The organism is Streptomyces sp. NPDC127100, assembly GCF_042724095.1.
In the GTDB taxonomy this organism is placed as follows: Bacteria; Actinomycetota; Actinomycetes; order Streptomycetales; family Streptomycetaceae; genus Streptomyces.
The window spans coordinates 1-57671 of the sequence record NZ_JBHXFL010000002.1 but is presented as its reverse complement, the minus strand read 5'-3'; the positions used below and the strand labels follow the sequence as shown (position 1 = coordinate 57671).

Sequence of the window (57671 nt, the reverse complement as noted above, 5' to 3'; positions counted from 1 at the left end):
TCCCACTGGGTCTCCTCGCGCTGCGGCATCAGCTCCTCGAGGCCGGTGAGCTGGTCCAGGGGGTCCAGCTCGCGCCGCTTGCGGGGACGGGCCGGGGTGCCGAGGAGGGCCTGGAGCTCGTCGAGCAGCGCGATGTCGTGCACGGAGTGGCCGTCGCGGCGCAGCGACCGGGCCACCTTGCGGACCTCGCCGGGGTTGAGGATCCGCCGCGCCCAGCGGCCCAGCCGCTTCTCGTCCGCCATGGCCGCCAGCACGGCACCGGGCGTCAGCTCCGGCCACCAGGCGTCCAGGAAGGCGATGAAGGAGTCCTCGGCGCTGACGTCCTCGTCGAAGGACGAACGCAGCTCGGCGGCCAGCTCCGGGTCGCTGTGGCGGGAGGCCGCACCGGACTTGCCCCACAGGGCGTCCAGGAGCAGCCGGCGGGCCCGGGGACGCAGCAGGTTGACGGGTGCCGTCCCGCCGAGCACGGTGCGGCGGACGGCGGCCAGCTCCTCCGCCTCCAGTTCGAGCCGCCGGCCGAAGGCGACGACCCGCAGCAGGGACGGCGCGCCGTCCGACTCCAGCGCCCCGCGCGCGGCCTTGCGCAGCACCCTGAGCATCCGCGAGGAGCCCTTGGCGCGGGCGACGGCCGGGGAGTCGTACAGCGTGGCCCCGGCGCCGTCGACGAGGGAGCCGATGGCGCGGATGGCGACCTGCCCCTCCTCGCCGAGGGAGGGCAGCACGCCCTCGGTGTACGCCACGAGCAGCGGGGTCGGCGAGACGATCAGGATGCCGCCCGCGTAGCGGCGCCGGTCCTGGTAGAGCAGGTACGCCGCCCGGTGCAGGGCGACGGCGGTCTTGCCGGTGCCGGGACCGCCCTCGACGTACGTCACGGAGGCGGCGGGGGCGCGGATGACCAGGTCCTGCTCGGCCTGGATGGAGGCGACGATGTCCCGCATGCTGTGGGTGCGGGCCTGGCCGAGGGCGGCCATCAGGGCGCCGTCGCCGACGACGGGCAGCGCCTCGCCGTCCAGGTACGCCGTGATCTCTGGACGCATCAGGTCGTCCTCGACGCCGAGGACGCGCCGGCCCTTGGACCGGATGACCCGGCGGCGCACGACCCGGCCCGGGTCGACGGGCGTGGAGCGGTAGAACGGCGCGGCGGCGGGCGCCCGCCAGTCGATGACCAGCGGCGCGTAGTCCTCGTCCAGGACGCCGATGCGGCCGATGTGCAGGGTCTCGGCGACATCGGCGGTGTCGTCGGCCCGTACCGCGCCCTCGGCGGGCTCGACGGCCGTGTACGCGCCGTCCGCGCCCTTCTTGCCGTCCTTGCCGAGGAGCAGGTCGATCCGGCCGAAGAGGAAGTCCTCGAACTCGTTGTTGAGGCGGTTCAGGTGGATGCCCGCCCGGAAGACCTGCGCGTCGCGCTCGGCGAGCGCGCCGGGGGTGCCGACGTGGCCGCGCCGGGCCGCGTCGTGCATGAGGAACTCCGCCTCGTGGATCTTCTCCTCGAGACGGCGGTACACCCGGTCCAGGTGTACCTGTTCCACGCTGATCTCTCGGTCGCGTACGGAGTCGTGCACCGATTCGACCGCCGAGTCCTGTTGTGCCTGTGCGGCCACCGGGCCCCCTTCTGACGTGCTGGGCAGCCGTCAACCGTACGCGAAGGGGGGCCGGGAGGCCACGGGGCGGTCCGAAGGGGCTACCGGTCCACCTCCACGAGCCGCTCGCCGTCGAAGGTCATGACCTCGAAGTGGTCGATCTCGTTGGGTTCGAGGGCGGCGCCGCCGTGCACGTAGAGCGGCTCCTTCGCCTTGTCGGTGGCGGCGCCCGGGATGCCGTACCCCCAGTTCGGGACCGACCAGGAGGCGAGCGTCTCGCGCTCGCCGTTCTTGCCGACGGCGATCAGGGAGCACTTCTCGGGGCCCTTGACGTTCTTCAGCTCCAGGACGGCGTCGGTGCCCCAGGCCTTCTTCTCCAGGGCCACGGTCGCGCTGACCTTGGTGGTCGGGTCGGTCGCGGTGACCCGGTCGGGCAGGGCGGCGAAGGCGGACGCGGCGGGGCCGGCGCTCTCCCGCGCCTCGGTCCGCCGGCCGCCGTCGTCACCGCCGCTGGTCGTCGCCACCGCGGCGAACGGGCCGCCGACGATCAGTGCGGCCGCGGTGCCCACCAGGTAGAAGTTGCGGCGGCGCTTGCGTGCGCGGCGCTCGGCGACCTCGTCGACGAGCTTCTCGGCCAGCCGCGGGCCCGGCCTGGCGGTCAGCGACTCGGCGATCGCGGGGGTGCCCGTGCCCGGCAGGTCGGCGAGGGCGGCCATCATGGGCTCCAGGCCGGCCAGCTCGTCGAGCTGCTGGGCGCACCACTCGCAGCCGGCGAGGTGCGCCTCGAAAGCGGTTGCTTCGGCGTCGTCGAGAATGCCGAGGGCGTAGGCGCCGACGGTCTCGTGTTCGTTCGGCACCGATGGTCCCTGCATGGGGGCAGAACTACCCGCATCACCCGCGCCGAACCCCTGGAATCCCCCGTACCCGCTCATCACGCCGTCACCCCCCGCTCCTCCAGAGCCAGCTTCATCGAACGCAGGGCGTAGAACACCCGGGAGCGAACGGTGCCGCTGGGTATGCCCAGTGTCTGCGCCGCCTCATTGACGGTACGCCCCTTGAAGTACGTCTCGACGAGGACCTCCCGGTGGGCCGGGGTCAGGTCGTCGAGCGCGTCCGACAGCGTCATCAGCCACAGCGCCTTGTCGATCTCGTCCTCCGCGGGGATGACCTCCAGCGGCGACGGATCGACCTCCTGCGGCCGGGCCTGCCGGCTGCGGTGGCCGTCGATGACGATGCGCCGTGCGACCGTCACCAGCCAGGGGCGTACCGATCCGGTCGCACGGTTGAGCTGACCGGCGTTCTTCCAGGCACGGATGAGCGTCTCCTGGACGACGTCCTCGGCGCGCTGCCGGTCCCCCGCGACCAGCCGCAGCACGTACGCCAGCAAGGGGCCCGCGTGCTCCCGGTACAGGGCGCGCATCAGGTCCTCGTCGGGCTCCGAGGAGGACTGGGACATGCGATGCCGGGCCCTCGCACCACGTTCACTGGCCACGACGGAATCCTTGCGCACGCCCACCTCCGGTGTCCGGGGGTTCCCCCAGTCAGGTCGCTCGCCCATCCGGTACGGACGCCGGGTGCGGGGTGTTCAAAGCGGCGTGACAGTTTTCTCGGGGGCGGCGCGACGAAGGGGGCAGGGGCGGACACGGGGGTACATCCCGCCCCGCCTCAGCGGGCGAGGGCGGCGCGGCGGCGGTGCCGGGCGACGCGTTCGCGGTTCCCGCAGATCTCGCTGGAGCACCAGCGCCTGCGGCGGCCCCGGGAGGTGTCCACGTACACGATCGGGCAGTTGTCGCCCGCGCACTGCCGCAGGCACGCACGCGCGACGGGGTCGGTGAGCAGTTCGACGGCGTCCCGGGCGAGCGCTCCGAGCAGCGCGGCGCACTCCACGGGCGCCGTCAGTTCCCGCACCAGCAGGCCGTCCTCGCCGCGCACCGCGCGGGGGGCCGGGGGCGCGGCGCGGGCGAGGTCGTTGACGCGGGCGAGCGCGAGGTCGCGGGGCCCGCCGGGGGCGGGGGCGCGCGGGGCGCGGGCGCGCACCAACCGGGCGGTCTGGCAGCGCAGTTCGCGGAAGGCCGCCAGCCAGGAGCCGTCGGCATGGGCCAGGGGCGTGCCCGGCGGGACGATCCCGGAGCCGGTGATCCAGGCGCGCAGCGCCGCGACGGAGTCGAGCCGTTCGACGGGGTGGGTGGTGGCGAGGAGGTCCAGACAGACCCGCCCGGTGTCGAACCGCAGCTCGTAGGCGTCTGTCACCGTACCCAGTGCCATGTTCCTGTCACCGCCTAGGAGTTGCCCGGGTGGAACGGGCCGGGGAGGGGAGCAGGTGGACCGCTCCCTCTACAGTGCCCGTCCGTTCCCCCGCCCGGAACCCCTCGTACCGCCCGCGCCGTGCGGGGTGGCGCGGCCCCGGGGTCAGTCGTCGGCGTACTTCGCGTCGGTGGCCGGGTCCAGGGCCAGCCGGTAACCGCGCTTGACCACCGTCTGGATCAGCTTCGGCGTCCCGAGGGCCGTGCGCAGCCGGGCCATCGCCGTCTCCACGGCGTGTTCGTCGCGCCCGGCCCCCGGCAGCGCCCGCAGCAGTTCGGCGCGGGGCACGACCCAGCCCGGCCGCCGGGACAGCGTCCGCAGCAGGGACATCCCGGCGGGCGGCACCGACTTGAGCTCCCCGTCGACCAGCACGGCGTGGCCGCGGATCTCCACCCGGTGCCCGGCGACCGGCAGCGGGCGGGCCCGGGCCGGCAGTTCCTGGCACAGCAACTGCACGAGGGGCCCGAGCCGGAAGCGCTCGGGCTGGAGGGTGCCGACGCCGTGCGCCTGGAGCGGCACCGCGGTGACCGGCCCGACGCAGGCGGGCAGCACGTCGTGGCCGAGGGCGGCGAGCAGCCCGGGAAGCAGACCGCGCTCCTCGGCGCGGCCCAGGAAGGAGGCGGCGGCGGGCGCGCTGGTGAACGTCAGGGCGTCCACGCCCCGCGCGACGACGGCGTCCAGCAGCCGGTCCACGGGCCCGAGGTCCTCCGGCGGCAGCCACCGGTACACGGGCACTCCGACGACCTCGGCGCCGCCCTCCCGCAGCGCCTCCACGAACCCCGGCAGCGGCTCGCCGTGGAGCTGTACGGCGACCCGGCGGCCGTCGACGCCCTGGTCCAGGAGCCGGTCCAGCACCTCGGCCATGGACTCGGAGGACGGCGACCACCGCTCCGTCAGACCGGCGGCGCGCACCGCTCCCTTGACCTTGGGTCCGCGTGCGAGCAGCTCCACCGTGCGCAGCCGCGCCAGCAGGGCGTCGCCGAGCCCCCAGCCGTCGGCGGCCTCCACCCAGCCCCGGAAGCCGATGGCGGTGGTGGCCACCACGACGTCCGGCGCCTGGTCGATCAGCTCTTTGGTCGCGGCCAGCAGCTCGCTGTCGTCGGCGAGCGGCACGATCCGCAGCGCCGGGGCGTGCAGGACGGCGGCGCCGCGCCGCCGGAGCAGCGCGCCCAGCTCGTCGGCCCGGCGCGCGGCGGTCACGCCCACGGTGAATCCGGCGAGGGGGCCGTGGTCCGGCTGCCGCTGTTCGTCGTCCATCGCTCTCGTTCCGGTCGTCGTACCTGCCTGTACGGCGACCGAGCCTGTCAACGGCGCGTGACGGGCCCGGTTCCACCGCGTGTCCCCAGTGTTACGTCATACCCGGGCGTAGCCGAGCCGGTCCGCCGCCCGCTCCGGGTCGCCGGTCCCGTCCGGCGTCCGCACGGCGGGGCGGCGAAGGTATACCGCCCAGGTGACGGCGAAGCAGACGGCATAGAAGGCGAGGAACGCGACGAAGGCGCCGGTGCCGGAGCCGAGGGAGAGGAAGGACTGCCGGAAGGCGAGGTTGATGGCGACGCCGCCGAGCGCGCCCACGGCGCCGATCAGCCCCATGGCGGCGCCGGAGAGCCGCCGCCCGTACGCCACGGCCTCCTCCCCCGTCAGTCCCCGGGCGAGCGCCTTGTTCTGGAAGATCCCGGGGATCATCTTGAACGTCGACCCGTTGCCGAGCCCGCTGAGCACGAACAGCACCACGAACGCGGTCACGAACAGCGCGAGGGACTTGGCCGTGCTGGCCGCGACGAGCACGGCGGTGGCGGCGGCCATGGCCACGAAGTTGCCCAGCGTGATGCGCGCGCCGCCGTAGCGGTCCGCGAGCCTGCCGCCCAGCGGCCGGATCAGGGAGCCGAGCAGCGGGCCGATGAAGGTGAGGTACGCGGCCTGGAGCGGGGTGCGCCCGAACTGGGTCTGGAGCACCTGCCCGAAGGCGAAGCTGTAGCCGATGAACGAGCCGAACGTGCCGATGTACAGCACGGACATGATCCAGGTGTGCGGGTCACGGGCCGCGTCCCTGGCAGCCCCGGTGTCGTTCCTCACGGACGCGAGGTTGTCCATGAAGCGGGCGGCGAGGACGGCGGCCACCAGGATCAGCGGGATGTAGATGCCCAGCAGCACCCGGGGTCCGCCGCTCGCCCCGATGATCGCCAGCGCGGCGAGCTGGATGACCGGCACGCCGATGTTCCCGCCCCCGGCGTTGAGGCCGAGCGCCCAGCCCTTCCTCCGGAGCGGGAAGAAGGCGTTGATGTTGGTCATGGAGGAGGCGAAGTTGCCGCCGCCGATGCCGGCCAGCAGCCCGACCAGGAGGAAGGTCCCGAAGGACGTCCCCGGCTCCATGACCGCGAAGGCCGCGACGGTCGGGACGAGCAGCAGCCCGGCGGAGACGACCGTCCAGTTCCGCCCGCCGAAGACCGCCACGGCGAAGGTGTAGGGCACCCGCACGACGGCACCGACCAGCGTCACCACGGACGTCAGCAGGAACTTGTCGGCCGGCGTCAGCCCGTACTCGGGCCCCATGAAGAGAACCAGGACGGACCACAGCGTCCACACCGAGAACCCGATGTGCTCGGAGAGGACGGAGAAGAACAGGTTGCGCCGCGCGACCCGCTCCCCCGTCTCCTTCCAGAAGGTCTCGTCCTCGGGATCCCAGTGCTGGATCCAGCGGCCGCCAGGGACTGTCATGACGCCTCCACGCGCTCCGGGGCTCGGTCGCACACACGCTAGGAAGGCCGCGTTTCGTGCCGGTGGGGCTGCGGGTGACCGGCAGGGAACGTCGCTCTCACCCCGCGCGGCCCCGGGGTGAGAGGTCGCCGCCGCGCCCGCGGTACGACGGCGGCCCGGCCCCCTCGTCGTGAGGGGACCGGGCCGGGCCGTTCACCGCTGTGCGACGCGCCGTACCTCGTAGCCGTACGCCTTGTCGGCGTCGGTGTCGAAGTAGAGCACGGGACGGTCGCCCGCCTCCTTCACCTGGAGGAGCGTGGACTCCCCGGCGCCGGAGAAGGAGCCTCCGGCGTCGAAGCCGAGCTCGACGGTGCCGCTCGTGCCGCCGCCGTCGAGCTCCCACTCGCCCGCGCCGGAGAGCCGTCCGTCCCCCGGCGGGGGATCGCTGAAGCTGAAGACGACGGCGTCGCGCGGGATGCCCGTCATCTCGAACCGCCCGTCGGCCCCGAACTCCACGGTGCCTCCCCCGGCGCCCTGCCAGACGCCCGTGAGCTGCCCGCCGCCGAGTTCGGCCCCCTCGTCCCGCCCGCACCCCGCCAGGGCGGAGATGCCGAGCAGGACGAGACAGGGAAGGACCGCGATCGCCGTGCCTGTACGTCGTACCTTCACGTCAACCTACTGGTAGATGGTTTCCTGCCACTTGACGTCGACCCGGAAGCCGGCGAAGTAGCCACCCGTGTACTGCGGCGTCTTGTTGAACACCTGCTGCCACTTCTGGTGTCCCGGCGCGAACGACTCGTTGTCGATGTCGGTCCAGGCATGGTACTGAACGGTCAGGGTGTCCCCCTTGGTCTTGGTGATCTCGTAGCTGAGCGCGTAGGAGCCCAGCACGCCCTGGGCCTTGCGGTCCTCCTTGCCGATGAACAGGCCGCCGAGGTCGGAGGCGTAGACACCGGCCATCTGGAGGTAGTTGAGGTCGTCCTTGTTCCGGTTCTTCGTGGTGCTGTAGTCCGCCCGGCCCTTCTTCTTGCCGTTCCAGGCGTACTCGGCGGCGATGGTGGAGCGCGCGTCCGCCATGCTGGTGCTCTTGATCAGGGACTGCGTCAGCTCGTCGTCGCCGTCGTAGGAGACGTCGGACGTGCGGTTCTTCATCTCCGGGCTGCCCCACAGCCAGCGGAAGGCCAGGGTCCAGGGGCCGCCGCTGCGCACCTTTCCGTCGCCGCCGTGCTCGTTGCTGGCGAGCTGGCCGATCGGCGGGCGGTTGTGGATCTGCCGCTCCATCATCATCCTGAGCAGCTTGGTGATCATCGGGTCCATGTTGTACTCGACCGGCAGCGGGTCCGGGCCCATCAGCAGCGGCACGGACTGGAACGGCTGGAGCTGGCTCGGGTTGAGCCCGCCCGGGGGCACGATCGAGGTCGCTCCGGCGGTGCCGGAGCCGCCGCCGGACCCGCCCCCCGCGTCGAACGGCGGGGCGGCGAACATGTCGCTGAGGATCATGTCCATGCTGCAGTCCACGCCCATGGTGCACTTGATCTGGTTGCTCTGGCCGGAGGGGTCGGACAGGGTCACCGGGTTGTTCTCGGCGTACCCGTACCCGTTGAGGGACTGGTGCTTCGCCGTCTCCAGCAGCGGGTCCACGCTGATGAAGACGCCGAGCACGGGGTCGTACTCACGCGCCCCGACGTGGGTCAGGCCGGTGTCCTTGTCGTGCGTCTTGCCGAGGAACCCGCGGTCGTCGACCCAGGTGCCGCCACCGGCCCCCGCGCGCTCCTCGCCGAAGGCGTTGAGGTAGCGCCGGGTGATGGCCTGCGTCCCCGCCTCGAGGGCCAGGTTCGTCGTGCCGTGGTGGTCGGCGGCGAGGTAGTAGAGCTTGACGGCGCCGCCCTGGTTGGTGCGGAGGGCGACGGTCGTCTCCTCGGTGCCGTACCGGCGCTGGGCCCAGGTGGTGCCGTCCTTGCGGAGGTGGACCTCGGTGGCGCCGGCGTACAGCACCCGCTCGCCGTTCGAGGCGGCGCGGACCAGCAGGGTGCCGTCGGCGTCGTAGACGTAGTCGGTCGCCTGTGCGCCCTGGGTGAGCTTGCTGAGCCTGCCCTCGGCGGACCAGGTGAGCTCCTGCGTGCCGCCGGCACCGGGGCGGTGCCAGGTGTTGCCGGTGGCCGTGTAGTCGTAGGACTTCTCCGGGGCGGTGCAGTCGCCCTTCGTGGTCGTGCCGGTCACCGCGTGCTCGGCCGTGCCCGTGCGGCAGTAGGTCGTGGTCGTGTCACCGGCGGCGGTGTGCTCCGTCTCGGTCCTGCGCTGACCGCCGTCGTCGTAGGTGTAGCCGGTCCAGTACGGGGCCGGGCCCCCGAGGGCGGCGGCGGACCGCGGGTCCGAGCAGTTGCGGGAGGCCGGGGTCCACGCCTCCGTCAGGCGGCGGAAGCCGTCGTAGGCGAAGCACTGGGTCTCGGGCGTGGCACCGGGGGCCGTGCTCGAGTCGCCGACCGCCGTGACGTTCCCGGCCTCGTCGAAGGTGTAGTTCAGGTCCATGACCAGACCGTGCGTCTGGTCGGTGACGCGGCTGCGCAGCAGCCGGCCGGTGCCCTCCTCGTAGGTGTGGTTGACGTAGGCCTTCTTGTGCTCCTCGGTGTCGGCGGTGCCGAGGACGAGCTGCTGCGGCTGGCCGAGCTCCGAGTAGTCGGTGTCCAGCAGGTACCCGCTGGCGCCGTTGAGGGACTTCACCTGGCCGAGCTGGGTGTAGCCCCGCTTGACGGTTTCCGCGGGCAGCCCGCCGAGGGCGGGTTCGGTGCTGTTCTGGAGGGTGCCGTCCAGGTTGTAGTAGCTGGTGTTGGACAGGGTCTGCGGCAGTCCGGCCTTGACCAGGGGGTCGTCGGCGGGGAGCACGAGCTCCGTGGCCACCGCCCGGTCGAGGCTGTCGTACTCGGTGACCCGGCGCGTGTAGGCCTTGCCGGCCGCACCGCCGACGTAGCGGACCGACTCCGCCGGCTTGCCCTTGGCGACCTCGTCGTACGTGTGCTTCGTCAGCTGGTTGGCCTCGGTCTTGCTGCCGGCCCAGGTGGCGGTGATGCGCCCGATCTCGTCGTACTCGGTCAGCACCGACTTCTGGCCCGCGTCCGTGACCTTCGTGGCCTGGTCGAGGGCGTTGTACTCCGTGTGGGCCTGGCCCTTGTCGGGGTCGGTGATGTCCGTCCGCCGGCCGAAGAGGTCGTACCCGTAGCTCCACTCGGCCCCGTCGGGGCCGGTGACCAGACGCTCCTTGCCGTCGGGCGTCCAGGCGGTGCGCACGGAGGTGTGGGCGGCCCCGCCGGTGCCGCCGAAGTCGGCGTCCGCGGGGCTCTGCCCGGCGTACTCCCGGGTCTCGACGGTCCGGCCGCGCGCGTCCACGACGGTGCGCCGGGCGGTGCCGCCCTTGAGGGCCGAGGTCGCGGAGGAGTCGCCGGTGTAGCTGCTCGTGCTCGTCCACCGCTTCTGGCCGAAGAAGTAGACGGTACGGCTGGTCTCCCGCTCGGCACCGTCGTACTCGGTGATGGTCTGCGTGGGCGACTCACCGTACTCGGAGCGCGTGTAGGTGCCGGTGGGCGCGCTCGTGCTGTCGAAGATGTCGTCGGACGTCTCGTACGCCAGTCCGCGGCTGTCGTAGCGGGTGTCGGTGAGGAGGCGTCCGTTGCTCGACGGGGTCGGCGACTGGGTCTGGAGCTTGCGCAGCAGCGCGTCGTAGAGGTCGTAGGTGGTGTTGTAGGTCTTGCCGTCGGCCCTGAGCTTGGCGGTGGACACCCAGGACGGCTTGGCCGCGCTGAGCTGGTAGCCGAACGTGCTGTTCGCCGTGTCGCCCGCGCCCCGGTTGCGGTTGGGCAGCCACACGGCGGTCAGCCGGCCCATCGCGTCGTAGGTCAGCTCGGTCTTGCGGCGGTTCGCGTCGTAGGTGCGCTCGGCGAGACCGCGCCGCGGGTCGAGGTAGGTGATGGTCTCGTGGCCCTTGGCGTTCGTGACGACGGTCTTCGTCAACGGACCGGCGGCGGCCGGGGTGTACGCGGTCGTGGTGGTGTAGCCTCCGGCGTCCGTGACGTCCTCGGTGCGGCCCAGGGCGTCGTAGGTCGTCGTGCTGGTCGTCTGCCAGCCGGTCGGCATGCGCCGGCCCTGCGTGTCGGCCGTGGCGGCGTACCCGGTCGCCCGCCCGGTCCAGGTGACCTGGCCCGTGACGGGTTCCTGCACGGCCTTCCAGGTGGTGGCCCGCGGGTCGTCGTAGACCGAGGCGGTGTCGGACAGGACGTCGCCGCGCTTGTCGCTGCCGGCGGGCAGGGACAGGGAGGCGTCGATGACGGAGCACGCCTTGCCCACGGTCCGGGTGCGGGAGACCAGGCTGGTGAGACCGGCCTCGTCGTTGCGCGCGTACCAGGTGCGGGCGCACGTCTCGTCGCCGCTCGCGGCGGTGTCGCCGGTGTCGTCGACCGAGGTGATCATGCCGTGGTCGTCGTAGGAGTTGGTGACGGTGCGGGACCGCCAGGACTTCGACGCCGTCAGATAGGTGTAGGTCGTGGACTGTCCGGCCCGTACGTAGCGGGCGTCGTGGTCGGCGGCGCCGGGGACCGTCTGGTGGGCCGTGTCCTTGGACCACGGCTTGTGCGCGGTGGCCGTCACGGCCGTGGCGCCGGAGTACACGACCTGCTCGCGCAGCTGCCCGGCGTACTGCGGGCTGTCGGTCAGCGTGGCCAGGCCGAGGACGGGGCCGGCGAGCGGGGCGACGGAGACCGAGCGGGTCGTGCCGTCCGCCTTCTTGTCGCCGTCCATGCCCTGCAGGAACAGCGAGACGGTCCGGGACCGGGTGGTGCCGATCGCGCCCTTGTACACCGTCACCTGGCGGTAGCCGCGCCAGTCGGACCAGGTCCGCTCGTCGGCGGGGGTGAACGGGTCGTCGCTGTGGTGCCAGGCGGCCCCGGAGTAGTCGTAGGCGTTCTCCACCGCGTCGTTGTTGCCCGCGGGGTCGGAGGTGCTCACAGCGAGGACGCGGTACTTGTGGAACCAGTCGACGGCGGCCTTCTCGGCCCCGTTGATGTTCCAGTACTGCGGGTAGCAGGAGCGGGTGTTGGTGTCCTCGGGGGCCTTGATGACCTCGCTGCGGACGCACTCCTCGGAGGACAGCGTCACCGTCGTCAGGGCGCCGGTCTCCGAGGTGACCGTCGCGATGCGCGGACGGTGCAGCGGGAGGATGTCGTCGGTCGCGTCGACCCGGTTGGGCCGCATCTGGTAGGTGAAGGAGATGGGGTCGTTGAGGATCGCCGTCCCGGCCTTGGCCGTGCGCCGCAGGGACATCAGGGCCAGGGTCTGGTCGCTGCTGTCGCCGATGTCGCCGCCGTCCAGGTACTTCTGGGTGAAGTCCCAGGTGTCCACGGGCTTGTAGGCGGACTCGGCGGCCGACCAGGAGAAGGTGCTGACGCCCGTCACCCGCTTGCGGGTGAAGAAGGCGGGGCCGGCGGCGTCGCACTCCTTGTCGCCGTCGGAGCAGATGGCGTCGAACGGCACGTCGGGCCAGTTCTTCGCGGTGTCCTTCGTCAGCTTCGCGCAGTCGTCGGCGGTGCAGCGCTCGGCGTGCGCGAAGGTGACCTTCGCGTCGGCCTTGTCCGTGAACAGCGCGCCCTTGCGCAGGCCGTACTGGATCTCCTTGAGGTAGCCGCCCCGCGTGTACGCGGTGTCGGCGGTCTCGGACTTGTTCTTCTTGTAGTAGTTGGCCTCCTTGGCGTACCAGTAGGTGGCGGCGCCCCCGCGGGTGTTCTCGACGTAGTCGAGGTTCCACCGCCAGGCCTGGGTCGCCGCACGGTCGGCGAAGGAGTCGCCCTTGTCGTAACCGGGCTCGCCGGAGTCGTCGCCGAAGACCGGCACGGTCCACACCGAGTCGGTGCGCACGTCGGCGGCCGCCCCGTCGAGCTTGTTCAGGCCGAAGACGTACTTCGTGCCGTCGCCGGTGACGACGGTCCAGTACTCGCCGTTGTCGTCGTCGTTGTCGGCCCCGGTGGACCGGACGACCTTGGACGCGTCGTCGTCCTCCAGCCGCCACTGGCCGCTGTCGTCGTCCTTGATCAGGCGGGTGGACTTGCCGTTCAGGACGAGACGCGCGTTGTCGTACTTCCAGCAGTGGTCGAAGACGTCCGTGTGGCCGTCGTCGTCGCAGCTTCCGTACGCCCGCTCCACGTAGGAGTCGGTGAGGGTGAAGCCCTCGCCGACCGCGGTGCCCTGGTTGTTGGTGGTCGCGGTGCGTCCGTCCACGCTGCCGGAGTCGTACGACAGCGACAGCGTCGGCGTCGGGTCGGTCGCGGCCGGCGGCAGCGGGAAGTCGTGCGACCAGGTGAAGGAGCCGGAGCTGCCGCCCGCCTCCCAGGACGAGGCCGCGGACAGCTCGGTCGCCGAGTAGTCACCGGTGCCGGAGGGGGACTCCCCGGAGCCCGCCGCGAGAGCGGTGACGGCCAGCACCGTCGGCGCCGCCGCGGCGCCGCCCGACGGTGCCGTCCTCCCGGCACCGGACGCCGCCACGGGCGCCTGCGCCGAGACGGTCTGCGTCCTGGTGTCGTTCCGCGAGGCCAGCGGGGTGGTCCGGCGGCACTCGGCCCGGTCCGGCGTGGTCAGCGCGCACGCCGGCAGCCGGACCAGCCTCAGCCGGCCTGCCCAGCCGCCGCCGACCATACTGGCGAACGAGCTGTAGTCGACACTGACCCGGGCCCCGGGGGTGCCGGCGTCCACGGTGAACAGCACACCGGTGAGGCCGGCCCGGCGCGCCGCCTTCTGGTCCAGGACGGTGATGCGGGCCTCGGGGTCCGCCCCGGCCGGCGCCTGGGCTCCGGGCCGCACCTTCACGGGCACGCCGGACGGCGCGGCGGCCACCTCGCGCTTTCCGTCCAGCGCGACGACGGCCTCGCCCGGTCCGGGCCACCCGCCCCTGCGTTCGTCCGCCGCCCGCTTCGCCTGTCCGTCGTTGGCCTTCCGGTACGCGGCCGCCTTCTCCCGGGCCTTCTTCGCCCCGGCGGTGCGCACCTCGTACACCTTGCTGACGCGCTGGTCGGGCACGTCGGGCCGCCCCGGGGAGCCGGGTGCCGCCTGGGCCATCGTGGTGAGGCCGAGCGGTGTCAGCAAACAGAGTGACACCGCGACGGCCAGGGGTCGCGCGCCCCGCCACTGACGTGACGCGCTCCTGCCAAGTCTCATGTTGTCCGCCCCACGTTTGTCGTCGAACTCGTCGTTCGGAATGCGGTGACCATCGGGCCGCGCGTCGTCGCGGCGGCCGCACCGGACCGGCGGCCGAGGATCGCCTCGGCCGCCGTGGGCACCGTGTGCCGGGCCGGTTCCCGTCAGTCCCCGACCATCTCGTCGATCTGGTCACTGCCCGCCATGGCGCCCGCCCAGAGCCGCACGTCCATGACGCGGGCCGGCAGGCGGTGCTGCCAGGCGCCGGAGGTGAATCCCTTGCCGACGGCGAACTCCCCCGTACCGACCTTGATCGCGTAGGCGAGGTCGGCGCCGTTCTGGTTGTGTCCGAGGTAGAGGCCGATGGTTCCGGTGAGGGAGTTGTACACGCCGGTCAGCCGCACCTCGCTGTCCATGGCGGCGATCTCGTCCGAGACGACCGACGTCCACGTGCCGTCGTTGTTGCGGCGGCCGAAGTGCCACTTGCCGGCGGGCCGGGTGACCTCCTCACCGGTGTCCTCGTCCAGCACGGTGTCCTTGCCGGTCAGTTCGAACCAGAAGCCCCAGGACGATCCGTCCTCGGTGCGCTGGCCCAGGACCTGGCCGGTGTAGCCGACGTCCTTGGTCAGCAGCGCGGCCCGGTCCAGCTGCACCAGGGTGGACGCGGTGAACGAGGCGTGCTCCGACACCAGCGGTCCGGCGGTGGTCGCGGCGTCGTCGACGCCGTCCAGGGTGATCGCGTCGCCGTCGACCGAGGCGCCGCCCTCGAGGGCCAGCGTCCTGCCGTAGCCGGAGGTGGTGTCGGGGACCGTGGTGCCGCTGCCCCGCTCGGCCGACCAGTCGGCCACCAGCTCGGCTCCCGCGTAGCCCTGGGACGTCAGGAGCTGCGCCTCGTCACCGATCTCGCGCGCCGTCAGCACGCGCTGCCACACGGCCACCTCGTCGATGGAACCGGGGAAGTAGTAGGCGGGCCCCTTGCTGAGCTGGTGCCTGCCGATGTCCAGCGGACCCGGGGACGGCCACGACCCCTCCGTCTGGACGGCGCTCTTCTGGAGCCGGCCGTCCACGTAGAAGCGCAGTTCGCCCTTGGCGGGGTCGTAGGTGCCCGCCAGATGGGTCCAGACACCGACCTGGGCCGGGTAGACCGCGGCGGTGCCCCAGTAGTAGTCGGTGCTGTCCTTGGTCCGCACCCCGAAGAACCACGTCTTGCTGGTGGGCGTGTAGGTGAGCAGGAACGGGCTGCTGACGCCGTCCCTCGTGGAGAGCACCGCGCCGTAGCTGTCCGTCGCCTTGTCCAGACGCACCCAGGCCGAGAGCGTGTAGGCCGAGCGGGTCTCCAGCACCGGTCCGCCGGTCTGCGCGTAGCCGGTGGTGCCGTTCAGCAGCAGGCCCTTGTCCGTGATCGCGTTCTCCAGCGGCTGCCCCTGGGCGTCGTGCGTGACCAGGCCGCGCCGTCCGCGGTCGTCGCGCACCGCGCCGCCGGCCAGGGCCGCGTCGTCGGGGCCGTCGGCCGTGGCGGCGTCCTTCGCGGCGCCGCCGGCCTCGTCGAAGTGCCAGCGTCCGACCGGGCCCTCACCGGCCGCCACCAGGAAGTCGACGGTGTTCTGCGCGCCCCAGCGGCCGACGTCGTCCTTCGCCCGGACGTACACGCTGTAGGTGCCGGAGCGCTCCGGGGTGATCTCCTTGGTGACGGACACGCCCTTGAGCTCGGGCGACCAGGCGTCGTCCGAGGACAGCTTGTACTGGTAGGCGACGTTGTTGCCGTCCCCGGTCGCGGCGGCGAAGGAGAGCTTCGCGGCCTGACCGGGCCCGCCGGCCATGACGCACGCGGTCTCGGTGCACGCGCTGTAGGGCGCCCCGATCGTGATCTTGGGTGCCTTGGGTGCCGTGGAGTCCACCTTGAAGTAGCACCAGCCCGAGGTGGCGCTCGACAGGTAGCTCTTGCCGGAGTTGTAGAACGAGTGCGTGAAGGCCTGGTAGCGGTACAGCTTGCCGTCGGTGAGCGTGGACCAGGTCAGCGTGGTGGACTTGCCGTCCCCGATGTACCCGGTGGAGGGGCGCACCGACCCGTTGCCCGGGTTGGTGTCCGACCACGTCCCGTCGGTGTTCTTGTGGTCCAGGTCGAAGTAGACCCGGAGCTGGGCCTCCTTCTCGCCGCCCGCCTTGGTCTGCGCGTACGCCCGCAGCGTCGGGGTGGGGTCGGAGACGACGGCCGGGTCGCTCTCCGAGCGCTCGCACACGGTGCCCGTGCCCGTCACCAGGCCGGTCCCGGTGGGCTTGTCCGGGAGTCCGACGAAGTCCACGGAGAGCACCGCGTCGTTCTTGAACCGCTTCCACGCCGAGGTGTCCGACTCGTCGTGGGCGCGGACCTCCAGCGTGAGCCGGGAGAACTTGCCCGCCGCGAAGCTCTGCACGGTCGGGGTGAGGTTCTCGTTCGTCTCCTCGGGGTTGTCGTTGAACTCGATCGGCGCGTCCGGCGAGTCCGGGTCGCACAGCGAGCCGCGTCCGGCCGAGACGTGCCGGTCGACCATCCAGTCCAGTTCCTTGGGGCGGGAGGACCAGGTGGTGGAGGAGGAGATGTTGTTGGTGCGCACCAGGTCGACCCAGCGCGGGTCGCACTGGAACGCCCACGGCTCGGTCACCCGGAACGTGGCGTCCAGGACCTTCTTGCCCTTGAGGCTGGCCGGGGAGAACTCGAAGTACAGCTTCTGCACGTAGCCGGGGCCGCAGTAGTAGTTGTTCCACGTGCCGCACTTGCCGACGCCCTTGCCGAGGTCGTCGTCGCCGTTGCCCCAGCCGTACGACTCGTAGCCGTCACTGCGCAGCAGCGTCCGCTCGGACTCGCCCCAGGTGATGGTGGGGTCGATGAACAGCGGGAAGGCCGCCTCGTCGGTGTGGGCCAGCATGTCCGCGTCCGGGACGACCGTCAGCGCGTCCTCGGTCACCCGGACGTCCATGGGGGCGACCGTGTCGCCCTGCCCCGGTTCCAGGCCCTTGCCCGAGGCCGCGCCCTCCGCCGGGTCCGCGGGCTCGGGCTGCTCCGCCGCCGCCCGCACGAGCTGCGTCTCCGGCTGCGGGGCGGCCCTGCCCGCCGAGTTCCACATCTGCGCCGGCGGCGCCTTGAACACGGTCCGCCCGGACGCGTCCAGCGCGGCCAGGTTGCCGGCGGCGCCCTTCACGACGTCCAGGCCGTCGGCCTCCAGGCCGAACCTGAGCTCGTCGAGCCCGTCGTTCGCGGCCGCCTCGGGCGTCTTCACCACCAGCACCTGCTGGAAGCTCTCGACCGTCGCGGTCACCTTGAGGTCGACGCCCGGCAGGACCTCGGGGTACAGGGCGCTCGCGCCGTTCAGCTCCGGCTCGGGGAGCGGGCCCGGCCAGTCGAGCTGGAGCCACCGGCCGCGCTCCTCGATCCTCGCCAGCGGCGCCTCCCCGCCGCCGGAGAACGTCATCTCCGCGGAGGCCGCCTTCGGCCCGACCGATCCGTCGGGCCGCTCGACGAGCGTAGGGTCCGGCGTCTGCCAGCCGCCGCCGGGCTTCGCGACGCGCACGGGCACCGACGACTCCTCGAGCGTGAAGGTCGAGCCGTCCGGATTGGCGAAGACCGTGGTGCGCTCACCGCGCTCGCCGGTCACCTCCACGCGGGTTCCGGACTCCTGCGCCTGCGCCAGCGCCCGCTGTCCCTCGGTCTGCGGCGGCGTGTCCTCCGCCGCCGCGGGGGCCGCCGTCAGCGGCACCACGAGTGTGGAGACCAGCGCCAGCAGCCCCGCGGTCACCCCGATCGCTCCGCGGCGGGGCCGGGCCCCGACCCCACCGCGTATCCGTCTCCCCGTCACAGAAACCCGCCCCCAGCTTCACAAGATCCCCAAAGAAAACGATCAGAATTGAACGCTCCTTGTGACCAGAGGGTCAATAAGTCGACTCGTTTCAGCCATAAGTGCGTTCACACGTTTGACGCGCGGCAGGAGGTTCGCCCGGGAGCGGCGTCACAGGTCAGAAAGAGGAACGCCGCGCACGGGAGTCGTTCCCGGCGCGGCGTGATCCGGCCACCCCTGTGGCCCTCGAACGGTCAGCCCTGAGGCGGCTGGGGCTGCCAGTGGGGGTTCTGCTGGGGGTACGGCTGCTGCGGGTGGGGCGGCTGCTGCCCGTAAGGCTGCTGCGGCGGCGGCCCGTACGAAGCCTGGGGCTGCGGCTGTCCGTAGCCGCCCTGGGCCGGGTACGGCTGCTGCGGGGAGTAGGAGCCGGGGGCGGGGTGGCCGTACCCGGCCGGCGCGGGCCCGCCGTGGGCGCCGGGCGCGGCGGGGTGGCCGGGCGCGGGGTACCCGTACGGCGAGCCGGTGACGGGGGCGCCTCCGCCGAAGGGGTTGCCGTGCCCGGGCAGGTGGCCGCCCGGCGGCAGATAGCGGACCCGCCCGGTCTCGTCCGCCACCGGCGTGAAGCCGGCGGCCTGCAGGCGGGCCGCGAACTTGGCGTTGCGCCTGCGGGTGACGAGCAGGCCGACGCCCAGGATCGCCAGGACGAACAGCCAGATGATCGCGGCGGCCACGAAGTCCTCGGACCGGCCGCCGGCCCGGAAGGCGAGGGCGGCGCAGCCGATGGTGACGCCGAGGGCGCCGTACCCCATCCGCTTCTCGGCGCTCTTGCCGGTGAGGTCGAAGTTGATGCGGGCCTTGAGGAGTTCGAAGGCGTCCGGCACGAGCGGCGGCACCGAGACGCCGTCACCGGCCTGCGGGTACTGCGCCCAGTTCTGCGCGGCCCGCGCCCGAGCCTGCGGGCTGGGGTCGGGCACGATCAGCATCTTCAGCTGGCTGTTGTTCCCGCCGCCCTGCCGCACGTCGGCGTACTCGTAGCCGAACTGCTGGGCGACGAAGGCGAGTCGGGCCAGTTTCTTCACGGATGCCATCGCGCTGGTGAGCTCGACCGGCTCCCCGCTCGCCATCAGCCGCAGCATGTTCCGTATCTGCCGCTTGCTCATCCCACCTGCTCCCCCGGGCCGACTCGCGTCACCCTGTTCACGTCCGCAACCGGGGCAGTCTCGCACGGGGGAGCGGAGGGCGTCAGCCCCGGTGTGCCGCCCGGCTCCTGGGCCGCCTGGGCTCGGGGCGCTTCGAGCCGTCCGGCCACAGCTGCGGCTTGCGCTTGGCCGCCACGTCCTCCATCCAGCCGAACCAGACGACGCAGCTGCCGATGAGGATCCAGGCCAGGACGAGGACCGGCCACGGGCTCTCCAGGAGCCACGGAACGTTCTCGTACATCACCTCGAAGCCCCACAGCTGGTCCCACATCGTGGCGGCGATGAGGATGCAGATGTTGTGCCAGAGGTAGATCGTCACCGCCCGCGAGTTGAGCAGGGTGACCAGCCGGTCGAAGCGGCGCAGCGGGCGCGGCCACTCGGACCACGACGGGCTCACGTGCAGGAGCAGCAGCACGGTCGCGAAGGACCAGACGGCCTGGGCGAAGGGGATGGAGTCCAGGTCGTAGCCGGTCTTGAAGCCCTGCTTCATCGCGTACCAGAGGCCCAGCGCGGCGATCACGGGGGCCACCGAGGGCACGACGTACCGCGGGAGCCGCTTGAGGACGCCTTCCTGGTGGGCCATGCCCAGGACCCAGCAGGCTCCGAAGGTGCTGAAGTCCGTGAGCGCCGAGGGGATGCGCTCGCCGGGCAGGCTGAGGTAGCCGAACTCGAAGGCGGCCGAGAGTGCCAGCGGGGCGAGGATCGTCACCCACGGCAGAGCGCGCAGGGCACGCAGCAGGAGCGGGGAGAGCAGGACGTACCAGAGGTAGGCCCGGATGTACCACAGCGGACCGGCGAGGTCCGAGGCCCAGTTGTCGCCCAGCAGTCCGTGGACGCCGGACAGCCCCTCCGCGAAGGGCGGGTCGCTCAGCGGCAGGATCCAGAAGCCGAGGTGGATCCACCACCATCCCGGATGCCCGTCGGCGCCGGGCCCCCAGCCCTGGAGCAGCATGCCCGTCACGCCCACCGCGCCCAGCAGCCACAGGGGCGGCAGGAGACGGCGCATCCGGCTCCGCACGACCTGCACCGCGGGGCGCTTGAGGGAACGGGCCATGAGGTTGCCCGCGAGGGCGAACATCACGCCCATGGACGGGAAGACCACCGGCAGCCAGGCCCAGCCCATCAGGTGGTAGAGGACCACCCGGAAGAGGGCCACGGCCCGGAGCAGGTCGAAGTAGCGGTCACGGACGGGACCCCGGCGGGCCTGCTTCTGCTGCGGGACCGCCGGCTGGACCGGCTCCGCCCCCACGGACGGAAAGGAAGGGGCGGTCATGTGCGGGAATTCCTGGGTCGGGACCGGGCCGGAGCCCGGGGCGGCGGCCGGGCCGGGGACCGGACGTGTCGGGTCGAAGGGCGAGGTGGTCATCCGACCGGCCTCCCGTCCATGGCGTGCGGCCGTTGCGTGGGAACGCCCGGGTCTCCCGGTGGTGCGGACACCCCGCCCGTGCGCCGCAGCTTCTGCCAGCGCAGCCGGCCGCCGGTGAGCGCGGTGATCCAGGACTGGAGCAGCACGACGTACATGACCTGGCGGTACAGGATCTGCTGGAGCGGGAGCGAGATGAGCGGTGTCAGCCGTTCCCGGTCGAGGATGAACGCGTACGTCGCGCACACCGCCTGGATGGCGAGGACGCCCAGCCACGCGACGATCGTCTTCTCGGTCGGGCCGAACACGATGCCGTAGAGCAGGAAGATGTCGATCAGCGGGGCCAGGAGCGGTGCCACGACCATGAACAGGGAGACGAAGGGCAGGCCGACGCGGCCGAAACGGCCCGAGGGGCCCCCTTCGATCACGGCGCGGCGGTGCTTCCAGATGGCCTGCATGGTGCCGTAGGACCAGCGGTAGCGCTGGGACCAGAGCTGCTGGACGGACTCCGGGGCCTCGGTCCAGGCGCGGGCGTTCTCGGCGTAGACGACCCGCCAGCCGGCGCGGTGCAGCGCCATGGTGACGTCGGTGTCCTCGGCGAGGGTGTCGTCGCTCATGCCGCCGAAGGGCTCGAGCGCGGAGCGCCGGAAGGCACCCACGGCGCCCGGGATGGTCGGCATGCAGCGCAGGACGTCGTACATGCGGCGGTCCAGGTTGAAGCCCATCACGTACTCGATGTGCTGCCAGGCGCCGATGAGGCTGTCCTTGTTGCCGACCTTCGCGTTGCCCGCGACGGCGCCGACCTTCGGGTCGCCGAAGGGCTGGACGAGCTCGCGGACGGTGGACGGCTCGAAGACGGTGTCGCCGTCCATCATGACGACGATGTCGTGACTGGCGTTCGCCAGGCCGCGGTTGAGCGCGGCGGGCTTGCCCGCGTTGAGCTGGCGGATCACCCGGACGTTGGGCAGGCCCATCGCCTCCACGATCCGGGCCGTGCCGTCGCTGGAGCCGTCGTCGATGACGATGACCTCGACCGGGTGGTCGCTCTCCATCAGCGAACGGACGGTGTTCTCGATGCACTTGGCCTCGTTGTACGCCGGCACCAGCACCGTCACCGGCTCGGTGACGGGCGGGCCCCAGCGGAAGCCCTTGCGGCGCACCCGGCGGGCGTGGACGCCGGACAGCAGCAGCATCAGCAGGAAGCGGCCGATGACCAGGGAGCCGATGATCGCCAGGCCCACCACCAGGACGTCGGTGAGCTTCTCCGAGGCCTGGACCAGCCAGACCCACGCCTTGCCCTTCCACAGTTCGACGCCGGTCACCGGGCTCATCGCGCTGGGCGCGTCGATGGCCTCGGTGAGGTTGTCGAACTCGTAGCCCTTCTTCTTCAGGTCGGGCAGGAAGGTGTCCAGGGCCTGCACGGTCTGGTGGCGGTCGCCGCCGGAGTCGTGCATCAGGACGATGGCGCCCTTGCCGCCGTGCGGCGTGGCGCGGCGGATGATCTCCTGGACGCCGGGCTTCTTCCAGTCCTCGCTGTCGGTGTTGTTGACGACGGTGATGTAGCCGCGGGAGCCGATGTACTCGGTGACCGGCCAGGACTTGTCGTCCATGGCGTCGGCGAAGGAGGAGTACGGCGGGCGGAAGAGCGAGGTGCGGACGCCGGCCGCGCCGGTGATCGCCAGCTGGTTCTGCGACAGCTCCCAGTCGATGCGCTTCTTGGACTGGAAGGAGAGGTCGGGGTGGTTGAAGGTGTGCAGGCCGACCTCGTGGCCCTCGTCGACCATGCGCTTGACGAGGTCCGGGTAGCGGGAGGCCATGGTGCCGGTGACGAAGAAGACCGCGTGCGCGTCGTGCTTCTTCAGCACGTCCAGCACCCTCGGCGTCCAGACCGGGTCCGGGCCGTCGTCGAAGGTGAGGACGAGGCGGTGGTCGGGCACGCTCAGGCTGCCGGCCCGGCCGCCGCGGGTGTCGATGACCGGGCCCCCCTCGAGGATCTTCCCGGGTACGTGGGCGGTGCCGGCGGGCGGCTGGACGCGGTGGTCGGCGAGGATCTCGCTGTGCACGTAGCCGCGCAGCATGAGCATCGCCACCAGGGCGACGAGGACGAGCAGCGGCAGCAGCAGGCGCAAGGGCAGGCGGCGGCGCCGGGCGCCGTCACGTGCGCCGCGCGCGGCGCCGTGACGGCGGGTGCGGGATGCCATCAGAGGGTGTACTCCGGGGAGAGGGACGTGGAGGTGCCGGTGGGGGACGCGACTCCGGCGGCCACGGGGGAGACGTCGCTGCCACCGTTCACGGTGGTGCCGGCGCCGGGGTCGGTGGTGGTGCCGCCGTCCGTCGGCGTGGTCGGCTGGACCGTGGTCTCGCCACCGCCCGCCGGCGTCGTCGGGTCGGTGGTGGCGGGGGGCGGCTGCTGCGTCGTCACCGTCGGGTCGGGCTGGGCCGCGCCGCCGCCCGGCTTCGGTGCGGTTCCGGTCGCGGAGGGCCGGGGATCGGCGCTGCCGCCCGGCTGTCCCGCGGTGGCGGAGCTGCCGGGCGCGGAGGCGTCGGGGGACGCCGTCGCGTCGGCACCGGCCGAGGCGCCGTCCAGCGGGGTGGCGCTGCCGCTCGCGGAGGGCTGCGCGGACTGCGAGGGCAGCGGCGTGGTCTCGACCTGCCCGGCGGGCTGGCCCTGTTCCTGACCGGGCACGGGCAGCCAGGGCGCGTTGGAGTTGCCCGACAGGAGCGTGGAGACGATGACGACGGCGTAGATCGCGCAGGCGCCGCCCAGGGCGATGCCGATGCGGCGGAAGCGGCGGCTGCGGCGGCCCGACTCGTCGACGAACACCGGTCCGTCGGAGGCGTCGGGGGCGGCGTGCCTGCCGGGGCCGTTGGCGGCCCGGCGGATGATGCCGTCGCCGAGCTGGACGGCGTCGAGCTGGACCGTGACCTCGTGGGGGTCGTGCGTGTGGTCGGAGCCGGCGGCCGGGTGCGCGTCGGGTGCGTCCAGGGCGCCGGGCGTCTCCTGCCAGGGGTCGCGGAGTGCGGCGGTGGCGGGCGCGGGGAAGGCGCGGGTCGGGGCCGCCTGGGCGGCCGACGGGAGGACGTCCGTGGCGTCGGCGTCCGGGTGCGGCGCTTCGCCGAACCGGGGGCCACCGTGCCGGGGGACCCCGCCCTGCCCTATTCGGTCCCGGCCTGTGCGGTCCTGCCCTATTCGGTTTCGGCCTGTGCGGTCCTGGACTGTTCGGTCCCGGCGCGCCGGGCCGCCGAACAGGTCGGTGCCGACCTGCGGAAGGACCTCGGTACGGGACGCGTCCGCGGACGCCGGGGAGACGTGGCGCGGCAGCTCCGTCCCGGCGCCCGCGTCGGGACGCGGCGCGTCCGTGCTCCGGCCGGCCGGGAACCCCCCGGCCTCTCCGAACCATCCGGACCCCGCGGGCGCGCCGGTCACCGGGGACGCCGCTCCGGGCATCGGGGACGGCGCGGTGCCCGGGAAGGCACCGGTGGCGGGAAGCACCTGGGTGGCGTCCTGCTGGGGTCCCGGTGCCGCGGCATCACGGGTACCGGACGCGGCGCCGGGCCACTCCGGTTGGGCGTCTTCTTGCCAATTCCTCACGCGCACGCACTTCCCCCCGAGGGAACAGTTCCGGGTGCGCATACGACTCCGAGCACCCGTCGGCCGAACCGGCCCCCACCAGGTTCGCACGCCCCCTGTACCACACAGCGCTCAGGCCAAGAATGTAGCGCACGCGAGGGAGGTGTGGTTGCCGCGTGCCGGTTAATGGACGGACATCACAGCGGCGTCACTGGCCGGAATCCACCCTTCTGCGGGCCGGTGGAGCCACCCGTTCTCGGCCGCGACCTGGGCGGCAGCCCGGCGCAGCGCGTCCAACGCGGGGTGCACCAGCCCCTTTCGCCAGACCAGTGAGACGGGCGACAGCGGGACGGGATCGACGAGCGGGCGCACCACGGTGGAGGCCATGGCCGGAAAGCTCACCACCGCGAGGATCGGATTGCGCGTCTTGTCCATGATCCGCCGGAACTCCTCGTCCCCGACGGCCAGCGGAAGGGGTGGTGCCACCTCGATGCCGCGTCCCTCGAACAGGCGGTGTCCCAGGTCGGTCCACTCCGGCGTCCGCGGGTTGCCGGCCCCGGCGTACACGGTCTCCCCGGCCAGTGCGGCGAGCGGCACCCGAGGCAGCGGGGCCAGGGGGTGGTCCTCGGGCAGGACGACCGCCATGGGCTCGTAGCGCACCGGCTGGTGACCGAGTCCGGCCCGCAACGCCGGGGGCAGGCCCGCGAAGCGGCCGAACGAGGCGTCGAGCCGCCCCGCGAGCAGCTCGGCGGCGGCGCCGGTCAGACCGCTCTCGTAGCGGGCCATGAGCTCCAGTTCGGGTGCGAGGCGCCGGGCCCGTTCCAGGACCAGGCGCCCGGTGACCAGGCCGGGCGAGTTGAGGTCGACCAGCAGCGGGCGCGCCTGCCCGAAGGCGGCGAGGAGGTCGTCCTGCGCCTGGAGCACGCGGCGGGCGTACGGCAGCAGCCGCTCGCCGTCGGCCGTCAGCGTCACCTGCCGGGTGGACCGGACGAACAGCTCGGCGCCCAGCTCGCGTTCCAGGCGCCGCACGTCCCGGCTGAGTGCCTGCTGGGCGACGTAGAGGCGGGCCGCGGCGCGGGTGAAGTGCAGGTCCTCGGCGACGGTGACGAAGGCGCGCAGGAGGCGCGGATCGAGGTGAACCGGTGCGGGCATCCGGCGAATTTACAACGGGAGTGCGTGAATGCGTACCGAGAAGGTGTTGGACCCCGTGATCTCCCGCGGGCGACGGTTGGCGCATGCCGCCAACGACTCCTCGACGCTCCCGTCCGCAGGCCCCCCTGTTCACCGTCACCGCCGACGCCCTCGTCGCCGCCGACTTCCGTCCGCGCGCCTCGCGCCGGCCGCCGGGCCCGTACCGGCGCCTGCTGTCCGTGCCCGGCGCCCGCGCGTTCACGGCCGGCAATCTCATCGCCCGGCTGCCGATGGGCATGTTCAGCGTCAGCGCGGTCGTGATGATCGCCGGTACGCGCGGCTCGTACGCGCTCGCCGGTGCCGTCACCGCGACCGGGCTGGCGGCGACCGCGCTGGTCGCGCCGTGGACCGCGCGGCTCGTGGACCGGTACGGGCAGGCCCGGGTGGCGGTCCCGGCGACGCTGTTCGCGGCGCTCGGCTCGCTGCTGCTGGTGCTGTGCGTGCGCTCCGGGGCCCCCGACTGGACCCTGTTCGCCGCGTACGCCGCCACGGCCACGACGCCCAACACCGGCGGCATGGCCCGCGCCCGCTGGTCGCACCTGCTGAAGGGCGACGCCGGCGCCCTGCACACGGCGAACTCCTTCGAGCAGGCCACGGACGAGCTGTGCTACATGCTCGGGCCGGTCCTCGCGGCGTTCCTGTGCACGTCGCTGTTCCCGGAGGCGGGCACGCTGGTCGGGGTGTTCCTGCTGGTGACCGGCATCCTGCTGTTCGCCGCCCAGCGCGCGACGGAGCCGCCGGCCCGGCCGCGCCCGGCCGCGAAGGCGCCCTTCCGCGCGCCCGGCATCCCCCCGCTGCTGGCGATGTGCCTGGCGACGGGTGCGGTGTTCGGCGCGATGGAGGTCGTCACGATCGCGTTCGCGGACGCGCAGGGGCACCGTTCGGCGGCCGGCGCGGTCCTGGCGCTCCAGGCGGCCGGTTCCTGCGCGGCGGGCCTGCTGTACGGCGCCCTGAAGCCGTCCGGGTCGGCCGCGGCCCGCCTGCCGTGGTGCGTGGCCGCGATGACGGCCCTGATGACGCTGCCCCTGCTCGCCGCGTCCCGCACCGGCTCGCTGCCGCTGCTGGCGCTCACGCTGCTGGCCGCGGGGATGGCGACGGCCCCGACGATGGTGACGACGATGACGCTGGTCCAGCACCGCACTCCCGAGGGCCGCCTGAACGAGGGCATGACCCTGGCGGTGACCGGCCTGCTCGGCGGCATCGCCTGCGGCAGCGCGGCCGGCGGCTGGACGGTGGAGCACGTGTCGCCCACGGCCGGCTTCGGCGTGCCGGTCACCGCGGCGGCCCTCGCCCTGACCCTGGCCCTGCTGTCCCTGCCCCGCCGGTCCCGTCCGGCCGGTGCCCGGGCATGACGAAGGCCCCGTCGCCCGGAAGCGACGGGGCCTTCGCCCACATGGGAACTGTGGAGATGGCGGGAATCGAACCCGCGTCCAACGGTGTGGAACCAGGGCTTCTCCGTGTGCAGTCCGCTTCGATTTTCTCAGCCCCGGAGATCACGCGGACAAGTCTCCGACGGGCTCAGTCACTGTTTGGTTTCCCTCTTCACCCCGTGACCGGGATCAAGGTTTAGTCCCCTAGCTGATGCCAGGATCCGGGTCGGGAACAGCCCCGGGCTGACACTCCCTTTGTAGGAGGCTCGCTTCGCTACCTGAGATCAGGCAGCGAGGGCGAAGGCCTGCTGGGAGGAATCGCGCTTGGTGTTGGCGATTATTTTTTTCGGCCTGTGGTTTACGAGATCATGGCCGCTTCCTCGACACGCTTCCCCTGCTTCGACAGCCGCTGTCGAAACCGATCATCCCCATGTTGATTTTTCAAACCGTGCACCGTCCAGGCGGTGCGGATCCATCGTACGTGACCAACGCACGGGGGTGCCAGCCTATTCCCCCGGCTCAGGCCCGCTGCTTGCGGCGGATCGCGGAGATCGTCCGCTCCGCCTCGCGCCGGTCCTGCTTCTCGCGCAGGGTCTGGCGCTTGTCGTACTCCTTCTTGCCGCGTGCCAGCGCGATCTCGACCTTGGCGCGGCCGTCCTTGAAGTACAGGGCGAGGGGCACGATCGTGTGCCCGGTCTCCTGGGACTTCGACTCCAGCTTGTCGATCTCCACGCGGTGCAGCAGCAGCTTCCGCTTGCGGCGGGCGCTGTGGTTGGTCCAGGTGCCCTGGCTGTACTCCGGCACGTGCACATTGTGCAGCCACGCCTCGTGCCCGTCGAGCTGCACGAAGCCGTCGACCAGCGACGCCCGCCCCTGGCGCAGTGACTTCACCTCGGTCCCGGTGAGGACCAGGCCGGCCTCGTAGGTGTCGAGGATCTGGTAGTCGTGCCGCGCCTTCTTGTTCTGCGCGATCAGCTTGCGCCCTTTTTCCTTAGCCATAGTGCAGCCCATTTTGGCACTACGGAGGGGGTCCGCGGGAAGCCGGTTTCGCGGGGCCGGGGCGCGGTGCGGCGGGGGCGGGGCCCTACCGTCCCAGTCCGCTGAGCACGGTCCGCGCCCGCTCCAGGGCGGCCGGGTCCGCCGGGTCGACCTCGAGGTCGGGCGTGATGCCCGTGCCGTCGACGCCGCGGCCGGCGGGGGTGCGGTAGTGCCCGACGGTCAGTTCGGCGACGGAGCCGCCGGGGAGCCGGCTCGGCATCTGCACGGAGCCCTTGCCGAAGGTGCGGGAGCCGACGACGACCGCCCGTCCGCGGTCCTGGAGGGCCCCGGTGAGGAGCTCGGCCGCGCTCATGGTGCCGCCGTCGACCAGTGCGACCAGGGGCCTGGCGGTGTCGCCGCCGGGTTCGGCGTGCAGGGCGCGCTGGTCGCCGTCGACGTCGTAGGTGGCGACCAGGCCGCCGTCGAGGAAGGCGGAGGCGGCCGTGACGGCCTCGGCGACCAGTCCGCCGGAGTTGCCCCGCAGGTCGAGGACGACGCCGGTGCCGGAGGGCACCCGCTCCACGGCGTCGCGCACCTGCCGGCCGACGCCCTTGGTGAAGGAGGCGACCTTGACGACGGTGACGCCGTCGGCGAGCGTGCGCACGCTCACCGGGTCCGTGGACAGCCTGGCCCGGCGGACGGTCTCCGTCCAGGCCCGCGTGCCGCGCTCGAGGCCGAGCCGGACGGCGGTGCCGGCCGGTTCCTCCTCGGCGTCGCCGCGCAGTATCGAGACGACCTCGGTGACCGGGCGCCCGTCGACCCGCTTCCCGTCGACGCTGCGCAGCCGGTCGCCCGCGCGGATCCCGGCCTCGGCGGCGGGCGACCCGGAGCGCACCCCGGTCACCTCGATGCGGCCGTCGCGCTCGCGGCGCGCGGAGAGGCCGACGCCGGTGTACCGGCCGTCGAGGGCCTCCTCCAACTCCTCGTACTCGCCACGGGAGTAGACGGCGCCCCAGCGGTCCCCGCTGCGGCTGACGGCGCGTTCGGCGGCCTCCACCGGGGACTTGCCGTCGGCCATCGCCTCGGCCGCCGCCCGGGCCACGTCCTCGTGGTGCCCGGCGGGCGCGGCCGAACGGGCCTCTTCCGACGGTGACTTCCGGCCGGTCTCCGGGAACGATCCGGTGGCCGCCCCGGCGACGAGCACGCTCGCGAACACCAAAGTCAGGGCGGCCCCGTGGCGTGCGCGACGGGGCTGACAGAACAGGTCACGACCTGACATGCCGGTGAGTCTAGGACAACGCGAGAGGGCCGAACGGTCGCTCGACCGTTCGGCCCTCTTGGCATGTGTCACACCTTCAGGTACTTGCGCAACGCGAAGAACGCGGCCAACGCGGGCATCAGCAGACTGGTGGCCAGGATCAGCGGGAGCTTCGTCAGCAGGGCGTCCCAGCCGATGAAGTCGATCAGGGCCAGCTTGTCGGACAGCGCGAGTCCGTGGTCGATGATGAAGTACCGCGCGGTCACCAGGAAGGCGCAGGCGACCGCGCCGCCGATGAGCCCCGCGACCGCCGCCTCCATGATGAACGGCGCCTGGATGTAGAAGCCCGAGGCGCCGACCAGCCGCATGATGCCGGTCTCGCGCCGCCGGCTGAAGGCCGAGACGCGGACCGTGTTGACGATCAGCATCAGCGCGACGACCAGCATGAGCGCCATCACCGCCCGCGCGGCCCAGTTCATGCCGTTGAGGAGCTCGAAGAGGTTGTCCAGGGTGCTGCGCTGGTCCGCCACGGACTGCACGCCGTCCCGGCCGTCGAAGGCGGTGGCGATGACCTGGTACTTCTCCGGGTCCTTCAGCTTGACGCGGTACGACTCCTGCATCTGGTCCGGCGTGAGCGAGCTGGCCAGCGGCGAGTCGCCGAACTGCTCCTTGTAGTGCTTGTACGCCTCGTCCTGCGACTCGTACGTCACCTTCTCGACGACGTTCATCTCGTCGAGGTCGGCCAGGATCTGCTTCTTCTGGTCCTCGGTGACCGCGCCCTTGGCGCAGGCGGGGTCGGACTTCGCGTCGCTCTTGTTGCAGAGGTAGACCGTGACGTTGACCTTGTCGTACCAGTAGCCCTTCATGGTGTTGACCTGGTCGCTCATCAGGAGCGAGCCGCCGAACAGGGCCAGCGACAGGGCGACGGAGACGATGACCGCGAAGGTCATGGTCAGGTTGCGGCGGAGACCGACGCCGATCTCCGAGAGCACGAACTGGGCGCGCATGGCGAGTGGTTGAGCCTTTCCGTGGAAGCCGGTGCGGTCTGCGGTCTCAGTGCTGGTAGCCGTAGACGCCGCGCGCCTGGTCGCGGACGAGGCGGCCCTTCTCCAGCTCGATGACGCGCTTGCGCATCTGGTCCACGATGTTCTGGTCGTGCGTGGCCATCACCACGGTGGTGCCCGTCCGGTTGATGCGGTCGAGCAGCTTCATGATGCCGACGGAGGTCTGCGGGTCGAGGTTGCCGGTCGGCTCGTCCGCGATCAGCAGCTTGGGCCGGTTGACGAAGGCGCGCGCGATGGCGACGCGCTGCTGCTCACCGCCGGACAGCTCGCCCGGCCTGCGGTCCTCCTTGCCGCCGAGCCCGACGAGGTCGAGCACCTGCGGCACGGACTTGCGGATCTCGCCGCGGGACTTGCCGATGACCTCCTGGGCGAAGGCGACGTTCTCGCCGACCGTCTTGTTCGGCAGCAGGCGGAAGTCCTGGAACACCGTCCCCAGCTGGCGCCGCATCTGCGGCACCTTCCAGTTGGACAGGCGCGCGAGGTCCTTGCCCAGAACGTGCACCTGGCCGTGGCTGCACCGCTCCTCGCGGAGGATGAGCCGCAGGAAGGTGGACTTCCCGGAGCCGGAGGATCCCACGAGGAAGACGAACTCGCCCTTCTCGACCTCCAGGGAGACGTCCCTGAGGGCTGGGTGGCTCTGTTTGGGGTAGACCTTGGAGACGTTGTCGAATCGGATCACGGATGCACCACGGGTCGCCGGGGGTAGATGAGCGTGACCATACGCGAACCGGGGAGCCGACCGCAGTCACCGGTAGGGGTTGCGCGGTAGTTGCACGTTTTGTCCCGGCCATCGCCTCGCCGGGACCGCGCGCAGGGGCTTCCGGAACCTGGCACAGTGGAAGGGGAACGTTCACGGCTCCGTGGGCGTTGTGCTGAGTGAACCGGTTGCAAGGAGGGCGAGGCGCATGACGTACGACCGGTTGGTGTGCGCGAACTGCGCGGCGCCCGTGAGCGAGGGCCGGTGCCCCGTGTGCCGGGCGAACCGCGAGCGCCTGCAGCAGGAGAGCTTTTTCCAGAACCTGAATCCGGTGGCGCTGATCGCGCTGCTGGCGATCCTGGTGGCGGCCGTGGTGCTGCTGGCCCACCAGACGGTGTAGAGCCCGGCGAAGACGCGACAGGGGCCCGGAGCGGTTGCGCTCCGGGCCCCTGTGTGTACGCGCTGTGCGCGGACGCTCGGCTGCCGTCAGGCAGCGGCGCCGCGGCCGCCCATCATGCGCGGCAGCACACGGAAGCCGATGCCGCCGGCGATCATCGTGGCGGCACCGATCAGCAGGAAGGTGGTCTCCGCCGCACCGGTCTCGGCGAGCTCCTTGCCGCTGCCCTGGGCAGCGGTGTCGGAGGCCTGGGCCTGCTCGCCGGTCTCGGTCAGGGCGGAGGAGCCCTGCTCCTGGGTGGAGGCGTTGGAGCCGCCGTCGGGGTTGGTGTTGTTGCCACCGCCGCCGTTGCCGCCGCCGTTGCCGTTGCCGCCGTTCCCGTTGCCGCCGCCGTTCCCGTTACCGGGGGCCTCGGTGGGGTCGGTCGGGGTCGTCGGCTGCGTGGGGTCCGTCGGCTCGGTCGGAGTCGTGGGCTCGGTGGGCTCCGTCGGCTCGGACGGGTCCCCGGTGGGCTCGGTCGGGACGGTCGGGTCCGTCGTGGGTTCCGTCGGGATGGTGGGCTCGGTGGGGATGGTGGGCTCGGTGGTACCCGGCTCCGTCTCCTCGCCGCCCGTGACGCTCAGGCTGAGCCCGGCGCCCTGGTCGTCGGTGCTCGCGCTGACACCGATCTCGAGCGCCGAAGCCGCACCGGCGGCCGTCAGCGAGGCACCGGCCGCGATCACGGCACCGGCCGCTATGCGTGCGACACGGATCCGCGTCTTCTTGGTCATATGGTTGCTACCCCCAGTAGCTGAATCGTCAGTGAGGCGGCGCCAGGGGCCGTGATCGACGGGGGGTTGGTTGCGCTGAAGCGATGTCCCCCGGTTCACATGCGCCCCAGAAATACGCATGCCGAGCCTCACCCTTACGAATGTTCAAAGCATCGTCAAGGTCATTGCGTACGCGATGTCCTGGTACGGAACGTATGCCGGACACAAAGGGTGTGAGTGTGATGTAAAACCCGGACATCGCCGACGAACAAAAGGCAACTGCCGCCCGTGAGGCGGCAGTTGCCTTGTCGACAAAGCGTCGCGGACGCTTCCCGCTACTTCTCCCGCTGCTTGCGCCAGCGAATGCCGGCCTCGAGGAAACCGTCGATCTCGCCGTTGAACACGGCCTCGGGGTTGCCCACTTCGTGCTCGGTGCGCAGGTCCTTGACCATCTGGTAGGGGTGCAGCACGTACGAACGCATCTGGTTGCCCCAGGAGTTGCCGCCGTCGCCCTTGAGGGCGTCCATCTTGGCCTGCTCCTCCTGGCGGCGCCGCTCCAGCAGCTTGGCCTGGAGGACGTTCATCGCCGTGGCCTTGTTCTGGATCTGGGAGCGCTCGTTCTGGCAGGAGACGACGATGCCCGTGGGGAGGTGGGTGAGGCGCACCGCCGAGTCGGTGGTGTTGACGCCCTGGCCGCCGGGGCCGGAGGACCGGTACACGTCCACCCGCAGCTCGGACTCGTCGATCTCGATGTGGTCGGTCTGCTCGACCACGGGGAGGATCTCGACGCCCGCGAAGGAGGTCTGGCGGCGACCCTGGTTGTCGAAGGGCGAGATGCGCACCAGGCGGTGGGTGCCCTGCTCGACGGAGAGGGTGCCGTAGGCGTACGGGGACTGCACGGCGAAGGTGGTCGACTTGATGCCGGCCTCCTCCGCGTACGACGTCTCGTACACCTCGGTCTTGTAGCCGTGCTGCTCGGCCCAGCGCAGGTACATCCGCTGGAGCTTCTCAGCGAAGTCGGCGGCGTCCACGCCACCGGCCTCGGCGCGGATGTTGACGAGCGCCTCACGGGCGTCGTACTCGCCCGAGAGCAGGGTGCGGACCTCCATCTCGTCCAGCGCCTTCTTCACGGCCGTGAGCTCGGACTCGGCCTCCGCGCGGGTGTCGGGGTCGTCCTCCTCCTCGGCCATCTCGAAGAGCACGGCGAGATCGTCGATCCGGCCGCGCAGGACCTCGGCCTTCCGCACCTCGGCCTGGAGGTGGGAGAGCTTGCTGGTGATCTTCTGCGCCTCGTCCGGGTTGTCCCACAGGGAGGGCGCGGCCGCCTGCTCCTCGAGCACGGCGATGTCTGCCCTCAGCCTGTCGAGGTCCAGGACGGCCTCGATCGACTCCATGGTCGAGGAGAGGGACTTCAGCTCTTCGGATACATCGACGACTGCCACGCATCCAGCGTAACGGCTCCGCCAGGCGGTCCACGCCGGACCGCGGCGGGCGGTCCCGGTCGCGGCGTGCCCTGGCTCACGGAGAGGCCGGTGCCGAGTTCCGCGTGTCCTGGGGGCCCGGGTCGCCCTCGTCACCGCTCGTGGCCAGCCAGGTACCGACGCCGACCGCCGCGACCAGGGCGAGCGCGCCCGCGCCCAGCGTGAGCCGGCGACGCCGGGCGGCGGCGCGGTTGCGGGCCGAGCCGGGACGGGGGGCGCCGGACGCGCGCGGGGCCCGGGCGGTGCCGCGGGCGCCGCCGGCCAGCTCGTCGGGGGCCGGTACCCGCATGGAGGTGTGCGTGTCGCGGTTGGAGTCGGCCGGCTTCGCGCCCGGCACCAGCGGCACCGCTCCCCGGCGCCGGGCCGGCTGTCCGGCGGACGCCGGCGACGCGGGGGCCTCCTCGGGCTCCTCGTCCTCCTGGTCGGCGTCGGGCTCGTCGACGTCCAGCGGCGCCATCCCGGCCAGCATCGGCAGCAGCTCGCGCAGCCGCGCGCCCAGCTCGGAGGCGCGCAGCCGGGAGGCCGGCGCCTTGGCCAGGCACTGCACGAGCAGCTGCCACAGCTCGTCCGGGATGCCGGGGAGGGGGACGACGGTCTCGGTGACGTGGCGGCGCAGGACCGCGCCGGGGTGGCCGCCGCCGAAGGGCGTGAAGCCGGCGAGCAGCTCGTACAGGACCGTGGCCAGGGCGTAGATGTCGACGGAGGCCCGCGGTGGCAGGCCCTCGACGATCTCCGGGGCCAGGTAGTCGGGGGTGCCGATGATCTTCGTGGCGCGGGTGCGCCGGGGGGTGTCGATGAGCTTGGCCACCCCGAAGTCGGTCAGCAGCGCGGGGTGCGAGCCGCCGGGGCCGAGCGGGCCCTGCATGTCCAGCAGCACGTTCTCCGGCTTGACGTCGCGGTGCACGACCCCGGCGGCGTGGGCGGCGGCCAGGCCGTCGGCGACGTCGGCGACGATGGCCACCGCGGCCTCGGGTGCCAGGCGCCGCTCCCGGTCCAGGCGGGTGCGCAGGTCCGTGCCGCGGACCAGGTCCATGACCAGGGCGAGGTCGTTGCCGTCGACCACCAGGTCGCGCACGGAGACGACGTGCGGGTGCTCCAGGCCGAGCAGGGCGGTGCGCTCCTGGACGAAGCGTGAGACGAGTTCCTGGTCGGACGCCAGGTCCTCGCGCAGCAGCTTGATCGCGACGGGTCCCTCGGGCCCCTCGCCCAGCCACACCGTGCCGGCGCTGCCCCGCCCGAGGATCTGGTGGGCGGTGTACCGGCTGCCGATCTTCCGTGCCAAGACTGCTCCTACCGACGCGTGTTGCGCACAAAGCTACGCGTCCGACGAGCCGGCCTTCACGGCGGAGGCGGAAATCACCCGTCAGTTGTCGACAAATCTCCAGAGTCGGGGGTGCAGGGCGCCCGGGCGGGCCCCGGGCGGGTCAGTTGCCGCCCGAGCCGCCCAGGTCCCCGATCCAGCCGGTGACGGTGCCGAACCAGTCGCTGAGCTGGTCCCAGTAGCCCTTGCCGGTGCCGATCCAGTCCTGGAGCGGGCTCAGCTCCCAGACCAGCCAGCCGGCCACGAAGAGGATGACGAGGGTGACCAGGCATCCCTTGAGGCAGCCGAGACCGGGGATGCGCATGGGATTGGCGCTGCGCTGCCGCGGCGGCCGGGGCTCGCGCCGGGGCGCCTGCGGCTCGGGCGCGGGCGGCGGGGCGTAGCGCTGCGGCTGGGGCTGCTGGGGCTGCGGTGTGGCGTACCGCTGCGGCTGGGGCTGGGGCTGCTGCGGGTAGCCGTAGCCCTGCGGCGGCTGCTGGGGGCGCGGCTGCTGCTGCGGGCGGGCGACCTGCCGCTGGGGGCGGCGGCGCAGCGGGTCCTCGTTCGGGTCGAGGTACTGGACCTGCGTCTGCTCGTTGCGGTCGCGGGCGGCGCGGAGCTGGTTCTGCCAGGGGTGCGGGTCCTCGGGCCCGCCGGGCTGCCCGCCCTGTCCCGGCCCGCCCGGCTGTCCCGGCGGCACCGGCGGCATGACGGCGGTCGGGTCGGCCGCGCCGCGGTGCGGCAGTACGGCGGTGGGGTCGGCGGCGCCCGCGGGGTTGCCGGTGTGCGGCAGGACGCTGGTCGCGCCGTTGGGGTCGTAGGCGCCGTTCGGGTTCTGCGGCAGGACCTGCGTCGGGTCGGCGGCGCCCGCGGCGCCCGGCACCGGCGCGGGGGCCGGGTCGGGGGCGAGGAGCGCGCCGACGTTCTCGGCGGCGCCGATCTGCGCGCTGTTCGCGTGCACGCCGATGCCCTCGGCGACGACGCGCAGGCCGCGGGCGAGGTTCTCGGCGCTGGGGCGCTCGTCGGGGTTCTTGCGCAGGCAGCGCTCGATGACCGTCCACAGCGGGTCGGGGACGGTGGAGGGACGGCGCGGCTCGGAGCTCAGGTGCTGGTGCAGCACCTCGAGGGCGGAGCCGCCGGAGAACGGCGGGCGGCCGGTGACCAGCTCGTACAGCAGGATGCCGGCGCCGTAGATGTCGACGGCGGAGGTCTGCGGGCGGCCCTCGGCGGACTCCGGGGCGACGTACGCGGGCGTGCCGACGAACTCGTGGGTGCGGGTGAGGCCGGGCGAGTCCGCCAGGCGGGCGATGCCGAAGTCGGTGAGCATCGGGTGCATCTCGCCGCCGGTCTGCTTCAGCAGCACGTTGGCCGGCTTCAGGTCGCGGTGGACCACGCCGTCGGCGTGGCTGGCGGCGAGCGCGTCGGCGATCTGGGCGGTGAGCAGGGCGGCGGCGACCGGGGTGAACGGTCCGTTCTCCCGCAGGTAGCGGTGCAGGTCGGGGCCGTCGACGAGGTCCATGACCAGCGCCAGCAGCTCGCCCTCGACGACCAGGTCGCGGACCCGGACGATGTTGGGGTGGGTCAGCCGCAGCAGGACGGAGCGCTCCCGCAGGAAGCGCATCACGATGTCGGCGTCGCTCGCGAGCTCCTCCTTGAGGACCTTGATCGCGACGGTCTCGCCGGGCTGTCCGGCCACGGCCGCCTCGGCGCCCGCGGTCTCCCGCTGGCGGGCACGCCAGACGGTGCCCGTGGCACCGCGACCGAGGGGCTGCTCGAGGAGGTACTTGCTGCCTACCGGCCGCACGTCATGCGCTCCCTGTTGCTTGCTGGCTGTTCCGACCCACTGTAGTGCCGCGGTGTGCGGCCCGGGCTGTCGTCGTCCTGTGGTTCCCATTGGTACGCCGGTGCGCCGTACGTTCCGCTTCGGCGCATGTCCGAAGGAAAGACGCGCCACCCGGTCCCTTGGTTGCCGGGCCCGGACGTGACCGATCTCAAGCGGTCACTCCGCGGTCAGCGGCAGGTCACCCGTCAGGCATTTTTGCGGGCAGAGCCGACCATTCAAGATCATTCGATGGCGGCGGGCGGGCGCGTTGTCGGTGGCAGGTGCGAGGATGCCTCCAGTACTGGCCGACGTGCTCGTGTGGCGGTGGGGGAAGTCCGCGGTGGGGGACCGCGGAGCGAAGGCTTCGTCCCCGGCGATCGCGGGCGCCCGCGCGAAGGGACCGCTGACGGCGATGCAGATCCGGCTGACCGTCGTAGATCCGCTGGGCCCGCACGTGTCCACGGGGGGCAGAGCGCACGCCGCGAGCCGCGACGTGCTGGTCACGGCGCCGGCCGGCACGGCACTGGCGGCGGTCGCCTCCGCGCTGGCCTCGGCGGTCCCCGGCGGTGACGTCCAGGGCTCCGGCCAGGTCGTCCTGTACGCCGGGGAGCAGCGGCTCGACGCCCAGCGCAGCACCCTGGGCGAGCCCCCGCTGATCGACGGTGCCGTGCTCTGCCTGGGCGCCCCGGGCGAACCCGACCCGCACGCCGAGCCCTCCGACGTCCCGGCCCAGCTGCACGTGGTCGCCGGCCCCGACGCGGGAGGCGTCCACCTGCTGCACGGGGGGCAGATCCGGCTCGGCCGGTCCGCCGACGCGGACGTCGCGCTCGACGACCCGGACGTCTCCCGGACGCACTGCGCCGTGACCGTCGCCCCCGACGGCCGCGTCTCGGTCGCCGACCTCGGCTCGACCAACGGCACCACGCTGGACGGCGTCCGCGTCGGCGAGCGCCCCGTCCGCTTCGCGCCGGGGGCGCTGCTGCGGATCGGCGAGTCGGCGCTGCGGCTCGTCCCGGCCGCCCGGGGCACCGCGATACGGGTGGCGACGGCACCGGACGGCGAGGGGTACGTGCGCCTGACCGGCGCGGTGGCCGACGACGGGGAGCGGGTGGCCCACGGACGCGCGGCCGACGGCCCGGACGGCCCGGCCGAGCGCACGCACCACGCCCACGGCCCGATGACGTACGGCACCGTCGCGGAACCGGCCGGCCCCCCGACGGCGCCCGGCCGGGGCACCGAGCCCCGCGTCGAGAGCCACGGCACCGGGTTCCCGGGGGACGCGCCGCCCCGGGTGGACGACACGCACGCCGCTCCCACGGCGCCGACCGGCACGGGCTGGGGCTACGCGGGGATGACCGGCGCCTCCGGACGTGACGGCGTTCACGGGAGCGGGCGGGGGGAGGAGTCCGGCCCCGCCGGTGCCGGCCCCGGGCCGTCGGGTGTGGAGGGCGCGCCCGCGGGCACGGACCCGGCGGGCGCCCGGGGGGACGGCACGGGCGCGGGCGGCGGCCGCAAGGGGACGCCCCTGCGCGGGACCGACGTACCGCAGGGCGTCGTACGCAGGCGTGGGGGCCTCGGCGCGTGGGCGCGGCGGCTGGCCGGCGGGCGCGCGGGCGCGCCGGACGCGGCCGGGCCCGACGCGTACGCCGACGAGGAGGCCACCGGTCCCGCACAGGCGGCACTCCTCCCCGGCGCCCGCCCCGCGCCGGAGACGTGGCCGGACTCCGCCTCGCTGCTGCTGACGGCGCTGGGACCGGGGCCGCGGCTGTGGGAGCGGGGGCCGGAGCACCCCGAGGTGCTCGCCGTGCGGCTCGGCACGGCCGACCGGATGGCGCCCGGCGGTGCCGCACCGCTGCCCGCGGTCCCGGTGACCGTCGGGCTGCGCGAGGCCGGGGCACTCGGGCTGGCGGGCCCCCGCGCGCGGCTCACCGGGCTGGCCCGCGCCGTGCTCGCCCAGCTCGCCGCGCTGCACTCCCCCGACCTGCTGGAGATCGTCCTGATCAGCGCGGACCGGGCCCGTCCGCTCGCGGAGCGCGTCGCGGAGTGGTCGTGGCTGGGCTGGCTGCCGCACGTGCGCCCGGGGCACGGCCAGGACTGCCGCCTGCTGTTCGCCCACGACCGCGACCAGGCCATGGCCCGCGCCCAGGAACTCCTGCGCCGCCTGGAGGACCACCGGACGGACGCGCCCGCCGGCGCCCGTCCGCCGGCCCCCGCCGGCACGATCCCGGCCCAGCCGGCGGCCCCCGCCCAGGAGGGACGGCACAGCGACCCGGACGGGTACGACGGCCCGCCCGACGGGTCCGCGGCGGTCGCGGGAGCCGGCAGGCGGCCCTCCTGGGCGCCGGCGGACGACGGGAGCGACCCGGACGGCGGCTTCCCGGGGCCCTACACCGTGGTCGTCGTGGACGGCGACCCCGGCGGCGCCGACGTGCGCGAGGTGGTGGCGCGGCTGGCCCTGGAGGGCCCCCGGGCCGGCATCCACGTGGTGTGTCTCGCCGAGACGGCCGCCGCCTCCCCGACCTCGCCGGTGGCACGGACGTACGAGGCGGCCTGCGCGGTGTCGCCGGTCTTCCGCGACTGCGGCGCCGTGGCACTGCTCAGCGGTGACGTGGCGACGGCCCTGCGGCTGCTGCGCGTCGCGCGCACCGGCTCGTCCCCGAGCGGCCCGGTCGGCCACGGCACCCTCGGCACGGTGGACGCCGTCTCCGCTGCCTGGTCGGAGCGGTTCGCGCGCGCCCTGGCGCCGCTGCGCACCGACGGCGCGGCGGGCGAGCGGCACGCGCGGGTGTCCGCGCCGCTGCCCCAGGCGGCCCGGCTCCTCGACGAGCTGGGCCTCGCCCGGGCGACCCCGGCGTCCCTGATGGCCCGCTGGGCGGACGCGGCCGACGACACGGAGGCACTCGGAGGGCGCGCGCACGCCGTGCTGGGCGCGGGACCGCGCGGCCCGGTCGCGGTGGACCTCGCCGCCGAGGGACCGCACCTGCTGATCGAGGGCCCGCCCGGCAGCGGCCGCACGGAGCTGCTGCGGGCGCTCGTCGCCTCGCTCGCCTCCGCGGAGCGCCCCGACCGGCTCGGCATCGTCCTGATGGACGGCCGGGACACCGTGGGCGCGGGCCACGGACACGGCGAGGGCCTGCGCGTCTGCACGGACGTACCGCACGTCACCACCCACCTGACCGCCGACGACCCGGTCCGTATGCGGGAGTTCGCCCAGTCGCTGAGCGCCGAGCTCAAGCGGCGCGGCGAGCTGCTCGGGCGGTCCGACTTCGCCGAGTGGCACACCGGGCGCGAGGTGTCGGGGCGGATGGTCGCCCAACGCACGGCCGTGGGCGGCGGAGTGCCGGAGACGGGGGACGTCGACTCGCCGCCCAGCTCGACGCTCCGGCTGCGGCCGGGCGCGGCCCGGCGGCGGGCGGGGGCGGTGCCGCCGCTGCCCCGGCTGGTGGTCGTCGTGGACGATCTGGACGCGCTCGTCACACCCCCGCTCGGGTCGCCGGGGCGGCCCGCGGCGGGATCGGTGATGCGGGCGCTGGAGGCCGTGGCGAGGGAGGGCGACCGGCTCGGGGTGCACCTGGTGGCGGCCGCCGGGCCGGGGGGCCGTACGGCCCAGACGGAGCCGGCCCGCCGGGCGGCGCTGCGGGTCGCGCTCGACGCGCCGGCGGCGGGTCCGGACGAACCGCTGCCGGGGCGTGGGCGGTTGGCCTGGGCGGACGGCCGGAGCACGGCGTTCCAGGCGGGCCGGGTCACGGGGCGCATCCCCCGCACGGCGACGCTGCGGCCCACCGTGGTGGCGCTGGAGTGGCACCGGATGGGGGACCCGCCCGCCCGGCGGCCCGTGCGTGAGCTGGGGAACGGGCCGACGGATCTGGCGTTGCTGGCCAGCGCGTTGGAGCGGGCGGCACGGGAAGTCGCCGCCGCGGAGGTGCCGTCGCTGCTGTGACGCGGCGCGTCACGGCCGGTCCGGCGCTGCCGCGCGGGGCCGGCCGCACGGCCCGGCATCGCGGGGTGCCGTCGCCGCTGTGACGCAGGACGTCGCCCCGGTCCGGCGCTGCCGCGCGGGGCCGGCCGCACGGCCCGGCGCCGCGGGGTGCCGTCGCCGCTCTCGAGGTCGGCTCGAGGGCGGGCGGACCCCACCGCCCGCCTCTGCCGTCCCTCGCGTCGCCTCCCGGACGGGCCCCGGCACCGGGGAGACATACCGCCGCAGGCGGCGGGCCCGGCCGCGGGACGCGGGGGGCGAGTCACGACGCGATTACGATCTTCGGTTTCCCCGCGGACGCGCTCTTGCCGCCCTCACCCCCCTGGCGTACACCAGAGCGCACGGACAGCGCCGGACGTTCGACGAGGAACGAAGAACGGGGCAGTGATGCGCACGAGCAGCACCATGAGGACACGCAGGACCGCGGGGACGGTCACGGGCCGGGCGGGGAGGAGGACGGCCAGGGCCGCCGCCGTGCTCGCCGCGGGCGCCCTCGCGCTCTCGCTCACCGCGTGCAGCGGTGACGACGACAAGGACAGCGGCGACAAGGCGAGCCAGGGCAGCGGCGGCGAGAAGCCCGCCACGCTGACCCTCCCCAAGCTCGACGGCGAGAGCCTGGAGGTCGCCGCCGTCTGGACCGGCGCCGAGCAGGACAACTTCAAGAAGGTCCTCGCCGAGTTCGAGAAGCGCACCGGCGCGAAGGTGACCTTCGTACCGGCGCAGGACCCGATCATCAACTTCCTCGGGTCGAAGATCGCCGGCGGCGCCCCGCCGGACGTGGCGATGCTCCCGCAGCCCGGCGCCATCAAGCAGGCGGTCGACAAGGGCTGGGCCAAGCCGCTGGGCGCGGAGGCCACCAAGGAGCTGACGAAGAACTACTCGCAGGGCTGGCAGGACATCGGCAAGGTCGGCGGCAAGCAGTACGGCGTCTACTACAAGGCCGCCAACAAGTCCCTGATCTGGTACAACGCGCAGGTCTTCGAGAACGCGGGCGCCTCCGAGCCCAAGAGCTGGGACGAGTTGCTGACCACCGCGCAGACGGTCTACGACTCGGGTGTCACGCCGTTCTCCGTGGGCGGCGCGGACGGCTGGACGCTCACCGACTGGTTCGAGAACGTGTACCTCTCGCAGGCCGGCCCGGAGAAGTACGACCAGCTCGCCAAGCACGAGATCAAGTGGACTGACCCGTCCGTCAAGCAGGCCCTGACCACGCTCGCCCAGATCTGGGGCAAGAAGGACTACGTCGCGGGCGGCGCGTCCGGCGCGCTGCAGACGGAGTTCCCGGCCTCGGTGACGCAGACCTTCACCGGCGGCGACCAGCCCAAGGCGGGCATGGTCTACGAGGGCGACTTCGTGCAGGTCAACATCGGCGAGACGGACGCGAAGGTCGGCACGGACGCGAAGGTGTTCCCGTTCCCGGCCGTCGGCGACACCGCGCCGGTGGTCTCGGGCGGCGACGCGGCGGTGATCCTGAAGGACTCGAAGGCGGCTCAGGCCCTGGCCACCTTCCTGGCCTCCCCGGACGCGGGGGCGATCCAGGCGAAGCTGGGCGGCTTCCTGTCGCCGAACAAGGCCATCGACACCAACGCGTACCCGAACGAGGTGCAGAAGAAGATGGCCGACGCGCTGATCGCGGCCGGCGACGACTTCCGCTTCGACATGTCGGACCAGGCCCCGCAGGCCTTCGGCGGCACGCCCGGCAAGGGCGAGTGGAAGGCGCTCCAGGACTTCCTGAAGAACCCGAAGGACGTCGCGGGAGCGCAGGCGAAGCTGGAGGCGGACGCGGCCGCCGCCTACGGGGGCTGACGGATGGCGTCGGCCACCGCGGCAGGGGCCTCGCCGGCCCCTGCCGCTCCCAAGTCGCGCAAGAGCGTGACCGGCACCCGCCGGACCGTGGCGGCCCTGTTCCTGCTGCCCGCCCTGCTGCTGCTCGGCGCGCTCGTGGTGTACCCGATCGGGTACTCGCTGGTCCGCAGCTTCTACGACCAGTCCGGCGACTCCTTCGCCGGATTCGACAACTACCAGGCGCTGTTCACCGACGACGGCATCCGCACGGCCCTGAAGAACAACATCATCTGGGTGGTGTTCGCGCCCACGGTCGCCACCGCGCTCGGCCTGGTCTTCGCGGTGCTGACCGAACGGGTGCGCTGGGGCACGGCGTTCAAGCTGGTCGTCTTCATGCCGATGGCGATCTCGATGCTGGCCGCCGGGATCATCTTCCGCCTGGTGTACGACCAGGCGCCGGAGAAGGGCGTCGCGAACGCGGTGTGGGTGGGGGTGCACGACACCTTCGCCGAGTCGTCGGCGTTCCCGAAGGCGCACCCGGGCCGCGAGTCGCCGCTGGAACCGGCCGGCGGGGGCGCGTTCGTCACCAAGGAGCCGGTCGGCGCCGGGCAGGTCGTCACGCTCCCGCTCGTCGGCGTCGCCCCCGACCAGATGCCGGACGGTGCGGAGAAGGCGGTGCCCGCCCGGCCCGAGGACGGGAAGATCACCGGCACCGCCTGGCAGGACTTCACCCGCGGCAAGGGCGTCGGCAAGCTGAACGGCGTTGACGCCGCCGAGCTGGGCTACGCCGGGATGAAGATCGAGGCCGTCAAGGACGGCAAGGTCGTCGCGTCGACGAAGGCCGCCGGCGACGGCACGTTCACGCTGCCCGCCGCGGCCGACGGGGCGCTGCTCAGGCTGCCCGCCGACAACTTCAAGGAGGCCTACAACGGCCTGAACTGGCTCGGCCCCTCGCTCGTCACCCCGGCCATCATCGGGTCGTACGTGTGGATGTGGGCGGGCTTCGCGATGGTGCTGATCGCGGCCGGGCTGGCGGGCGTCCCCCGGGAGCTGCTGGAGGCCGCCCGGGTGGACGGCGCCAACGAGTGGCAGGTCTTCCGGCGGGTCACGGTGCCGCTCCTGGCGCCGGTCCTCGCGGTCGTGGCCGTCACCCTGATGATCAACGTGCTGAAGGTCTTCGACCTGGTCTTCATCATCGCGCCCGGCTCCTCCCAGGACGACGCGAACGTCCTCGCCCTGGAGCTGTACCGGAAGGGCTTCGCCTCGGACCAGCCGGGCATCGCGAGCGCCATCGCGGTGTTCCTGCTGCTCCTGGTCATCCCGGTGATGTGGTTCAACGTACGGCGGCTGCGGCGGGAGGTGCGGCGATGACCGCGGACGCGGGTTCTCTCACCGGGACGGCCGCCGAGCCGTCCGGGACCGCGGTGAAGGCGAGGCCGTCGCTGGGCGCGCGGCTCGCCGAGGGCGTGAGCGGCGGTTTCGTCCGGGTGTTCCTGATCGTCGTGGGCCTGTTCTGGCTCGTCCCGACGATCGGACTGCTGCTGTCCTCGCTGCGCACCCCGAAGGACATGGCGGCCAGTGGCTGGTGGAAGGTCTTCACCGAGCCCTCGCAGCTCACCTTCCAGAGCTACGAGGAGCTGCTGAAGAACGGCGACATCACCTCCTCCCTGGTCAACACCGTGCTGATCACGGTCCCGGCGACGGTGCTGGTCGTCGTGATCGGCTCGCTCGCGGGGTACGCCTTCGCGTGGATGGACTTCCCCGGCCGCGACTGGTGGTTCCTGGCCGTGGTCGGGCTGCTGGTCGTCCCCGTGCAGGTGGCGCTGATCCCGATCGCCGAACTCTTCGGCAAGATCGGCCTGTTCGGTTCGATCGTGGGTGTCATCCTGTTCCACGTCGGCTTCGGGCTGCCGTTCGCGGTGTTCCTGCTGCGGAACTTCTTCGCGGAGATCCCGAGGGAGCTGCTGGAGGCCGCCCGGCTCGACGGAGCGGGTGAACTGCGGCTGTTCGCACGGGTCGTGATGCCGCTCGGCGGGCCCGCGATCGCGAGCCTCGGCATCTTCCAGTTCCTGTGGGTGTGGAACGACATGCTGGTCGCGCTGATCTTCTCGGACTCCGGGAGCCAGCCGATCACGGTCGCCCTCCAGACGCAGGTACGGCAGTTCGGCAACAACATCGACGTGCTGGCGCCCGGCGCGTTCATCTCCATGGTGATCCCGCTGGCCGTGTTCTTCGCGTTCCAGCGGCAGTTCGTCTCCGGCGTCATGGCGGGCGCCGTCAAGTAGTCGCCGTCGCATCACCCTTGGAGGGGGCGGGCCGGGAACGGTCCGCCCCCTCCTTCGCGTGCGCGGGGTCCCCCGAATGCCCCGGCGGCCGTAACCAAGTCGCCCCGCCGGCCGTTGCCGGGCCGAGCGCCCGTGCCGACCCATGGATGTCCCCGTGCCCCGGTTCAGTGTCATCGTCCCCGCGTACCAGGTCCAGGCGTATCTGCACGAGTGCCTGGCCTCGGTGCTGTCCCAGTCGTACCCGGATCTCGAGCTCGTCGTGGTCGACGACTGCTCGCCGGACGCCTGCGGCGAGATCGCCGACGAGTGCGCGGAGCGCGACGCCCGGGTGCGGCCCGTGCACCTGCCCCGCACCGAGGGCCCGGGCCCGGCCCGCAACGCCGGGATGGAGCGGGCGGCCGGCGACTACCTGGTCTTCCTCGACGGCGACGACACCCTCGCCCCGGACGCGCTGCGCGGCATCGCCGACCGGATCAAGGAGACCGGGGAGCCGGACGTCGTGGTCTACGGCCACGCCCGCGCCTACTGGACCGGCGAGACGGTTCCCGACCGGGCCGCGGCGCACCTCACCGAGCAGGGCCCGGCGCCGTTCCCGCTGACCGGCCGGCCGGGGCTGCTGACGCTGCCGGCGGTGGCCTGGAACAAGGCCGTGCGGCGGGAGTTCGCCGAGCGCGAGGGCATCGTCTTTCCGCCCGGCGGCCACGAGCACACCCCGTGGTCGTACCCGCTGCTGATGGCCGCGCGGTCCCTCGCCACCCTGGACCGGGTCTGCGTCCACCACCGGCAGCGCCGGCGGGGCGGCGGCCCGGCCACCCCGGACGAACGCCACCTCGACGTCTTCGCCCAGTACGACCGGGTCTTCGCCTACGTCGAGTCCGACCCGGAGCTGGCCCGCTGGCGGCCGGTGCTGTTCCGCCGCATGGCCGACCACCTGACGACGGTGCTCGCCCCCGGCCGCCTGCCGCGCTCCGTGCGCGCGGAGTTCCTGCGCCGGGCCGGCGTCCACTGCCGCCGCTACCGCGTCCCCGGCACCCACGTCCCGCCGGCCGTCCGGCTGCGTCACGGCCTGCTCCGCCTGGGCCTGCGCCGCACCTACGAGGCCCTGCGGCTGGCGTCGGCGCTGCGCCGCCGGACGCTGAAGGGCTGCGCCAAGCTGCTGGGGAGGACGCGCACCGCCGCCCTGCGGCTGCACTACCGGGTCCAGCGCCGGCTCCCCCTGCGGGCCGACCGGGCCCTCTTCGCCGACGCCGGCGGCCGGGGGTACGGCGGCAACCCGGGCGCGCTGGAGGAGGCGTTCCGCACCTTCGCACCGCACGTCCGCACCGCGTGGGCCGCCGACCCCGCGCACCACCACACCGTCCCGCCCGGCACCCGCCGGCTGGCCCCGGACACGGCCGCCTACTGGACGGCGCTGGCCCGCTCCCGGTACCTGGTGCACCACACCGGTCTCGACGCCGGCCTGGTGAAGCGCCGGGGCCAGGTGCTGGTCCGGACGCCCGCCGGAACACCCCTCAAGCACACCGGCCTCGACCTCCGGGAGCACCCGGCCGCCGCCCGCGGCACCGACTTCGGCCGACTCCTGGACGACGTGGACTCCTGGGACCACCTGGTCTCGCCGAACCGCCACTCCACCCTGACCTGGGAGCGCGTCTTCCCGGGCCGCTACGCCACGCTGGAGTTCGGCCAGCCGCGCAGCGACGTGCTCCAGCGGGCGACGGCGGCGGACGTGACCCGGCTGCGCGAGACGCTCGGCATCCCGGAGGGCACCGTCGCACTCCTGTACGCGCCCGCGTACCGCGACTACCGCCGCACCCAGCGCGCGGGCCTCGACCTGGAGCGCCTCGTCACCCGTCTCGGCCCCCGCTACATGGTGCTGGCCCGCGCCCACCCCCGGCACGGCGGCCCGCTCACCACCGCGCGCCACGACCGGATCGTCGACGTCACCGGCCACCCGAGCGTGGAGGCGCTGTGCCTCGCCTCGGACGCGCTCGTCACCGACTACTCGGCACTGATGTTCGACTACGCGGGCCTGGACCGGCCGATCGTGGTCCACACCGACGAGCGGGAGGCCTTCGAGGCGGCCTGCGGCACCTACGTCGACCTGCGTTCCTGCCCGCCGGGCACGATGGCGCGCGACGAGGACGAGCTGATCGGCGTCTTCTCCGGCGGCGACTGGTGCGGCCCGCGGTCCGCCCAGCTCAGGGCCGCCTTCCGGGAGCGGTTCTGCCCGCACGACGACGGCCGCGTCGCCGAGCGCGTCGTACGCCGCGTCGTACTGGGGGAGGCGGACCTCCCGCCGGTCGTACCGCTCGCCGAACGGCGCCCCGCCCCGTCCGCCGCGGCGGCCCTCTCCCGGCCCCCGCTCGCCACCGTGCCGCAACCCGCCGGGCCGCGCACCGTCACCGACAGCCTCTGACCGCCGTTTGTCCAGTGGGAGTTCGCATGCCCCGCAGCCCGTCACGGCCCACTCCCAGCCGGCCGCCCACCCGGCGGCCGGCCGGACGGCCGGCCCGCCGGACGGCCCGAGCGGCGGGGGCCTCCCGTCGGACCAGGACAACGAAAGAAAGAGCAGTATGCCCCGCTTCAGCATCATCGTCCCGTCCCATGGGGTCGCAGGGCGGCTGTCCCAGGCGCTGGACTCGGTCCTCGCCCAGTCCTTCGGCGACTTCGAGCTGATCCCCGTCTGCGACGCCCCCGACTGCGCCGCGGCGGACATCGCCGCCGACCGGGCCGCTCGGGACTCCCGGGTGGCTCCCGTGCACTCGCCGCCGTCGGCGGGCCCGGCCGGGGCGCGCAACACCGGGGCGCGGGCGGCGACCGGCGCCTATCTGCTGTTCCTCGACGGCGACGACGTCCTGGTGCCGGGCGCGCTGGCGGCGCTGGACGCGCGGCTGGCCGAGACCGGCGGCACCTGCGTCGACGTGTTGTACTTCGAGCACGAGCGCGTCCCCTGGTGGGAGGGCGAGCCGGCCAACCCGGCCGCCCCGCTGCTGGCGAAGGCGCCGGACGGGGCCTTCTCCCCCGGCCTCGCCCCGCACCTGACCGGGGTGCAGCTGCCCGCGTGGAGCGCCGTCTACCGCCGCGCCTTCCTCGCCGAACGGCGGCTGGAGTTCCCCGCCGGGCACTACACGGACATCGGCTTCGCCACCCGGGCCGCCGCGGACGCCGACCGCATGACGGTGCTGCGCTCCGTCGTCGTACGGCACCTGGTGCGGCGCCAGGGCAGCCGGCTGAACCAGCCCGGCGAGCACCACGCCGAGCTGCTGGACCAGGCCGAGCTGGCGCTCGCGTACGCCGCCGGACGGGGACTGCCGGCCGAGCGGCGCGGGCCGCTGTTCGAGCAGCTCTTCGCCCTGATCCTGAAGACGGCGGCCCACCCGAGGCGGCTGACGCGGGGGCGCCGCGCCTTCTTCCGCCGGGCGGGCCGCCTGTACCGGCGTCACCGTCCCGCAGGCTTCCGGGCGCCGGGCGGCCGGCTCGGCGTGCAGCACCGGTTGCTGGCGTCCGGGGCGTACACCGCGTTCCGCGCCCTGCGGGGCGTCAACCGGGCGGCGTCCGGGATCCTCGGCCGCCTGCCCCGTCCGCACGGGCTGCGCACCCGCCTGCGGTACCGGCGCCGGCTGCGCCGCCCGCTGGACCCGAACCTCGTCGTGTACTGCGCGTACTGGGGCCGCGGCTACGCCTGCAACCCGGCCGCGATCCACGCCAAGGCCCGCGAACTCGCCCCGCACCTGCGCGGGGTGTTCCTGGTCGAGCCCGACCAGGCGCACACCGTGCCGAAGGGCGTCGAACACGCCGTCATCGGCAGCCGGCGCTACTGGGAGGTGCTGGCCGGCGCCGCGTACCTGGTGAACAACGCCAACTTCGCCGAGGGCGTGGTCAAGCGCCCCGGCAGCGTGCACGTGCAGACCCAGCACGGCACCCCGCTGAAGACGATGGGCGTGGACCAGTCGACGTACCCGGTCGTGGCGGCGGCCAGCGGCAGCTTCGCCAAGCTGCTGGGCCGCGTGGACCGGTGGGACTACAACCTCTCCTCCAACCGCCACTCCACCCAGATGTGGGAGCGCGCCTTCCCCGGCTCGTACGAGCACCTGGAGTACGGCTATCCGCGCAACGACGTCTTCTACACGGCGACCGCCGACGACGTCGCCCGCGTCCGGCGCGAGCTGGGCGTGCCGGAGGGGAGCACGGCCGTCCTGTACGCGCCCACGCACCGCGACCACGAGAGCGGGTTCGGCGCGGGCGGCCTGGACCTGGAGGCGTTCTGCGAGGCGGCCGGCGAGGACGTGGTGGTGCTGCTGCGCGCCCACTACTACTACGACCGGGGCGGCCGGCGGGAGGGCCGGGGCCGGATCATCGACGTCACCGGGCACCGCTCCTCCGAGGACGTGTGCCTGGCCGCCGACGCGCTGGTCACCGACTACTCGTCGATCATGTTCGACTACGCCAACCTCGACCGGCCGATCGTCGTGTACGCCGACGACTGGGACGTGTACCGGGAGACCCGCGGCGTCTACTTCGACCTGACCGCGGCGCCGCCCGGTCCGGTGGTGCACACGCCCGAGGAGCTGGCCCGCGTCTTCCGCGACGGCTCGTACGCGGACGCCGGGTCCGCGACGCTGCGGGCGGCGTTCCGGGAGCGGTTCTGCGAGTTCGACGACGGCCGGGCCGCCGAGCGCGTGGTGCGCCGGGTGCTGCTCGGCGAGCCGCCGGAGGCGATCGCGCCCGTGACCCCGCTCGCGCAGCGCGTCCCGGCCCCCGCCGCCGCCCCCCTCGTAAGGAGCTGACCCCGCAGTGCCCCGCTTCAGCGTCATCATCCCCTGCTTCAAGGTGCAGGGCTTCCTGCGCGAGTGCCTCGACTCGGTCCTGGACCAGTCCTACCGGGACCTCGAGGTCATCGCCGTGAACGACTGCTCGCCGGACGGCTGCGGCGCGATCCTCGACGAGTACGCGGCCCGTGACGACCGGCTGCGCGTGCTGCACCTGGAGGAGAACGTCGGCCTCGGCCGCGCCCGCAACGCGGGGATGCCGCACGCCACCGGCGACTACCTGTTCTTCCTGGACAGCGACGACACCCTCACCCCGGGGGCCCTGCGGGCGATGGCCGACCGGCTCGCGGAGACGGACGACCCGGACGTCCTGGTCTTCGACTACGCGCGCACCTACTGGTGGGGCGGCACCCGCCGCAACGCGCTCGCCCGGGTCCTCGCGGAGGCCGGCGACGGCACCTTCACGGCCGCCGAGCACCCGGAGATCCTCGACCTGCTGATGGTGGTGTGGAACAAGGTCTACCGGCGCGACTTCACCGAGCGGGAGGGCTTCACCTTCCCGCCGGGCTACTACGAGGACACGCCCTGGACGTTCCCGGTGATGCTCAGCGCCGGGCGGATCGCCGCGCTGGACCGCATCTGCCTCAACTACCGGCAGCGGCGCAGCGGCAACATCCTGTCCACCACCAGCCGCAAGCACTTCGACATCCACGCGCAGTACGAGCGGGTCTTCGCGTTCGTCGACGCCCGGCCGGCACTGGCCGGCTGGCGGCCGTTCCTGCACGCCAAGATGGGCGAGCACTGCCTGGACATCCTGTCCAAGCCGGACCGGCTGCCCCCCGCCGACAAGGCCGAGTTCTTCCGCCGCACCGCCGAGATGTTCCGCGCCCACCGGCCCGAGGGCGCCCGCACCCCGGCCGGGCTGCGGGTGCTGGAGGGGAGCTGGACGGCGTACCGGCTGCGCCGGCAGTCCGGGCGGGCGGGCCGGGTGCTGGTGCGGCGGACGCGGCAGGCGGGCGGCGCGGCCGCCGGGCGCCTGGGCCGGGTCCGCTCCGCGGTGAACGCCCTCCGCCCCCTGGACCCGCACCTCGTCGTGTACTCGGCGTTCTCCCACCGGGGCGTGCTCGGCGACCCCGCGGCGGTCTACCGCAAGGCCCGCGAGATCGCGCCGCACCTGCGCGGGGTGTGGGTGGTGCGCGACGAGGAGGACGCGCGGCTGCTGCCGCCGGGCACGGAGCACGTGCTCCTGGGCAGTGGGGCCTACCGCCGGGTGACCGAGCGGGCCACGTACTTCGTCAACAACGTCAACTGGCCCGGCGCCCTGGTCAAGCGCCCCGGCAGCGTCCACATCCACACCCACCAGGGCACCCCGCTCAAGTACATGGGCGCCGACCTGCTGGGCAAGCCGGGCGCCCGGCACGGCCTGGACGTGCCGCAGATGCTGCGCCGCGCCGACCGCTGGGACTACAGCCTGGTCGCCAACCGGCACTCGGAGCTGGTGTGGGAGCGGGCGTACCCCTGCCACTTCACGTCGGTGCGTACCGGCAGTCCGCGCAACGACGTCCTGGTCGGTGCCTCTCCCGAGCACGGCCGCCGGGTCCGCGAGCGGCTCGGGGTGCCCGAGGGCCACACGGTGGTGCTGTACGCGCCGACCCGCCGCGACTACCGGCGGGGCGGGCACGTGGACCGGATCGACCTGGCCCGCCTCGCCGCCGACCTCGGCGAGGACCACACGCTGATGGTCCGGCTGCACCCCGCGCTCGCCACCGGCCACGCCCGCGGCATGGGCCTGTCCGAGCTGCACCGGCGGGGCGTGGTCGTCGACGTGACGGACGAACCGCACGTCGAGGACGTGATGCTCGCCTCCGACCTGCTGATCACCGACTACTCCGCCCTGATGTTCGACTACGCGCTCCTGGACCGGCCGATCGTCGTCCACGCCGACGACTGGGGTGCCTACGCGGCGAGCCGCGGCGCCTACTTCGACATCACCGCCGAGGCACCGGGCCACGTGGCGCGCTCCTACCGGGAGCTGGCGTGGCTGCTGGAGTCGGGGGCGTGGCGGGACGAGGAGGCCACGCGGCTGCGGTCCGCCTTCCGGGCGCGGTTCGGCGAGTACGACGACGGGCGGGCCGCCGAGCGGGTCGTCCGGACGCTGTTGCTGGGCGAGGCGATGCCAGCGACGGAGCCGACGGCCACCGTCCCGGCCGCCCGCGCCGTCCCCGCGGCCGACCGCGACCTGCTGACCTCCTCGTGAGGCCGCGCACCTGGGTGCTGGTGCTGGCCGCGCTGTTCGCGCTGCTCCAGCTCGCGAACGTCTCCGGCCGGGACACGCCCGACACCAAGAACTACCTGGCGTACGCGCTGAGCCTGTCCGGCGAGAGCAAGCGCGGGGCGGCGGCGGCCACCATCGACTACGTGTGCGCGAGCCGGGCGTCGGTGGCCCGCCGTGACCAGAGCGTGCACGTGGTCCGCTTCCACCGCCCCGACCCGACCGACCGGGTCGTGGCGGACTGCCGGGCGCGGGAGTGGGGGCAGGTGGAACCCCGGCTGGCGGCCGGGCAGACCGGCGGGCACACCGTGCCCTACATGCCGGAGCGCTTCATGCGGATCTTCGAGGCGCGGCCCGGATACCCGGTGTTCCTGGTGCCGTTCGTCACCGCGTTCGGGGTGACCTGGGGGCTGTGGGCGGCGAGCGTGGTCGTCGCGTGCGCGGGCGGCGTCCTCGCCTTCCTGGTCCTGCGCACGCTGTCCGTGCCGGTGCCGCTCGCGCTGGCCGGGCAGGCCCTGTACTACGTGCTGCCGAGCGGGACGACCGCCATGCGCCCGATGACCGAGGGGCTGCTGATGGCGCTGACCCTGGCGGCGGTGTGGGGCTGCGCGCTGGTGCTGCGGGCGGGGCGCGAGCGGGCGGGACTCGGTCTGGTCGCCGGGTCCCTGATCGCGCTGTTCGCCGTCAAGCACTCGCAGGCGCTGTTCCTCGGGCTGTGCCTGGCGGCGGCCGGCGCGGCGACCGCCCTGCGGCGGCACCGGCGGGGCCGGCCTCCGGGCCGGGACGTGCTGGCGCTCGCGTCCGTGGGCCTGGCCGGGGCGCTGGTCACGGTGGCGCTGGCCCGGCTGCTGCACTACCCGTCCGAGTCCGACAGCCTCCAGGACCTGCTCACCGGGCACTTCGCGCGGCCGGACCGGGAGGATCCGTGGCCGGAGTTCTGGCAGTTGCAGGGCAACTTCTGGGTGGAGTGGCTGCGCCGGCAGGCGTGGGAGCCGCTGTTCGCCGCGGCCCTGGGCGCCGGGGCGTGGGGCGCGCTGCGACGGGGGCGCACGGCCGGCGTCTTCGTGGTCGCGGCGGCGTTCACCGGCGTCCTCACCCAGGCCGCGCACCCGGACATCGACATCTGGGGCGAGCGGCTGATCGTGCTGGCCTGGCTGCTGCCCGTGCTGGGCGTTCCGCTGCTGCTGGAGCCGGTGCTGCGGGACCGGGTGGCGCTGCCCGCGCAGGGACACGCCGACCGGGCGCGCGCGCTCGGCTGACCCCGACCCTCACCCGTTGAGGTGAAGTGACGTCAGACCGTTGACGTCGGCGGGAACATACGGCAAATGCCTCGAATGTCCCGCTTCCCCGTTCTCCAGTGAGCGCCGGCGTCCTCGCCCGGGGGGCCGTGCGCGGCGCGACGGCGCTGCGCGGCGGCCGCTCCTGGCGCCCCACCCCCTTCCAGGCCGCGGGCTTCCTGTTCTTCCTGGTGATGTCGCTGGCGTACTGGCGGGTGCCGCTGTGCTGCGACGCCGGCCAGCACGCGGCGGTGGTGGAGCGCCTGAAGGCCGGCCTCCTGCGTCCGCGCCACCCGATGGCCGACCTGCCGGGCGCGGGCAGCGCCTACTACTCGCCGTACGCGGTGGCGCAGGGCGCCTTCGCCCGGTTCGCGGGGCTGGGCGGCTGGGAGGTAGTGCGGCTCGCCGGGCCGCTGAACCTGGTGGTGGTGCTGACCGGGCTGAACCGCTTCGTGCGGGTGCTGAGCCCGCGGCCGTGGGCGCCCGTGCTGGCGCTGGGCGCGATGACGCTGCTGTGGGGCACCGAGCGGGCCTGGTGGAGCGGCTACCTGGGGCTGATGTCGATGACCGGCAACCTCGGCTACCCGTCGGCGTTCGCGATCGGCCTCACCTTCTGGGCCTGGGCGCTGACCGGGGCCCGCGCCCGCGACGGGCGCCGGGTGCGGTACGTGGGGCCCAGCGGGCTGCACGGCTTCGGCGGGTACGCGGGGCTGGGTGTCCTGTACGGGCTGATCATGCTGGTCCACCCGATCACGGCGGTGGCGGCGGCCCTGGGCGGCGTGGCGCTGGTGGCCGGGTGGCAGCGGGGGCGGCACGGGGCGGTCCTCGGCCGGTGGGCGCTGACGGGGGCGGTGGCGCTGGCGTCGGCGGCCTGCTGGCCGTACTTCGACGTGTTCGCGCTGGCCGGTGACGACAGCGTGGACGGCATGCACCGCGTCCTGTACCTGGACCTGCCCGGGGAGTTCTGGCTGGCGCTGCTCGGGCTTCCGGCGCTGTGGCTGCGCGGGCGGCGCTCGGCGCGGGACCCGCTGGTGCTGATGTTCGTGCTGGACTGCGCGGTGGTGGCGTTCGGCTGGTTCAGCGGCCACTACACCTACGGCCGGATCCTCGGGCTCACGCTGGTGCCGTCGCAGTTCGCCGTGGCGATCGAGCTGGCCGCTCCCCGGCCGTGGGGGTGGTGGCGGCGGCTGCTGGGCACGGTGGTGGCCGCGGGGGCCCTGCTGGGCTTCCTCACGGTCCAGGCGGGGGCGGTGGTGCCGCGCCCGCTGGATCCGGTCGGCTTCGAGCAGCCGCCCGACTGGCCGACGTACGCGTGGGCCGCCCGGCACATCGGGCCCGGCGAGGTCGTGATCACCGACGGCTACTACGCCGCTCACGCCATCGCCGGGTACGGGCCGAACCTCGCGGCGCCCGCCTGGCCGGACCCGTCCCTGGACGAGCGGGAGCGCAGGCGGCGCGTGGCCGACGTGAAGGCGTACCTCGCCCCCGGCTCGACCCGCGCCCTGCGCGCCGCCGTCGTGCGCCGCTACCACGTCCGCTGGCTGCTGCTGACGCGCTGGCACCCGCTGCCCGAGGAAGCGGTGGTCAGGGCGTGGAGCGAGCGCACGGGGGAGGTGCTGGCGCGGGTCGGGGGATGACCCGGACGCCGGGGACTACTCGATGACGAGCTCGACCGGGATGTTGCCGCGGGTGGCGTTGGAGTAGGGGCAGACCTGGTGCGCCTGCTCGACCAGCTTGCGGCCGGTCTCCTCGTCCACGCCCTCGGGCAGTTCGACGCGGAGGGTGACGGCGAGGCCGAAGCCCTCGCCCTGCTTGCCGATGCCGACCTCGGCGGTCACCGCGGCGTCGGTGACGTCGACCTTGGCCTGCCGGCCGACGAGGCCGAGGGCGCTGCCGAAGCAGGCGGCGTACCCGGCGGCGAAGAGCTGCTCCGGGTTGGTGCCCGACCCGTCGCCGCCCATCTCGACGGGGGCGCTGAGAGCGAGGTCCAGCTTGCCGTCGGAGCTGACGGCGCGGCCGTCACGGCCGTGCGTGGCGGTGGCGGCGGCGGTGTAGAGCGCGTCCATGAAAAACCCGTCCCTCTGAGAGCTGAAGCGTTTCCGACCACTGAAGTGAAGCACACAATTAAGTTGCGCACAACTAATTGCCCTACACGGCTACCCTGGACCCATGACCACGCCACCGCCCCCCGCCGCGACGGACTGGCTCCGCCTCGACCAGCAGATCTGCTTCTCCCTGAACGCCGCCTCGCGCGCCTTCGGCGGCGTGTACCGCGTGCTGCTCAAGGAGCTGGGGCTCACCTACCCGCAGTACCTGGTGATGCTGGTGCTGTGGGAGCACGGCGAGCTGCCCGTCAAGAAGCTCGGCGAGCACCTGCGGCTCGACTCGGGCACGCTGTCGCCCCTGCTCAAGCGGTTGGAGGCGGCCGGCCTGGTCCACCGGGAGCGCAGCGCGCAGGACGAGCGGTCGGTGCGGGTGCGGCTGACGGAGGAGGGCGTCGCGCTGCGCGAGCGGGCCGCCGAGGTGCCGCGCCGGATCGCCGCGGCGACGGGTCTGGAGCTCGCGGAGGTCCAGGACCTCCGCACCCGTCTCGACCGCCTCACGACGGCCCTGGACACCTACCCCCTCTAGGACTGCGGGCGGCCGTGCCCCCGGGGCCGGCACGACAGGGCCGGCCACGCGAGGGGCGAGCGCCTCACAACGCCTTCAAGCCCTCCGCCGTGGCCCGCGCCAGCGCCCCCAGGTACCCCTTCGGCAGCTTCGCGCTGCGCACCACCACCGCACGCCAGTACAGCGGCCCCGAGATCAGGTCCAGCGCCAGGTCCGCGTCGAACCCCGCGCGCAGCTCGCCCCGCTCCTCCGCCGCCGCCAGGATCCTGCTGGCGACCCCGTCCTGCCCCTCCCGCAGCGTCTTCTGCAACGCCTCGGCGATCTCGGGACTGCGGGCGGCCTCCGCCTGGAGGTCCGGGATGATCTGCGAGGCCACCGGATGCCGCAGGGCCCGGGACGTCACCTCGTACAGCAGCCGCAGGTCCCCCTCGAGCGACCCGGTGTCCGGCGCGGGCAGACCCTGCACCGCGAGCGCCGACACGATGTCGAGCACCAGGTGCAGCTTGGAGCGCCAGCGCCGGTACACCGCCGTCTTGCCGACCCCGGCCCGGCGCGCGATCCCCTCGATGGACATCCTCGCGTAGCCGACCGCCGCGAGCTCCTCGAAGACGGCCGCCCGGATCGCCTCCGTCACGTCCTCGCGCAGCACGGCCGCCCCGGCGGGGGCCCGGCGGCGCGGACGCGGCTGGGGCTCGTCGGCGACGGCGTCGGCATCGGCGTTGGTCGTCATACGGGCCAAGCATAGGGGCGTTACGACGAAACGGTTGCGTTCCGACGTCCTGCGGGCCTACGCTCACGTCACGACGATACGGTGCCGTCCCGACGTAAAAGAACGGCCGGCGTCCCGCAGGGAAACACCGGGAATCGCCGCACCCCCTCCCCCGAGCGAAAGCAGCGGATGTGAGCCAGGTCCTCGACACACCGCCCCCGACACCGGCCAGGGCCACCCCCGCCGCACCCCACGACCTCGCGGACCTCGCCGCCCGCCACGGTCTGGCGGTCAGCGGCGCACGCCCCTCCCTGCCCGCGTACGTCCGGCAGCTGTGGGCGCGCCGGCACTTCATCGGCGCCTTCGCCACCGCCAAGCTCACCGCCCAGTACAGCCAGGCGAAGCTGGGCCAGCTGTGGCAGGTGATGACGCCGTTGCTGAACGCGGCGGTGTACTACTTCATCTTCGGCGTGCTCATGGACACCAAGCAGGGCGTGGAGGACTACGTCCCGTTCCTGGTCACCGGCGTGTTCGTGTGGACGTTCACGCAGAGTTCGCTGATGGCGGGCACCCGGGCCATCTCCGGCAACCTCGGCCTGGTGCGGGCCCTGCACTTCCCGCGGGCCGCGCTGCCGGTCTCCTTCTGCCTCCAGCAGCTCCAGCAGCTGCTGTTCTCGATGGCCGCCCTGGCCGTCATCCTGCTCGCCTTCGGTGTGCCGCCGGGCGTCTCCTGGGTGCTGACGGTGCCGGTCCTCGTGCTGCAGTTCGTGTTCAACACCGGGCTGTCGATGGTCATGGCCCGGGTGGGTGCCAAGATCCCCGACATCGCCCAGCTGATGCCGTTCCTGCTGCGCACCTGGATGTACGGCTCGGGCGTCATGTTCAGCATCGACCACATGACCGGCCCGGACAGCGGCCTGCCGTCCTGGGTCGGCACGGTGCTCCAGCTCAACCCCGCCGTCGTCTACATCGACCTGATGCGCTTCGCGCTGATCGACAGTTTCGACGGCAGCCACCTGCCGCCCCACGTGTGGGCGCTCGCGGCGGCCTGGGCACTGGCCGCCGGGATCGGCGGCTTCATCTACTTCTGGAAGGCCGAGGAGACGTACGGTCGTGGCTGACAGCACCGGCACCATCCAGCAGGCGGACGAACGCGTCCCCACCGTCGTCGCCGACGGCGTCGACATCGTCTACCGGGTCAACGGCACCGGTGCCGGGCGGGGCTCGGCGACCGCCGCCCTCAACCGCATCCTGCGGCGCGGCACCGCCGAGAAGGCCGCGGGCGTGCGCCGGGTGCACGCGGTGAAGAACGTGTCCTTCGTGGCGTACCGCGGCGAGGCGATCGGGCTCATCGGCACCAACGGATCCGGCAAGTCGACCCTCCTCAAGGCCGTCGCCGGCCTCCTCCCGGTGGAGAACGGCCGCATCTTCACGGACGGCCAGCCCTCCCTGCTCGGCGTCAACGCGGCCCTGATGAACGACCTCACCGGCGAGCGCAACGTGTACCTCGGCGGCCTGGCGATGGGCATGTCCCGCCCCCAGATCAAGGAGCGGTACCAGGAGATCGTCGACTTCTCCGGCATCAACGACAAGGGCGACTTCATCACCCTGCCGATGCGCACCTACTCCTCCGGCATGGCGGCCCGGCTGCGCTTCTCCATCGCCGCCGCCAAGGACCACGACGTCCTCCTCGTCGACGAGGCCCTGGCCACCGGCGACCGCTCCTTCCAGAAGCGCTCCGAGGAACGCATCCGGGAGCTGCGCAAGCACGCCGGCACGGTGTTCCTGGTCAGCCACAGCAACAAGTCCATCCGCGACACCTGCGACCGGGTGCTGTGGCTGGAGCGCGGTGAGCTGCGCCTGGACGGGCCGACGGACGAGGTGCTGAAGGAGTACGAGAAGTTCACGACCCGGTAGGCGGCCGGCACACGTGAAGGCGCCCCGGGTCCCGAGGACCCGGGGCGCCTTCACGCCACTGCGGCGCC

38 protein-coding genes and 1 other RNA gene (1 of these 39 running past the window's edge) are annotated in these 57671 nt (G+C 73.2%); 14 read left to right on the top strand and 25 right to left on the bottom strand.

Features of this window, described 5'->3' with window-relative positions; genetic code table 11:
• The 14 genes from ACFWJB_RS03070 to ACFWJB_RS03005 form a co-directional block, all read right to left on the bottom strand.
• Positions 1-1601 carry the 5' portion of a HelD family protein gene (locus ACFWJB_RS03070; protein WP_385470465.1) on the bottom strand. The gene continues 697 nt to the left of window position 1, outside the view, so the window shows 1601 of its 2298 coding nt (coding positions 1-1601); the start codon lies at positions 1599-1601; its stop codon lies beyond the left edge, outside the window.
• Between the two features lie 80 nt (positions 1602-1681).
• A complete protein-coding gene (locus ACFWJB_RS03065; protein WP_386919920.1) occupies positions 1682-2452 on the bottom strand; it encodes an anti-sigma factor family protein in 771 nt (256 codons plus the stop codon).
• A 59-nt stretch (positions 2453-2511) separates the two neighbouring features.
• Positions 2512-3036, bottom strand: coding sequence for a sigma-70 family RNA polymerase sigma factor (locus ACFWJB_RS03060; RefSeq protein WP_385470469.1), 525 nt, complete (start codon positions 3034-3036; stop codon positions 2512-2514).
• A gap of 209 nt (positions 3037-3245) precedes the next feature.
• Positions 3246-3845: a CGNR zinc finger domain-containing protein gene (locus ACFWJB_RS03055; protein ID WP_385470461.1), complete on the bottom strand. Its 600-nt coding sequence runs from the start codon at positions 3843-3845 to the stop codon at positions 3246-3248.
• Between the two features lie 144 nt (positions 3846-3989).
• On the bottom strand, positions 3990-5141 hold the full coding sequence (locus ACFWJB_RS03050; RefSeq protein ID WP_386919918.1) for a uroporphyrinogen-III synthase: 1152 nt from the start codon (positions 5139-5141) through the stop codon (positions 3990-3992).
• Positions 5142-5237: 96 nt separating this feature from the next.
• Positions 5238-6599, bottom strand: coding sequence for a nitrate/nitrite transporter (locus ACFWJB_RS03045; RefSeq protein WP_385470457.1), 1362 nt, complete (start codon positions 6597-6599; stop codon positions 5238-5240).
• 192 nt (positions 6600-6791) lie between these two features.
• On the bottom strand, positions 6792-7247 hold the full coding sequence (locus ACFWJB_RS03040; protein WP_385470455.1) for a hypothetical protein: 456 nt from the start codon (positions 7245-7247) through the stop codon (positions 6792-6794).
• A gap of 6 nt (positions 7248-7253) precedes the next feature.
• On the bottom strand, positions 7254-13772 hold the full coding sequence (locus ACFWJB_RS03035; RefSeq protein ID WP_386919915.1) for an RHS repeat domain-containing protein: 6519 nt from the start codon (positions 13770-13772) through the stop codon (positions 7254-7256).
• A gap of 143 nt (positions 13773-13915) precedes the next feature.
• The gene (locus tag ACFWJB_RS03030; protein ID WP_386919913.1) at positions 13916-17524 is read right to left on the bottom strand and encodes a LamG-like jellyroll fold domain-containing protein; all 3609 of its coding nucleotides are present in this window, start codon (positions 17522-17524) and stop codon (positions 13916-13918) included.
• 293 nt (positions 17525-17817) lie between these two features.
• Complete coding sequence (locus ACFWJB_RS03025; RefSeq protein WP_386919911.1) at positions 17818-18723, bottom strand: hypothetical protein; 906 nt, start codon at positions 18721-18723, stop codon at positions 17818-17820.
• An 82-nt stretch (positions 18724-18805) separates the two neighbouring features.
• Entirely contained in the window at positions 18806-20035 is a 1230-nt protein-coding gene (locus ACFWJB_RS03020; protein WP_385470090.1) for an acyltransferase family protein, read from the bottom strand.
• An 89-nt stretch (positions 20036-20124) separates the two neighbouring features.
• Positions 20125-22326: a glycosyltransferase gene (locus ACFWJB_RS03015; RefSeq protein WP_385470092.1), complete on the bottom strand. Its 2202-nt coding sequence runs from the start codon at positions 22324-22326 to the stop codon at positions 20125-20127.
• Complete coding sequence (locus ACFWJB_RS03010; RefSeq protein WP_386919908.1) at positions 22326-23717, bottom strand: hypothetical protein; 1392 nt, start codon at positions 23715-23717, stop codon at positions 22326-22328. The genes ACFWJB_RS03015 and ACFWJB_RS03010 overlap by 1 nt, the downstream gene beginning before the upstream one ends.
• A 162-nt stretch (positions 23718-23879) precedes the next feature.
• Entirely contained in the window at positions 23880-24848 is a 969-nt protein-coding gene (locus ACFWJB_RS03005; RefSeq protein WP_386919906.1) for a LysR family transcriptional regulator, read from the bottom strand.
• An 83-nt stretch (positions 24849-24931) separates the two neighbouring features.
• Here ACFWJB_RS03005 and ACFWJB_RS03000 point away from each other — a divergent pair, with 83 nt between their 5' ends.
• Complete coding sequence (locus ACFWJB_RS03000) at positions 24932-26239, top strand: MFS transporter (RefSeq protein ID WP_386919904.1); 1308 nt, start codon at positions 24932-24934, stop codon at positions 26237-26239.
• A 48-nt stretch (positions 26240-26287) separates the two neighbouring features.
• Here ACFWJB_RS03000 and ssrA read toward each other — a convergent pair.
• The 5 genes from ssrA to ftsE all read right to left on the bottom strand — a co-directional run bounded on the left by ssrA (position 26288) and on the right by ftsE (position 30236).
• Positions 26288-26687: a transfer-messenger RNA gene (ssrA, locus tag ACFWJB_RS02995) on the bottom strand.
• Between the two features lie 89 nt (positions 26688-26776).
• Positions 26777-27256 (bottom strand): SsrA-binding protein SmpB, encoded by a 480-nt coding sequence (gene smpB / locus ACFWJB_RS02990; protein WP_189231037.1) that lies wholly within the window; start codon positions 27254-27256, stop codon positions 26777-26779.
• 85 nt (positions 27257-27341) lie between these two features.
• Positions 27342-28514 (bottom strand): S41 family peptidase, encoded by a 1173-nt coding sequence (locus tag ACFWJB_RS02985; RefSeq protein WP_386919901.1) that lies wholly within the window; start codon positions 28512-28514, stop codon positions 27342-27344.
• Positions 28515-28582: 68 nt separating this feature from the next.
• Complete coding sequence (gene ftsX / locus ACFWJB_RS02980; protein ID WP_189231039.1) at positions 28583-29500, bottom strand: permease-like cell division protein FtsX; 918 nt, start codon at positions 29498-29500, stop codon at positions 28583-28585.
• Between the two features lie 46 nt (positions 29501-29546).
• The gene (gene ftsE, locus ACFWJB_RS02975; protein WP_003975843.1) at positions 29547-30236 is read right to left on the bottom strand and encodes a cell division ATP-binding protein FtsE; all 690 of its coding nucleotides are present in this window, start codon (positions 30234-30236) and stop codon (positions 29547-29549) included.
• Positions 30237-30462: 226 nt separating this feature from the next.
• Here ftsE and ACFWJB_RS02970 point away from each other — a divergent pair, with 226 nt between their 5' ends.
• Positions 30463-30654: a hypothetical protein gene (locus ACFWJB_RS02970; RefSeq protein WP_350722638.1), complete on the top strand. Its 192-nt coding sequence runs from the start codon at positions 30463-30465 to the stop codon at positions 30652-30654.
• 86 nt (positions 30655-30740) lie between these two features.
• Here the strand turns inward: ACFWJB_RS02970 and ACFWJB_RS02965 are convergent, their stop codons facing one another.
• The 4 genes from ACFWJB_RS02965 to ACFWJB_RS02950 form a co-directional block, all read right to left on the bottom strand.
• Positions 30741-31421, bottom strand: coding sequence for an LPXTG cell wall anchor domain-containing protein (locus tag ACFWJB_RS02965; protein WP_385470103.1), 681 nt, complete (start codon positions 31419-31421; stop codon positions 30741-30743).
• 314 nt (positions 31422-31735) lie between these two features.
• The gene (gene prfB, locus ACFWJB_RS02960) at positions 31736-32842 is read right to left on the bottom strand and encodes a peptide chain release factor 2 (RefSeq protein WP_385470105.1); all 1107 of its coding nucleotides are present in this window, start codon (positions 32840-32842) and stop codon (positions 31736-31738) included.
• Positions 32843-32918: 76 nt separating this feature from the next.
• Complete coding sequence (locus tag ACFWJB_RS02955; RefSeq protein ID WP_386919899.1) at positions 32919-34163, bottom strand: serine/threonine-protein kinase; 1245 nt, start codon at positions 34161-34163, stop codon at positions 32919-32921.
• 142 nt (positions 34164-34305) lie between these two features.
• The gene (locus ACFWJB_RS02950) at positions 34306-35985 is read right to left on the bottom strand and encodes a serine/threonine-protein kinase (RefSeq protein ID WP_385469180.1); all 1680 of its coding nucleotides are present in this window, start codon (positions 35983-35985) and stop codon (positions 34306-34308) included.
• Positions 35986-36415: 430 nt separating this feature from the next.
• Here ACFWJB_RS02950 and ACFWJB_RS02945 point away from each other — a divergent pair, with 430 nt between their 5' ends.
• The 9 genes from ACFWJB_RS02945 to ACFWJB_RS02905 all read left to right on the top strand — a co-directional run bounded on the left by ACFWJB_RS02945 (position 36416) and on the right by ACFWJB_RS02905 (position 54004).
• Positions 36416-39943, top strand: a complete 3528-nt coding sequence (locus tag ACFWJB_RS02945; protein ID WP_386920261.1) for an FHA domain-containing protein — start codon at positions 36416-36418, stop codon at positions 39941-39943.
• Between the two features lie 420 nt (positions 39944-40363).
• Positions 40364-41785, top strand: coding sequence for an ABC transporter substrate-binding protein (locus ACFWJB_RS02940; protein ID WP_385469178.1), 1422 nt, complete (start codon positions 40364-40366; stop codon positions 41783-41785).
• Positions 41786-41788: 3 nt separating this feature from the next.
• Positions 41789-43135, top strand: a complete 1347-nt coding sequence (locus ACFWJB_RS02935) for a carbohydrate ABC transporter permease (protein ID WP_386919896.1) — start codon at positions 41789-41791, stop codon at positions 43133-43135.
• Complete coding sequence (locus ACFWJB_RS02930; protein ID WP_385469173.1) at positions 43132-44049, top strand: carbohydrate ABC transporter permease; 918 nt, start codon at positions 43132-43134, stop codon at positions 44047-44049. The genes ACFWJB_RS02935 and ACFWJB_RS02930 overlap by 4 nt, the downstream gene beginning before the upstream one ends.
• Before the next feature lie 142 nt (positions 44050-44191).
• Positions 44192-46465 carry a CDP-glycerol glycerophosphotransferase family protein gene (locus tag ACFWJB_RS02925; RefSeq protein WP_386919894.1) on the top strand — a complete coding sequence of 758 codons (2274 nt, stop codon included), beginning with the start codon at positions 44192-44194 and terminating at the stop codon, positions 46463-46465.
• Positions 46466-46622: 157 nt separating this feature from the next.
• Positions 46623-48836, top strand: coding sequence for a CDP-glycerol glycerophosphotransferase family protein (locus tag ACFWJB_RS02920; protein ID WP_386919892.1), 2214 nt, complete (start codon positions 46623-46625; stop codon positions 48834-48836).
• 7 nt (positions 48837-48843) lie between these two features.
• Positions 48844-51075: a CDP-glycerol glycerophosphotransferase family protein gene (locus ACFWJB_RS02915; RefSeq protein ID WP_386919890.1), complete on the top strand. Its 2232-nt coding sequence runs from the start codon at positions 48844-48846 to the stop codon at positions 51073-51075.
• Positions 51072-52349: a hypothetical protein gene (locus tag ACFWJB_RS02910; protein WP_385469161.1), complete on the top strand. Its 1278-nt coding sequence runs from the start codon at positions 51072-51074 to the stop codon at positions 52347-52349. Before ACFWJB_RS02915 ends, ACFWJB_RS02910 begins: the two co-directional genes overlap by 4 nt.
• A 98-nt stretch (positions 52350-52447) precedes the next feature.
• Positions 52448-54004, top strand: a complete 1557-nt coding sequence (locus ACFWJB_RS02905) for a hypothetical protein (RefSeq protein WP_386919888.1) — start codon at positions 52448-52450, stop codon at positions 54002-54004.
• 15 nt (positions 54005-54019) lie between these two features.
• Here the strand turns inward: ACFWJB_RS02905 and ACFWJB_RS02900 are convergent, their stop codons facing one another.
• A complete protein-coding gene (locus ACFWJB_RS02900) occupies positions 54020-54433 on the bottom strand; it encodes an organic hydroperoxide resistance protein (protein ID WP_385469154.1) in 414 nt (137 codons plus the stop codon).
• Positions 54434-54536: 103 nt separating this feature from the next.
• Here ACFWJB_RS02900 and ACFWJB_RS02895 point away from each other — a divergent pair, with 103 nt between their 5' ends.
• Entirely contained in the window at positions 54537-54998 is a 462-nt protein-coding gene (locus ACFWJB_RS02895; RefSeq protein WP_385469151.1) for a MarR family winged helix-turn-helix transcriptional regulator, read from the top strand.
• Positions 54999-55062: 64 nt separating this feature from the next.
• Here the strand turns inward: ACFWJB_RS02895 and ACFWJB_RS02890 are convergent, their stop codons facing one another.
• The gene (locus tag ACFWJB_RS02890) at positions 55063-55707 is read right to left on the bottom strand and encodes a TetR/AcrR family transcriptional regulator (RefSeq protein WP_386919885.1); all 645 of its coding nucleotides are present in this window, start codon (positions 55705-55707) and stop codon (positions 55063-55065) included.
• 170 nt (positions 55708-55877) lie between these two features.
• On the opposite strand from ACFWJB_RS02890, the gene ACFWJB_RS02885 reads away from it, so the two are divergent.
• Together ACFWJB_RS02885 and ACFWJB_RS02880 are read left to right on the top strand one after the other, a co-directional pair.
• Complete coding sequence (locus ACFWJB_RS02885) at positions 55878-56807, top strand: ABC transporter permease (protein WP_385469145.1); 930 nt, start codon at positions 55878-55880, stop codon at positions 56805-56807.
• Complete coding sequence (locus ACFWJB_RS02880; RefSeq protein WP_385469142.1) at positions 56800-57603, top strand: ABC transporter ATP-binding protein; 804 nt, start codon at positions 56800-56802, stop codon at positions 57601-57603. The genes ACFWJB_RS02885 and ACFWJB_RS02880 overlap by 8 nt, the downstream gene beginning before the upstream one ends.
• The last annotated feature ends 68 nt before the right edge of the window (positions 57604-57671 follow it).

Bases quoted from the DNA above. Each gene is read 5' to 3' on its own strand.
- ACFWJB_RS03065 (WP_386919920.1), bottom strand. From the start codon at position 2,452: ATGCAGGGACCATCGGTGCCGAACGAACACGAGACCGTCGGCGCCTAC.
- ACFWJB_RS03060 (WP_385470469.1), bottom strand. From the start codon at position 3,036: ATGTCCCAGTCCTCCTCGGAGCCCGACGAGGACCTGATGCGCGCCCTG.
- ACFWJB_RS03055 (WP_385470461.1), bottom strand. From the start codon at position 3,845: ATGGCACTGGGTACGGTGACAGACGCCTACGAGCTGCGGTTCGACACC.
- ACFWJB_RS03050 (WP_386919918.1), bottom strand. From the start codon at position 5,141: ATGGACGACGAACAGCGGCAGCCGGACCACGGCCCCCTCGCCGGATTC.
- ACFWJB_RS03045 (WP_385470457.1), bottom strand. From the start codon at position 6,599: ATGACAGTCCCTGGCGGCCGCTGGATCCAGCACTGGGATCCCGAGGAC.
- ACFWJB_RS03035 (WP_386919915.1), bottom strand. From the start codon at position 13,772: ATGAGACTTGGCAGGAGCGCGTCACGTCAGTGGCGGGGCGCGCGACCC.
- ACFWJB_RS03025 (WP_386919911.1), bottom strand. From the start codon at position 18,723: ATGAGCAAGCGGCAGATACGGAACATGCTGCGGCTGATGGCGAGCGGG.
- ACFWJB_RS03020 (WP_385470090.1), bottom strand. From the start codon at position 20,035: ATGACCGCCCCTTCCTTTCCGTCCGTGGGGGCGGAGCCGGTCCAGCCG.
- ACFWJB_RS03015 (WP_385470092.1), bottom strand. From the start codon at position 22,326: ATGGCATCCCGCACCCGCCGTCACGGCGCCGCGCGCGGCGCACGTGAC.
- ACFWJB_RS03005 (WP_386919906.1), bottom strand. From the start codon at position 24,848: ATGCCCGCACCGGTTCACCTCGATCCGCGCCTCCTGCGCGCCTTCGTC.
- ACFWJB_RS03000 (WP_386919904.1), top strand. From the start codon at position 24,932: ATGCCGCCAACGACTCCTCGACGCTCCCGTCCGCAGGCCCCCCTGTTC.
- smpB (WP_189231037.1), bottom strand. From the start codon at position 27,256: ATGGCTAAGGAAAAAGGGCGCAAGCTGATCGCGCAGAACAAGAAGGCG.
- ACFWJB_RS02985 (WP_386919901.1), bottom strand. From the start codon at position 28,514: ATGTCAGGTCGTGACCTGTTCTGTCAGCCCCGTCGCGCACGCCACGGG.
- ftsX (WP_189231039.1), bottom strand. From the start codon at position 29,500: ATGCGCGCCCAGTTCGTGCTCTCGGAGATCGGCGTCGGTCTCCGCCGC.
- ACFWJB_RS02970 (WP_350722638.1), top strand. From the start codon at position 30,463: ATGACGTACGACCGGTTGGTGTGCGCGAACTGCGCGGCGCCCGTGAGC.
- ACFWJB_RS02965 (WP_385470103.1), bottom strand. From the start codon at position 31,421: ATGACCAAGAAGACGCGGATCCGTGTCGCACGCATAGCGGCCGGTGCC.
- ACFWJB_RS02945 (WP_386920261.1), top strand. From the start codon at position 36,416: ATGCAGATCCGGCTGACCGTCGTAGATCCGCTGGGCCCGCACGTGTCC.
- ACFWJB_RS02935 (WP_386919896.1), top strand. From the start codon at position 41,789: ATGGCGTCGGCCACCGCGGCAGGGGCCTCGCCGGCCCCTGCCGCTCCC.
- ACFWJB_RS02930 (WP_385469173.1), top strand. From the start codon at position 43,132: ATGACCGCGGACGCGGGTTCTCTCACCGGGACGGCCGCCGAGCCGTCC.
- ACFWJB_RS02925 (WP_386919894.1), top strand. From the start codon at position 44,192: ATGGATGTCCCCGTGCCCCGGTTCAGTGTCATCGTCCCCGCGTACCAG.
- ACFWJB_RS02920 (WP_386919892.1), top strand. From the start codon at position 46,623: ATGCCCCGCTTCAGCATCATCGTCCCGTCCCATGGGGTCGCAGGGCGG.
- ACFWJB_RS02900 (WP_385469154.1), bottom strand. From the start codon at position 54,433: ATGGACGCGCTCTACACCGCCGCCGCCACCGCCACGCACGGCCGTGAC.
- ACFWJB_RS02895 (WP_385469151.1), top strand. From the start codon at position 54,537: ATGACCACGCCACCGCCCCCCGCCGCGACGGACTGGCTCCGCCTCGAC.
- ACFWJB_RS02890 (WP_386919885.1), bottom strand. From the start codon at position 55,707: ATGACGACCAACGCCGATGCCGACGCCGTCGCCGACGAGCCCCAGCCG.